This window comes from Sphingomonas glacialis (assembly GCF_006439055.1).
GTDB lineage: Bacteria > Pseudomonadota > Alphaproteobacteria > Sphingomonadales > Sphingomonadaceae > Sphingomonas > Sphingomonas glacialis_A.
Genome location: NZ_RCZC01000003.1, coordinates 281,300 through 336,499, shown reverse-complemented (window position 1 = coordinate 336,499; position 55,200 = coordinate 281,300). Strand labels below are relative to the sequence as shown.

General features: G+C 67.0%; 58 protein-coding genes and 1 tRNA gene (2 of these 59 only partly in view). 28 read left to right on the top strand and 31 right to left on the bottom strand.

The genetic code is table 11. From position 1 onward, the window contains the following. Positions 1 to 8, top strand: the 3' portion of a protein-coding gene (locus tag EAH76_RS13430; protein WP_140850778.1) for an AcrB/AcrD/AcrF family protein. It extends 1,771 nt beyond the left edge of the window; the window shows 8 of its 1,779 coding nt (coding positions 1,772–1,779); its start codon lies beyond the left edge, outside the window; its stop codon occupies positions 6 to 8. A gap of 48 nt (positions 9 to 56) precedes the next feature. On the opposite strand, the gene EAH76_RS13425 is transcribed toward EAH76_RS13430, so the two are convergent. The 5 genes from EAH76_RS13425 to EAH76_RS13405 all read right to left on the bottom strand — a co-directional run bounded on the left by EAH76_RS13425 (position 57) and on the right by EAH76_RS13405 (position 3,792). Next, entirely contained in the window at positions 57 to 677 is a 621-nt protein-coding gene (locus tag EAH76_RS13425) for a MarC family protein (protein WP_140850777.1), read from the bottom strand. Further along, positions 674 to 1,546 carry a bifunctional methylenetetrahydrofolate dehydrogenase/methenyltetrahydrofolate cyclohydrolase FolD gene (gene folD / locus EAH76_RS13420; protein WP_140850776.1) on the bottom strand — a complete coding sequence of 291 codons (873 nt, stop codon included), beginning with the start codon at positions 1,544 to 1,546 and terminating at the stop codon, positions 674 to 676. The genes EAH76_RS13425 and folD overlap by 4 nt, the downstream gene beginning before the upstream one ends. 16 nt (positions 1,547 to 1,562) lie before the next feature. Then, positions 1,563 to 1,865, bottom strand: a complete 303-nt coding sequence (locus EAH76_RS13415) for a YggT family protein (protein WP_140850775.1) — start codon at positions 1,863 to 1,865, stop codon at positions 1,563 to 1,565. A gap of 180 nt (positions 1,866 to 2,045) precedes the next feature. After that, the gene (argB, locus tag EAH76_RS13410; protein ID WP_140850774.1) at positions 2,046 to 2,945 is read right to left on the bottom strand and encodes an acetylglutamate kinase; all 900 of its coding nucleotides are present in this window, start codon (positions 2,943 to 2,945) and stop codon (positions 2,046 to 2,048) included. Between the two features lie 199 nt (positions 2,946 to 3,144). Then, on the bottom strand, positions 3,145 to 3,792 hold the full coding sequence (locus EAH76_RS13405) for a queuosine precursor transporter (protein WP_140850773.1): 648 nt from the start codon (positions 3,790 to 3,792) through the stop codon (positions 3,145 to 3,147). 148 nt (positions 3,793 to 3,940) lie between these two features. Between EAH76_RS13405 and EAH76_RS13400 the strand changes: the two genes are divergently transcribed. Beyond that, the gene (locus EAH76_RS13400) at positions 3,941 to 5,326 is read left to right on the top strand and encodes a NupC/NupG family nucleoside CNT transporter (RefSeq protein ID WP_140850772.1); all 1,386 of its coding nucleotides are present in this window, start codon (positions 3,941 to 3,943) and stop codon (positions 5,324 to 5,326) included. Between the two features lie 155 nt (positions 5,327 to 5,481). Here EAH76_RS13400 and EAH76_RS13395 read toward each other — a convergent pair whose 3' ends face one another. Beyond that, positions 5,482 to 6,177, bottom strand: a complete 696-nt coding sequence (locus EAH76_RS13395; protein WP_140850771.1) for an NnrU family protein — start codon at positions 6,175 to 6,177, stop codon at positions 5,482 to 5,484. Between the two features lie 10 nt (positions 6,178 to 6,187). After that, positions 6,188 to 7,981 (bottom strand): peptide MFS transporter, encoded by a 1,794-nt coding sequence (locus EAH76_RS13390; RefSeq protein WP_140850770.1) that lies wholly within the window; start codon positions 7,979 to 7,981, stop codon positions 6,188 to 6,190. Positions 7,982 to 8,099: 118 nt separating this feature from the next. Here EAH76_RS13390 and EAH76_RS13385 point away from each other — a divergent pair, with 118 nt between their 5' ends. Both EAH76_RS13385 and EAH76_RS13380 read left to right on the top strand, forming a co-directional pair. Next, positions 8,100 to 8,678, top strand: coding sequence for a nitroreductase family protein (locus EAH76_RS13385; RefSeq protein WP_140850769.1), 579 nt, complete (start codon positions 8,100 to 8,102; stop codon positions 8,676 to 8,678). Between the two features lie 38 nt (positions 8,679 to 8,716). Continuing rightward, entirely contained in the window at positions 8,717 to 9,073 is a 357-nt protein-coding gene (locus EAH76_RS13380; protein ID WP_140850768.1) for a GntR family transcriptional regulator, read from the top strand. 56 nt (positions 9,074 to 9,129) lie between these two features. Here EAH76_RS13380 and EAH76_RS13375 read toward each other — a convergent pair whose 3' ends face one another. Beyond that, the gene (locus tag EAH76_RS13375; RefSeq protein ID WP_140850767.1) at positions 9,130 to 9,906 is read right to left on the bottom strand and encodes a helix-turn-helix domain-containing protein; all 777 of its coding nucleotides are present in this window, start codon (positions 9,904 to 9,906) and stop codon (positions 9,130 to 9,132) included. Between the two features lie 74 nt (positions 9,907 to 9,980). Further along, positions 9,981 to 11,693, bottom strand: coding sequence for an acyl-CoA dehydrogenase (locus EAH76_RS13370; RefSeq protein WP_140850766.1), 1,713 nt, complete (start codon positions 11,691 to 11,693; stop codon positions 9,981 to 9,983). A gap of 63 nt (positions 11,694 to 11,756) precedes the next feature. Here EAH76_RS13370 and EAH76_RS13365 point away from each other — a divergent pair, with 63 nt between their 5' ends. Beyond that, positions 11,757 to 12,806 (top strand): L-threonylcarbamoyladenylate synthase, encoded by a 1,050-nt coding sequence (locus EAH76_RS13365; RefSeq protein ID WP_140850765.1) that lies wholly within the window; start codon positions 11,757 to 11,759, stop codon positions 12,804 to 12,806. A 70-nt stretch (positions 12,807 to 12,876) separates the two neighbouring features. Here EAH76_RS13365 and msrA read toward each other — a convergent pair whose 3' ends face one another. Then, the gene (gene msrA / locus EAH76_RS13360; RefSeq protein ID WP_140850764.1) at positions 12,877 to 13,422 is read right to left on the bottom strand and encodes a peptide-methionine (S)-S-oxide reductase MsrA; all 546 of its coding nucleotides are present in this window, start codon (positions 13,420 to 13,422) and stop codon (positions 12,877 to 12,879) included. A gap of 92 nt (positions 13,423 to 13,514) precedes the next feature. On the opposite strand from msrA, the gene galE reads away from it, so the two are divergent. Next, positions 13,515 to 14,510 (top strand): UDP-glucose 4-epimerase GalE, encoded by a 996-nt coding sequence (gene galE / locus EAH76_RS13355; RefSeq protein ID WP_140850763.1) that lies wholly within the window; start codon positions 13,515 to 13,517, stop codon positions 14,508 to 14,510. Between the two features lie 179 nt (positions 14,511 to 14,689). Here galE and EAH76_RS13350 read toward each other — a convergent pair whose 3' ends face one another. The 4 genes from EAH76_RS13350 to folK all read right to left on the bottom strand — a co-directional run bounded on the left by EAH76_RS13350 (position 14,690) and on the right by folK (position 18,350). Further along, on the bottom strand, positions 14,690 to 16,858 hold the full coding sequence (locus EAH76_RS13350; RefSeq protein ID WP_140850762.1) for a TonB-dependent receptor: 2,169 nt from the start codon (positions 16,856 to 16,858) through the stop codon (positions 14,690 to 14,692). Between the two features lie 159 nt (positions 16,859 to 17,017). Then, positions 17,018 to 17,716: a phosphatase PAP2 family protein gene (locus EAH76_RS13345; protein ID WP_140850761.1), complete on the bottom strand. Its 699-nt coding sequence runs from the start codon at positions 17,714 to 17,716 to the stop codon at positions 17,018 to 17,020. Positions 17,717 to 17,737: 21 nt separating this feature from the next. Then, positions 17,738 to 17,813, bottom strand: a tRNA-Lys gene (locus tag EAH76_RS13340). A gap of 36 nt (positions 17,814 to 17,849) precedes the next feature. Then, positions 17,850 to 18,350, bottom strand: coding sequence for a 2-amino-4-hydroxy-6-hydroxymethyldihydropteridine diphosphokinase (gene folK, locus EAH76_RS13335; RefSeq protein ID WP_140850760.1), 501 nt, complete (start codon positions 18,348 to 18,350; stop codon positions 17,850 to 17,852). Positions 18,351 to 18,373: 23 nt separating this feature from the next. On the opposite strand from folK, the gene EAH76_RS13330 reads away from it, so the two are divergent. Beyond that, positions 18,374 to 19,036, top strand: coding sequence for a uracil-DNA glycosylase (locus tag EAH76_RS13330; protein ID WP_140850759.1), 663 nt, complete (start codon positions 18,374 to 18,376; stop codon positions 19,034 to 19,036). Between the two features lie 10 nt (positions 19,037 to 19,046). Here EAH76_RS13330 and aguB read toward each other — a convergent pair whose 3' ends face one another. Next, positions 19,047 to 19,898 carry an N-carbamoylputrescine amidase gene (aguB, locus tag EAH76_RS13325; RefSeq protein ID WP_140850758.1) on the bottom strand — a complete coding sequence of 284 codons (852 nt, stop codon included), beginning with the start codon at positions 19,896 to 19,898 and terminating at the stop codon, positions 19,047 to 19,049. A gap of 55 nt (positions 19,899 to 19,953) precedes the next feature. Between aguB and EAH76_RS13320 the strand changes: the two genes are divergently transcribed. Next, positions 19,954 to 20,352, top strand: a complete 399-nt coding sequence (locus tag EAH76_RS13320) for a low affinity iron permease family protein (RefSeq protein WP_140850757.1) — start codon at positions 19,954 to 19,956, stop codon at positions 20,350 to 20,352. A 7-nt stretch (positions 20,353 to 20,359) separates the two neighbouring features. On the opposite strand, the gene EAH76_RS13315 is transcribed toward EAH76_RS13320, so the two are convergent. Continuing rightward, entirely contained in the window at positions 20,360 to 21,334 is a 975-nt protein-coding gene (locus tag EAH76_RS13315; protein WP_140850756.1) for an agmatine deiminase family protein, read from the bottom strand. A gap of 2 nt (positions 21,335 to 21,336) precedes the next feature. Further along, the gene (locus EAH76_RS13310) at positions 21,337 to 22,986 is read right to left on the bottom strand and encodes a M28 family metallopeptidase (protein WP_140850755.1); all 1,650 of its coding nucleotides are present in this window, start codon (positions 22,984 to 22,986) and stop codon (positions 21,337 to 21,339) included. A 129-nt stretch (positions 22,987 to 23,115) separates the two neighbouring features. On the opposite strand from EAH76_RS13310, the gene EAH76_RS13305 reads away from it, so the two are divergent. Then, the gene (locus EAH76_RS13305; protein WP_206667872.1) at positions 23,116 to 25,125 is read left to right on the top strand and encodes an alpha/beta hydrolase family protein; all 2,010 of its coding nucleotides are present in this window, start codon (positions 23,116 to 23,118) and stop codon (positions 25,123 to 25,125) included. 140 nt (positions 25,126 to 25,265) lie between these two features. Here the strand turns inward: EAH76_RS13305 and rpsD are convergent, their stop codons facing one another. Next, entirely contained in the window at positions 25,266 to 25,880 is a 615-nt protein-coding gene (rpsD, locus tag EAH76_RS13300; protein WP_010184468.1) for a 30S ribosomal protein S4, read from the bottom strand. Between the two features lie 209 nt (positions 25,881 to 26,089). Between rpsD and EAH76_RS13295 the strand changes: the two genes are divergently transcribed. Then, positions 26,090 to 26,392, top strand: a complete 303-nt coding sequence (locus EAH76_RS13295; protein ID WP_140850754.1) for a chorismate mutase — start codon at positions 26,090 to 26,092, stop codon at positions 26,390 to 26,392. 4 nt (positions 26,393 to 26,396) lie between these two features. Here the strand turns inward: EAH76_RS13295 and EAH76_RS13290 are convergent, their stop codons facing one another. From EAH76_RS13290 to rpiB, 7 genes are all read right to left on the bottom strand, one after another. Beyond that, positions 26,397 to 26,606, bottom strand: a complete 210-nt coding sequence (locus EAH76_RS13290) for a hypothetical protein (RefSeq protein ID WP_140850753.1) — start codon at positions 26,604 to 26,606, stop codon at positions 26,397 to 26,399. Positions 26,607 to 26,963: 357 nt separating this feature from the next. Further along, positions 26,964 to 27,224, bottom strand: coding sequence for a hypothetical protein (locus tag EAH76_RS13285; RefSeq protein WP_140850752.1), 261 nt, complete (start codon positions 27,222 to 27,224; stop codon positions 26,964 to 26,966). A 91-nt stretch (positions 27,225 to 27,315) separates the two neighbouring features. Next, a complete protein-coding gene (locus tag EAH76_RS13280) occupies positions 27,316 to 28,053 on the bottom strand; it encodes an RNA methyltransferase (protein ID WP_140850751.1) in 738 nt (245 codons plus the stop codon). Further along, the gene (gene nrdR, locus EAH76_RS13275) at positions 28,050 to 28,511 is read right to left on the bottom strand and encodes a transcriptional regulator NrdR (RefSeq protein WP_133191383.1); all 462 of its coding nucleotides are present in this window, start codon (positions 28,509 to 28,511) and stop codon (positions 28,050 to 28,052) included. Before nrdR ends, EAH76_RS13280 begins: the two co-directional genes overlap by 4 nt. A gap of 3 nt (positions 28,512 to 28,514) precedes the next feature. Continuing rightward, positions 28,515 to 28,769 (bottom strand): hypothetical protein, encoded by a 255-nt coding sequence (locus EAH76_RS13270; RefSeq protein WP_140850750.1) that lies wholly within the window; start codon positions 28,767 to 28,769, stop codon positions 28,515 to 28,517. A 1-nt stretch (position 28,770) separates the two neighbouring features. Further along, a complete protein-coding gene (glyA, locus tag EAH76_RS13265) occupies positions 28,771 to 30,084 on the bottom strand; it encodes a serine hydroxymethyltransferase (protein WP_140850749.1) in 1,314 nt (437 codons plus the stop codon). Continuing rightward, entirely contained in the window at positions 30,081 to 30,533 is a 453-nt protein-coding gene (gene rpiB / locus EAH76_RS13260) for a ribose 5-phosphate isomerase B (protein ID WP_140850748.1), read from the bottom strand. The genes glyA and rpiB overlap by 4 nt, the downstream gene beginning before the upstream one ends. A 136-nt stretch (positions 30,534 to 30,669) precedes the next feature. On the opposite strand from rpiB, the gene EAH76_RS13255 reads away from it, so the two are divergent. The 7 genes from EAH76_RS13255 (at position 30,670) to EAH76_RS13225 (ending at position 36,045) form a co-directional block, all read left to right on the top strand. Then, positions 30,670 to 31,266 (top strand): sigma-70 family RNA polymerase sigma factor, encoded by a 597-nt coding sequence (locus tag EAH76_RS13255; RefSeq protein WP_241659687.1) that lies wholly within the window; start codon positions 30,670 to 30,672, stop codon positions 31,264 to 31,266. Next, positions 31,263 to 32,015, top strand: coding sequence for an anti-sigma factor (locus EAH76_RS13250; protein WP_140850747.1), 753 nt, complete (start codon positions 31,263 to 31,265; stop codon positions 32,013 to 32,015). Before EAH76_RS13255 ends, EAH76_RS13250 begins: the two co-directional genes overlap by 4 nt. 95 nt (positions 32,016 to 32,110) lie before the next feature. Further along, complete coding sequence (locus EAH76_RS13245; protein WP_140850746.1) at positions 32,111 to 32,665, top strand: fasciclin domain-containing protein; 555 nt, start codon at positions 32,111 to 32,113, stop codon at positions 32,663 to 32,665. 266 nt (positions 32,666 to 32,931) lie between these two features. After that, positions 32,932 to 34,197 carry a DUF3419 family protein gene (locus EAH76_RS13240; protein ID WP_241659686.1) on the top strand — a complete coding sequence of 422 codons (1,266 nt, stop codon included), beginning with the start codon at positions 32,932 to 32,934 and terminating at the stop codon, positions 34,195 to 34,197. Beyond that, a complete protein-coding gene (locus tag EAH76_RS13235) occupies positions 34,194 to 34,871 on the top strand; it encodes a class I SAM-dependent methyltransferase (protein WP_140850745.1) in 678 nt (225 codons plus the stop codon). Before EAH76_RS13240 ends, EAH76_RS13235 begins: the two co-directional genes overlap by 4 nt. Further along, complete coding sequence (locus EAH76_RS13230) at positions 34,868 to 35,308, top strand: DUF3429 domain-containing protein (protein ID WP_140850744.1); 441 nt, start codon at positions 34,868 to 34,870, stop codon at positions 35,306 to 35,308. Before EAH76_RS13235 ends, EAH76_RS13230 begins: the two co-directional genes overlap by 4 nt. A 176-nt stretch (positions 35,309 to 35,484) precedes the next feature. After that, a complete protein-coding gene (locus EAH76_RS13225; RefSeq protein WP_140850743.1) occupies positions 35,485 to 36,045 on the top strand; it encodes a Uma2 family endonuclease in 561 nt (186 codons plus the stop codon). On the opposite strand, the gene hemA is transcribed toward EAH76_RS13225, so the two are convergent. Next, complete coding sequence (hemA, locus tag EAH76_RS13220) at positions 36,042 to 37,283, bottom strand: 5-aminolevulinate synthase (RefSeq protein WP_140850742.1); 1,242 nt, start codon at positions 37,281 to 37,283, stop codon at positions 36,042 to 36,044. The two genes, EAH76_RS13225 and hemA, sit on opposite strands and share 4 nt — an antisense overlap. A 70-nt stretch (positions 37,284 to 37,353) precedes the next feature. After that, positions 37,354 to 38,148: a glutamate racemase gene (gene murI, locus EAH76_RS13215; RefSeq protein WP_140850741.1), complete on the bottom strand. Its 795-nt coding sequence runs from the start codon at positions 38,146 to 38,148 to the stop codon at positions 37,354 to 37,356. Between the two features lie 128 nt (positions 38,149 to 38,276). Here murI and plsY point away from each other — a divergent pair, with 128 nt between their 5' ends. The 4 genes from plsY to topA all read left to right on the top strand — a co-directional run bounded on the left by plsY (position 38,277) and on the right by topA (position 44,926). Then, the gene (gene plsY / locus EAH76_RS13210; RefSeq protein ID WP_140850740.1) at positions 38,277 to 38,861 is read left to right on the top strand and encodes a glycerol-3-phosphate 1-O-acyltransferase PlsY; all 585 of its coding nucleotides are present in this window, start codon (positions 38,277 to 38,279) and stop codon (positions 38,859 to 38,861) included. Next, a complete protein-coding gene (dprA, locus tag EAH76_RS13205; RefSeq protein WP_140850739.1) occupies positions 38,854 to 39,981 on the top strand; it encodes a DNA-processing protein DprA in 1,128 nt (375 codons plus the stop codon). The genes plsY and dprA overlap by 8 nt, the downstream gene beginning before the upstream one ends. A gap of 150 nt (positions 39,982 to 40,131) precedes the next feature. Then, complete coding sequence (locus EAH76_RS13200; RefSeq protein WP_140850738.1) at positions 40,132 to 42,009, top strand: ABC transporter ATP-binding protein; 1,878 nt, start codon at positions 40,132 to 40,134, stop codon at positions 42,007 to 42,009. Between the two features lie 271 nt (positions 42,010 to 42,280). Beyond that, positions 42,281 to 44,926: a type I DNA topoisomerase gene (topA, locus tag EAH76_RS13195; RefSeq protein WP_140850737.1), complete on the top strand. Its 2,646-nt coding sequence runs from the start codon at positions 42,281 to 42,283 to the stop codon at positions 44,924 to 44,926. Positions 44,927 to 44,929: 3 nt separating this feature from the next. On the opposite strand, the gene EAH76_RS13190 is transcribed toward topA, so the two are convergent. Then, positions 44,930 to 45,226, bottom strand: coding sequence for an SEL1-like repeat protein (locus EAH76_RS13190; protein WP_140850736.1), 297 nt, complete (start codon positions 45,224 to 45,226; stop codon positions 44,930 to 44,932). Positions 45,227 to 45,299: 73 nt separating this feature from the next. Beyond that, a complete protein-coding gene (panC, locus tag EAH76_RS13185) occupies positions 45,300 to 46,151 on the bottom strand; it encodes a pantoate--beta-alanine ligase (RefSeq protein ID WP_140850735.1) in 852 nt (283 codons plus the stop codon). A gap of 87 nt (positions 46,152 to 46,238) precedes the next feature. Here panC and EAH76_RS13180 point away from each other — a divergent pair, with 87 nt between their 5' ends. The 7 genes from EAH76_RS13180 (at position 46,239) to EAH76_RS13150 (ending at position 52,813) form a co-directional block, all read left to right on the top strand. Next, a complete protein-coding gene (locus EAH76_RS13180; RefSeq protein WP_140850734.1) occupies positions 46,239 to 47,033 on the top strand; it encodes a division plane positioning ATPase MipZ in 795 nt (264 codons plus the stop codon). Next, positions 47,033 to 47,284: a J domain-containing protein gene (locus tag EAH76_RS13175; protein ID WP_140850733.1), complete on the top strand. Its 252-nt coding sequence runs from the start codon at positions 47,033 to 47,035 to the stop codon at positions 47,282 to 47,284. The genes EAH76_RS13180 and EAH76_RS13175 overlap by 1 nt, the downstream gene beginning before the upstream one ends. 57 nt (positions 47,285 to 47,341) lie before the next feature. Then, positions 47,342 to 48,739 (top strand): phosphoglucomutase/phosphomannomutase PgmG, encoded by a 1,398-nt coding sequence (pgmG, locus tag EAH76_RS13170; RefSeq protein WP_140850732.1) that lies wholly within the window; start codon positions 47,342 to 47,344, stop codon positions 48,737 to 48,739. Positions 48,740 to 48,961: 222 nt separating this feature from the next. Further along, entirely contained in the window at positions 48,962 to 49,699 is a 738-nt protein-coding gene (locus tag EAH76_RS13165; RefSeq protein ID WP_140850731.1) for an exonuclease domain-containing protein, read from the top strand. A gap of 83 nt (positions 49,700 to 49,782) precedes the next feature. Beyond that, complete coding sequence (locus tag EAH76_RS13160) at positions 49,783 to 51,312, top strand: sensor histidine kinase (protein ID WP_140850730.1); 1,530 nt, start codon at positions 49,783 to 49,785, stop codon at positions 51,310 to 51,312. Next, positions 51,309 to 51,758, top strand: a complete 450-nt coding sequence (locus EAH76_RS13155; protein WP_140850729.1) for a response regulator — start codon at positions 51,309 to 51,311, stop codon at positions 51,756 to 51,758. The genes EAH76_RS13160 and EAH76_RS13155 overlap by 4 nt, the downstream gene beginning before the upstream one ends. Further along, positions 51,755 to 52,813: a sensor histidine kinase gene (locus EAH76_RS13150; RefSeq protein WP_140850728.1), complete on the top strand. Its 1,059-nt coding sequence runs from the start codon at positions 51,755 to 51,757 to the stop codon at positions 52,811 to 52,813. Before EAH76_RS13155 ends, EAH76_RS13150 begins: the two co-directional genes overlap by 4 nt. Positions 52,814 to 52,941: 128 nt before the next feature. Here the strand turns inward: EAH76_RS13150 and EAH76_RS13145 are convergent, their stop codons facing one another. Together EAH76_RS13145 and gyrB are read right to left on the bottom strand one after the other, a co-directional pair. Next, the gene (locus tag EAH76_RS13145) at positions 52,942 to 53,709 is read right to left on the bottom strand and encodes a class I SAM-dependent methyltransferase (protein WP_140850727.1); all 768 of its coding nucleotides are present in this window, start codon (positions 53,707 to 53,709) and stop codon (positions 52,942 to 52,944) included. Positions 53,710 to 53,738: 29 nt separating this feature from the next. Next, positions 53,739 to 55,200 carry the 3' portion of a DNA topoisomerase (ATP-hydrolyzing) subunit B gene (gene gyrB, locus EAH76_RS13140; RefSeq protein WP_140850726.1) on the bottom strand. The gene runs 1,055 nt beyond the window's last position, so the window shows 1,462 of its 2,517 coding nt (coding positions 1,056–2,517); its start codon lies off the right edge, out of view; the stop codon is at positions 53,739 to 53,741.

Here is a 55,200-nt window from a genome sequence, read left to right as displayed (position 1 = left end):
AGGGGTGAGGAGTGAGGATTAAGCCCCTCCCCTGAAGGGGAGGGGCTTCCCAAGACTCAGCCCAGGCTCGCCTTCACCCCGTCGATCACGAACTGCACCGCAAGGGCTGCGAGCAGCACGCCGAGCAGCCGGGTGATCACCGCCTCGATCTTGGCGCCGAGCACGCGCATGATCGGCCCTGCCGCAAGCAATGCCAGCAGGCAGAGCAGCAGGATCGTCGCCAGCGCGGCAAGCACGACCGCGATCCGGTCGATACCGTGGTTGCGGCTCATCAGCAGCATCACCGACGCGATCGAGCCCGGCCCCGCGATCATCGGCATCGCCATCGGGAAGATCGAGACGTCCTCGACCTCGTGCGTCGCGGCGATCTTGGCGGCGCGGTCCTCGCGGCGCTCGGTGCGCTTTTCGAACACCATCTCGAGCGCGATCAGGAACAGCATGATCCCGCCGGCGGTGCGGAAGGAATCGAGGCTGATGCCGAGCGCCTTGAGCAGCACTTCGCCGAACGCGGCAAAGGCGAACAGAATCGCGGCGGCGACCAGCACCGCACGGATCGCCATCGCGCGGCGGTTGGCGGGCGAGGCGCCCGACGACAGGCCGGCATAGATCGGCGCGCAGCCGGGCGGGTCGATCACCACGAAGAAGGTGATCAGCGACGAGATATAGAGCTCGATCAAAGCGCGCCCTCGCCGACGATGTTTTCGCGCCGCTCGGCGGAAATCAGCGTATTGCGCAGCAGCACCGCGATCGTCATCGGGCCGACCCCGCCGGGCACCGGCGTCACCGCCCCCGCCACGTCGAGCGCACCCGCGAAATCGACATCGCCGACCAGCCCCTCGGGCGTGCGGTTGATGCCGACGTCGATCACCGTCGCGCCCGGCTTGAGCCACGCGGCCTTGACCATCTGCGGGCGCCCGACCGCCGCGACAACGATGTCGGCGCGCTGGACCACGCTCGGCAGATCACGCGTGCGCGAATGTGCGACGGTGACGGTGCAGCTCTCGGCGATCAGCAATTGCGCCATCGGCTTGCCGACGATGTTCGAGCGCCCGATCACCACCGCCTCGAGCCCGCTCAGATCGCCGAGCTGATCCTTGAGCAGCATCAGGCAGCCAAGCGGGGTGCACGGCACGAAGCCGGGCAGCCCCACCGCGAGGCGTCCGGCATTGACCGGGTGGAAGCCGTCGACGTCCTTGTCGGGGTCGATCCGCGTCGTCACGGCCTGCTCGTCGATATGGCCGGGCAGCGGCAGCTGGACGAGAATCCCGTCGATCGCGGGATCGGCATTGAGCGCGTCGACCAGGTCGAGCAGCGCCTGCTGCGGCACGTCGGCGGGGAGGCGATGCTCGATGCCCCCCATGCCCGCCGCTTTGGTCGCCTTGCCCTTCGAGCGGACATAGACCGCCGAAGCGGGGTCGTCGCCGACCAGCACGACTGCGAGCCCCGGCGCGCGGCCGGCCTGTTCGGCAAAGCGCGTGACGCGCTGCGCAACGCGCTCGCGTAAGCCGGCGGCGAACGCCTTTCCGTCGATGATTGCGGCAGTCATGCTAGCGCCTTTCGCCTCAGAGCGGCGTGCCGCTCAGGATATGGGCGGCAAGGTTGTTGAGGATGATGCTGAGGATCCGCAGCGTCAGCAGCACCGCGAACGGTGCCAGGTCGATCGATCCGAAATCGGGCAGGATCCGCCGGAACGGGCGATACAGCGGCTCGGTGCCGTGGTTGAGCCCGGTATAAATCGAGCGAACGACCTCGTTATACGTATTGATGACGTTGAACGACACGAGCAGCGACAGGATCACCTGAACGATGACGATCAGCGTGACCGCGTCGATCAGCACCTGCAGGATCTGGATGATGGTAATCACGCGCGTCTCCGGATGGGGGTCGTTACGGTTCTAGCGCGCGAGCGCGCGCGGGAACACCCTCTTAAGCCCCTCCCCTTCAGGGGGGGGGTGGGGTGGGGCTGTGCTGGATCATCGAGCGCCGGCGCTCGTTGACACGTCCCCACCCCAACCCCTCCCCTGAAGGGGAGGGGCTATTTAGGATCAGCGCCGCACCAGCGTGCCCGCACCGCGCCGCGTGAAGATTTCGAGCAGCATCGCATGCGGCACGCGCCCGTCGAGAATGACCGCGGCATCGACCCCACCCTCGACCGCGTGGACGCAGGTCTCGAGCTTGGGGATCATCCCGCCGCTGATCGTGCCGTCGGCGCGCAGCGCGGCAACGCCCGCGGGGTTGAGATCGGTGACGAGCTCGCCTTGCTTGTCGAGCACGCCGACCACGTCGGTCAGCATGAACAGGCGTTCCGCGCCCAGCGCCGCGGCGATCGAGCCCGCCATCGTATCGGCGTTGATGTTATAGGTGTGGCCGTCGGCGCCGATCGCGATCGGCGCGATCACCGGGATGATCCCGGCCTGCGACAGCGTGTCGATGATCCGGCGATCGACCCCGACCGGCTCGCCGACGAAGCCCAAGTCTACATGCCGCTCGATACCCTGCAATTTGTCGGGCGTGTCGCGGCCGACCTTGGCGGCGGTGACGAAGCCCGCATCCTTGCCCGAAATCCCGACCGCGCGCCCGCCGGCCTGGCCGATCCAGCCGACGATTTCCTTGTTGATCGATCCCGCGAGCACCATTTCGGCGATCTGCGCGGTCTCGGCATCGGTGACGCGCAGGCCATCGACGAAGCGCGATTCGACGCCGAGGCGCTTGAGCATCGCGCCGATCTGCGGGCCGCCGCCGTGCACCACGACCGGATTGATCCCGACCGCCTTCATCAGCACGACGTCCTCGGCGAAATCGCGCGCGAGCTCGGGATCGCCCATCGCGTGGCCGCCATATTTCACGACGAAGGTCTTGCCGGCGTAGCGCTGCATATAGGGCAGTGCCTCGACCAGCGTTTCTGCCTTGGCGAGGAGTTCGGGCGCGGGGGAATGATCGGTCATGCGGGCACCTTCTTCTCCCCTCCCGCTTGCGGGAGGGGTCGGGGGAGGGCCCGTTGGGCCGTCGCGCGCGCCATGCCCTCCCAGCGGGGTTTCTGCAACAGGTCGAGCTGCGCCCCGCGCAGCTCTCAATCATGCCGGGGGGCATGATTGACCTGTTGCGGAAGCCCCGCTCCCCTCCCGCAAGCGGGGGGGGGATTTTTCACGCTCGATCGAGCCGCCGGCCGATCCACACGAAACCGGTGATGAGGAACGGCACCAGCACGATCGACAGCACGACCTTGGTCAGCATCTGCCCCTCCATAAGCCCCACGATCGGCCGTTCGCCGTAGAAGGAGATGGTGATGAACAGGATCGTATCGACGATCTGCGAGACCACGCTCGCGATCATCCCGCGCAGCCAAAGCATCCGCCCGGTCCCGGCGCGTAATTTGTCGAAGATATAGACGTTGAGCGTCTGCGACGTGCCATAGGAGATCAACCCCGCGATCATCATCCGCGCGCTCTGCCCGACGACGATCGGGAACGCGTCGATCGCCGGCGGATACATGCCGGGATCGTGCGGCAACGCCAGCACGAGCTGGATCAGCAGCGCTGAGACAATCAGCGGCACGAAGCCGAAGCGCACCAGCGCGGTCGCGGTGCTCTGGCCGTGCAGTTCGGACACCGCGCTCGACATCACAACGAGCAGCAGGAAACCGAATATCCCGGCCTCGACCGCGAGCGGCCCGAGCGCAACCTGCTTTACCCCGAGCACGCCGGCGATGCAGACCATCCCGCCATAGAAGATCGAAAATGCGAAGAGCGAGCGCGGGATGCCGCCGACCGCCGGAGAAGCAGCTGTGTTCATCGCTCCGACGCTAGCCGGTTTCTGGCGCGCGTCAAACCGGTCCGTTTTGCGGCGCGTCAAACCGGACTAGCCCCCGCTGTTCGGCGCTGTATGGTGGGCAGCTTGCGCGGGGGGCCGCGTGTCGACTTCAACGCGAGTACCGACCCACATGAATCGTCTTCTCATCGGCATCGCCGGCATCGCGGTCATCCTGCTGATCGCGTTCGCTTTGTCGAGCAATCGGCGCGCGATCCGGTTTCGCGTCGTCGGCGCGGCATTCGCGCTGCAGGTCGCAATCGCGGTGCTCGTGCTGAAAGTCCCCGCCGGTGTCGCGGCGTTGCAATTCCTGTCGGGCGGCGTGTCGAACCTGCTCGGCTATGCGCATAACGGCGTCGATTTCCTGTTCGGGCCGCTCGCCCGCCCCGAGATCGGCGGCAACAGCTTCGCGATCGCGGCGCTGCCGGTGATCATCTTCTTCGCCAGCCTGGTGTCGATCCTCTATTATCTCGGCATCATGCAGTTCATCGTGCGCTGGCTCGGCGGCGCGATCGAGGCGGTGATCGGCGTGTCGAAGGTCGAGGCCTTGTGCGCCGCCGCCAACATCTTCGTCGGGCAGAGCGAATCGCCGCTCGTCATCCGTCCCTATCTCGCCGGGCTGACGCCGGCGCAGCTGTTCACGGTGATGACCAGCGGCATGGCGGGCGTCGCGGGCACGATCCTCGCGGCCTATGCCTCGATGGGGATCCGCATCGAATATCTGCTGGCGGCAAGCTTCATGGCGGCACCGGCGGGGATCCTGATGGCCAAGATCATGATGCCCGACGAGCCCAACCGCCAGGGCGAACTGCCGCTCGGCGACCATCCCGAGGAGCATATCCAGCTCTCCGAGGCGCGGATCAGCGGCCAAGGGCCCGCAGCGCTGCTCCCCGAGGGCGTTCCCGGCGAACCGATGCCGCACGCCAGCCATGACGAGGAAAAGCCCGCCAACATCATCATGGCGGCAGCCCAGGGTGCGCAGACCGGGGTCAAGCTCGCGGTCGCGGTCGGCGCGATGGTGCTCGCCTTCGTCGCGCTCGTCGCGCTCGCCAACGGGATTCTCGGCGGGATCGGCGGGTGGTTCGGTTATCCTGCGCTCAGCTTCCAGGGGCTGCTCGGCACGGTGTTCGCACCGATCATGGTGCTGCTCAACGTGCCATGGACCGAAGCGCAGATCGCCGGTGGGCTGTTCGGGCAGAAGATCGTGCTCAACGAATTCGTCGCCTATATCAGCCTCGGCACGCAAAAGGGTCTCAGCGCGCATACCATTGCGGTGGTGACGTTCGCGCTGTGCGGGTTCGCCAATTTCTCGTCGATCGCGATCCAGATGGCGGTGACCGGCAGCCTCGCCCCCAACCAGCGCCCGATGATCGCGCGGCTCGGATTGAAGGCGCTGGCCGCTGGGAGCCTCGCCAATCTGATGTCGGCGGCGCTCGCGGGGTTGCTCGTGCCCGACGTGCCCGCGCAGCCCACTGTGCACGTGCCGGCGGCCGTCGTCGCGCCCGCGGCGAAGCCGTAAGCGGCGCTCGGCGCAGCTCGATGTCATCCCAGCCGGTTTGATGGTTGCACGTCACCCCGGCTCTGTGCCGGGGTCGATGGCGCGGTGCATTCCACGCAGGCAGGATCGGCTCCCGGTTGCCCCAGCGTGACAGGGCAACGATGCCGAAATACGCGCTAGCGGTAGATCCAGTGCCACACGCCCGCCGCAACACCTGCGATCGGCAAATGCGCCCAGGTCGCGACCAGCCAGATCACCACGCCACCGGCAATGTCATGCGGCCGAAACCCGCCGAAGCGAGCGCGCCGCTGCGCCATCGCGACGAACGGCCAATAGCTCGTCTTGGCCTCCCAATCGCGCCACAAGGCGGGCTGGAGCGCTTCCTTCTTGCGATCCTGCAGCGCCGCGCCGACCAAGGCGAGCACGATGATCGCCACCGCGACGACGATGTTCGCGGCGATCGGATAGACCGCGATGTGGCACAGCCCCCACAAAGCGAACGCCCACATCATCGGATGCCGCGTGATGCTGAACACGCCGCGCGCGCTGGCGGGCGCAGTCGCGGTCGGCGGCCCGGGAAGCGCGGGATTGCCGAGCAGCGAGCCCATCAACAGGATGCTCGCCACCAGCATGACGAGCGTGACGGGGCCCCAGATCCCCTCGCCGACCGTCCATAACGGCGCGCTGCCGGGCGCGGTCTTATAGGTATGCGCGAGCCAGCCGAGCGTCGCGAAGGCGACCAACGCATAGACTGCCATGAAGCCGTTCGCGCCGATCGCCTTGACGATCGGCGCGCGCAGCGGGTGCGACAGCAGGAAATGCGTTCCGACGAATGCCGCCGCAGCGGCGATCACCATTTCCGTGCCGTCCATCGTTTCCCCCTTATTTGACGCCGTGCATCCACTTCTTGAGCGGCCACGACAAGACCAGCAGCAAGATCCCGAGCACGATCGCGACTTCGGCGATCGTCGTGAAGGTGCCGGTATAGGTGTCGAGGCTGACCTTGAGGTTGGTCACCTGCCCGCCGACGGTATCGACGCTGGCGAACTGCGCGACGATCCCGGCGACATATTGCGCGCAGGAGATCGAAAGGAACCACACGCCCATCATCAGCCCGACGATCCGTGCGATCGACAGCTTGGTGATCATCGAAAGACCGACCGGCGAGATGCACAGTTCGGCGACCGAATGGATCAGGTACAGGCCGGCAAGCCACCAGATCCCGACCTGAAAGCCCGGGCCGGCAAACCCTGCGCCGAGCACAAGGAACAGGAATCCCGCCCCCACGCCGATCAGCGCGATGCCGAACTTCACCGGGATCGACGGCTCGAGCCCGCGCTTGGCGAGCGCGGTCCAGAGGATGCTCATGATCGGCGCGAGCGTGACGATGAAGAAGGCGTTGAAGAACTGCGTCTGCGGCGCCGAGATCGCGAAATCGCCAAACAGCCGGAGATCGGTGTTGCGATCGGCGAACAGCGTCAGCGACGAGCCCGCTTGCTCGAACAGCGTCCAGAACACGACGTTGAAGACGATCAGCACCATCGCGGCGAGCATCATCTGGAATTCGCGGCGGTCGCCGATCACGAACGACCAGATCAGAATGCCGGGGATCCCGATCAGGAAGGTGCCGAACAGCAATTTGCCCATCAGCGACAGCGAGGCGAGATAGCCGACAAAGCCCGAGCCCGGCACCGGCGGCACCGCGTTCATCAGATTGACGAACAGGAAGTACAGCACCGGCACCGCGATCAGCGCGCCGATGAAGATCGGGATCGTCCGGTCGGGGCCGCTGCGCACGGGCGGCTCGCCATAGCCGTTGAGCTTGCCGCCATCGAACTGGATCAGCGTGAACGAGATCAGCATGCCGACCGCGGCGAGCCCGAAGCCCGCCCACCAGCCGAACGTCTCGGCAAGGATCGGGCAGAGGATTTGCGAGGCGAGCGAACCGAGGTTGATCCCCATGTAGAAGATCGTGAAGCCCGAATCGCGGCGTCGATCGCCTTGCGCGTACAATTCGCCGACCATCGTCGAGATGTTGGGTTTGAAGAAGCCGTTGCCGACCGAGACGAGGCTCAGCGCGAGCAGCATGATCGTGACGAACAGCGGGCTGCGCTCGGCATCCGACTTGAAGCCGTCCTTTTCGATCGTCCGCGCGGTGCTGCCGTCGGCGGCGAGCAGCGAGACGGTGCCGTCGTCATTGCCCTTCACCTGCAGCCGCTTGCCCTGATCGGTGATGTAGCGCTGCTCGGTCCCGGCCTTGGATTCGACCGTGACATTGTAGCGCTGGCCGTCGATCGTCGCGAACGGCACCGCGGTCTGGCCGCCGAAGCAGAGCGTGAAATACCCCACCGCCATCAGGATCGCGCCGAACTTCACCGAGCGTTTCGATCCGAGATACTGGTCCGCCAGATACCCGCCGACGAGCGGCGTCAGATAGACCAAGGCGGTGAACCCGCCATACAGGCCGGTCGCGGCGCGATCGCCGAACACGAAATGCTTGGTGAGGTACAGAGTGAGCAACGCGCGCATGCCGTAATAGCCGAAGCGCTCCCACATTTCGGTCGTGAACATCCGCGCAAGCTGGCGCGGATGCCCGAACCAGGTCTCGCCCGCCGCCGGATTGACGTGGCTAATATCCGGCTCACGCGGAGTATCCGCGGTCGGGGTGTCCACCATGTACGAAAGCTCCCTGAATGCCCGTACGCCGCTACCTTCGGCGCCGACTTGTTACCGTTGAGACTAGCGGCTTGGACGAAGGTGTAAATATGCGAGCGTAGCGGCTAGAGGCTTGGCGATGCTCAACGACTCGTCCAGCCCGCTCTCGCTCCTCGCCACGCGCCGCTCGGGCAAGCCGCGCGATCTCGTCGCGCCGGGGCCCGATGCGGCACAACTCGACACGATCCTGCAGATCGCCGCGCGCGTCCCCGACCATGGCAAGCTCGCGCCGTGGCGCTTCGTGATCGTCGCGCCCGAGCAGCGCAGCGCCCTCGCCACCGTCATCACCGACGCCTATCGCGCCGAGCGCCCGCAGGCGGCGCAACGCGAGCTCGATTCGTTCGAGCAGTTCGCCCATCAGGCGCCCGCCCTGGTGGTGGTCCTGTCCTCGCCGCGGACCGACAGCGCTATCCCCTTGTGGGAACAGCAATTATCGGCAGGCGCCGCGGCGATGAACCTGCTCCACGCGACGCATGCGCTCGGTTTTGCCGGCGGCTGGCTGACCGGCTGGGCGAGCGCGTCGGACGTCGTGCGCGATGCATTCGGCGCGGCACCGGAACGGATCGTCGGCTTCTTCTTTCTCGGCACGCCAGCCAAGCAATTAGAAGAACGCCCTCGCCCCGATTACAGCAAGATTATTTCGCGCTGGCAAGGCTGAGGTCTGGACCTTTTCGGTCGCTGCTGTATTATAGCAGCATGACAGCCCTGAACAGCGAAGACAGCCCGGTCTATATCAAGTTGCGCGGCACGATCTCGGCCGCGATCCTGCGCGGCGACTTCCGCGCCGGCGACCAGCTCCCCTCGGTCCGTGCGCTCGCCGCCGAACATGGCGCCAACCCGCTAACCGTCGCCAAGGCCTATCAGAGCTTCCAGGACGACGGCTATGTCGAGGTCCGCCGCGGCGTGGGCATGTTCGTGCTCCCCGGCGCGGCCGAGAAGCTGCGGGCTGCCGAGCGCGCGCATTTCGTGACGACGAGTTGGCCGCGGATCGCGGCGCATATCGAATTGCTCGGGCTCGACGTGGCTGACCTGCTGGAACGCGAGAAGGCCTGACGCCGCGGCCCAGTCGGGAAGCGCTGCTTCCGACAGGGCCCGTTCACGACAGACGTCTAGCCAACCGTAACCCCCGCCACGCGCCATCCGCCATGCTCCTGCTCGAGTGTGACGGTCTCTACCGCCTCGGCCCTATTGGCGAAACGGGTCCGAAACTTCACCATTTGGTATCCGTGCGGCGGCGTCGGAACCTCCTGCTGGCTGATCAGGCTGCGCGACAGCATCGCGCCCAGCGGCACACGCGCCTGTTCGGATGCCTTCGTCCAGACCTGAAGCGTGTTGAGCTTTTGGAACGACGGCGTCGTCGCACGGTAACTCTCGCCCCACTGCGCGCGGTCGAGCAGCATGAGCCATTGCCGCGCGGTATCCACGACCGCCGCATCGGGCGTTTCTGCGGCGACGGATGGCCCCGGCGGGGCAGGCGCGTCTTGGGGCAGCGCGACGAGCGCCAAGAGACCGAGGGTGAACGTCATGAGCAAGCCTCCGATGAGGATCCGGGGCTGGCGGTATGCCCGCCCCACGCCGACCACCGGCGCGCTTTCCTGATCCACCCGCGGAGGGTCCGCGTCTCCCCCGATTGGCGTGTCCCCCACACAATCGGGGGCAGGCGGAACGCCACCGCCTTCGGCCGCGAGGAGCATCCGCGCCGCCTCGCGGCTGCTCGACACCGCGAGCTTGCGCCGCGCATCGCGCAGCCGCTCGTTGATCGTGTGGACCGACAGACCCAGGTCGCGCGCGCTCGACTTTGCGTCGTGCCCGCGCACGATCAGGCGAAGCGTCTGCTTCTCCTTCTCGGTCAGCGCGCGGACCCCGTCTCTCACCGGCATGTTCATGCCCAAGACGCTATGTCGGGGGCCGTGTCGCGCCTACCCCGAAAAATTCGGGGTAAGCCCGGCGGTGGCTCGGCTCAGGCCGCGAAGGCTTCGGCCGGGACCGAATACAGCACGTCGGCCTTTGCCGTCGCCGCTGCCTTGAGGCCAAGCGCCTCGGGGACAATCTGCGCGACGTAGAAGGCGCACGCCGCGCGCTTCATCGCCGAGAAGGCGTCGTCGCCCGTCGCGATCCGGCCCGAACGCTCCATCAGCCAGCCGCAGGTCGCGACCGAGAGCATCGTCAGGAACGGATAGCTCGCCGCGAGCTTGTCGTCGGCATCGAGCCCGGCCATGCCGCGCCCGATCTCGTCGCACGCGTCGATGAGACCGATCAGCCCGGTATCCTGCGCTTCGGCGCGCATGTCGGCGATCAGCTGGGCGAACACGCCGCCATTGGCCATCGACAGCTTGCGCCCGACCAGATCGGCCGCCTGGATGCCATTGGTGCCCTCGTAGATCGGCGTGATCCGCGCATCGCGGAAGAACTGCGCCGCGCCGGTCTCCTCGATATAGCCCATCCCGCCATGCACCTGGATGCCGAGGCTGGCGACTTCGTTGCCGAGGTCGGTGCCGTGCGCCTTGGCGAGCGGCGTGAGAATTTCGAGCCGGTCCTGCGCGCCCGCCTCGCCGAGCGCGGCGCGATCGACCTGCGCCGCGGCGTAATAGACGAGCGCGCGCGCCGCCTGGGTCTGCGCCTTCATCCGCAACAGCATGCGGCGGACGTCGGGATGCTCGACGATCTTGACCGATTCCTTGCTCGGCGATCCGGCGCGCGCGGACTGGACACGCTCGAGCGCGTAGCCGACCGCCGCCTGGGTCGCGGCCTCGGCGACTTGCACGCCCTGCAGGCCGACGTTGAGGCGCGCATTGTTCATCATCGTGAACATGGCGCGGATCCCGCCGAACTCGCCGCCGATCAGCTCGCCGATGCAGTCGTCGTTATCGCCGAAGCTCAGCACGCAGGTCGGCGAGGCGTGCAGGCCCATCTTGTGCTCGATCGAGACGACGCGGACGTCGTTGAAATCGCCCGGCGTGCCGTCGGCGTTGAGGCGATATTTCGGCACGAGGAACAGCGAGATGCCCTTGGTCCCTGCCGGCGCGCCAGGCGTCCGCGCGAGCACGAGGTGGACGATGTTGGGCGCCATGTCGTGGTCACCGAACGAGATGTAGATCTTGGTGCCCTTGATGCTCCACTTGTCGTCACCCAGCGGCGTCGCGGTCGAGCGCAGCGCGCCGACGTCGGAGCCCGCCTGCGGCTCGGTCAGGTTCATCGTTCCGGTCCACTCGCCGGTCGCGAGATGCGGAAGGTACAGCGCCTGCTGATCGGGCGTACCGTGATGCGCCAGCGCCTCGATCGCGCCGACGGTCAGCGTCGGGGCGAGCGCGAAGCCCATATTGGCCGAGCCCAGCGTGTCGAGCACCGCGGTCTGGATCGCGAACGGCAGCCCCTGCCCGCCGAATTCTTCGGGAACGCCGATCGTGCCCCAGCCGCCCTCGACATAATCGTGATATGCCTTCACGAAACCGTCGGGCATGACGACGCCTTCGGGGGTCCATTTCGCGCCGACCGTGTCGCCCGCGCGCAGCAGCGGCGCCCATTCGCCCGCCGCCAACTGCCCGACGCCTTCGAGCACCGCATCGACCACGTCGTCGCTGGCGGCAGCGAAGCGTTCGGTCGCGGCGAGATCGGCGATCCCGACGATATGATCGAGCACGAAACGCTGGTCGGCGGTGGCGGGGGTGAACATGGCGGATCCTCTGACTTCGGTGCCCCTTATCGGGGATGCTGCGCCGGGCTATAGCCCTCTCCGATGATCCCGCCAAACCCACCTTTTGCGACGCAGACCTTACCCTACGGCGAGGCCGCGATCGCCGCCGCCGCCGCGCTGATCCTGGCCGGCGAGCCGGTCGCGATCGCGTCCGAGACGGTCTACGGGCTCGCCGCCGACGCGACCGATTCGGCTGCCGTCGCGCGGATCTACCAAGCCAAGGGCCGGCCGAGCTTCAATCCCCTGATCGTCCATGTCCTCGATCTGGCGGCGGCCGAGGCAATCGCCGAGTTCGATCCCGTCGCGCGCGCGCTCGCCGAAGCGTTCTGGCCGGGGCCGCTGACGCTCATCCTGCCGCTGCGCGCCGGCGCCGGGATCGCCGAGGCGGTGACGGCGGGGTTGCCGACGATCGCACTGCGCGTACCGGCGCACCGCGCGATGCGCGCGCTGATCGCGGCGTCGGGCAAGCCGCTTGCGGCACCGTCCGCCAATGCGAGCGGGGGTATCAGCCCGACACAGGCGGCGCATGTCGTCGCGAGTCTGGACGGGCGCATTGCGCTGGTGGTCGACGACGGCGCGACCGAAGCGGGTCTGGAATCGACGATCGTATCGACTGCCGACGGGCTACGGGTATTGCGGCCGGGGCCGATCACGGCGGAAGCGCTCACCCGCTTCGCGTTCCCCGGCGAAGGCAGGGGCACAGGCGTGGAACAGCCGGGATCGGGCATTGCGCGCCATAGCGACCCGCTCGCGACCGGGCCCCGGCCTTCGCCGGGGAACGCGAGCGGGACGGCTTCGACCATTACCGCGCCCGGCCAGCTCGAAAGCCACTATGCGCCGAGCAAGACGCTCCGGCTCGACGCCACCGAGGCCGCGACCGACGAATATCTCATCGGTTTCGGCGCGATCGATGGCACCATTACGCTATCGCCAACTGCCGACCTCGCCGAGGCCGCGACCAACCTCTTCGCCGCACTTCACACGGCCGACGCATCGCCATCGGCGCGGATCGCGATCGCGCCGATCCCGAGCGACGGAATCGGCGTCGCGATCAACGACCGCTTGAAGCGCGCTGCGCACCGCGAAAGCTGACTCTCCGCGTCCTCGGCGCCTCTGCGCGAACCCTAAGGTCCTTTTTTGCGCGCAGAGGCCGCAGCGAAGCTCAGGCCCCCACCACCGCCTTCGACCGCCCTGCGAAGCTCTTGCGTAGCTTGGCGAGCTTGGGCGGGATCACCGCGAGGCAATACGGGTTGCCGCGGCCTTCGGTATCCCAATAGTCCTGATGATAGTCCTCGGCCGGATACCAGGTCGACATCGGCTCGATCGTCGTGACGATCGGCGCGGGCCAATCGCCCGCCGCGCGCGCGATCGCCGCGACGACCTCGTCGCGCTGCGCATGGTCCGCCGGGAACACCGCCGAGCGATATTGCGTGCCGACGTCGTTGCCCTGGCGGTTGAGCTGCGTCGGATCGTGCGTTGCAAAGAACATGTCGAGGATCTCGCCATACGACACCTGATCCTTGTCGAACGTCACGCGGATCGCCTCGGCATGGCCGGTGTCGCCACCGCATACCTGCTTGTAGGTCGGATCGGGCACGGTCCCGCCGATATAGCCGCTCTCGACCTTCTCGACGCCGATCACGTCCTTGAACACCGCCTCGGTGCACCAGAAACATCCGCCCGCCAGCGTTGCGACTTCGCTTGCCATTTTCGAATCCTTTATTGCTGGGTCTTAGATAGGAACGCGGTGGCGCGGCGCAATCTCCGCGGGTAGGCGTGATACGGCAGGGAGACGAAACGATGCGCGACGGTACGGTGATGGTGACGGGCGGGGCCGGCTATATCGGCAGCCATGCGGTGCTGGCCTTGCTCGATGCGGGGCATGAGGTCGTCGTGTTCGACAATCTCTCGACCGGGTTCGACTGGCTGGTCGATTCGCGCGCCACGCTGGTGCGCGGCGAGATCGAGGATGACGATCTGGTCCGCGCGACGTTGCAGAAGCACAATGTCCGCGCGATCCTGCATTTCGCGGGGTCGATCATCGTCCCCGAATCGGTCAGCAACCCGCTCAAATATTATCGCAACAATACGGTCGCGAGCCGTGCATTGCTCGAAAGCGCGGTGCTCGCCGGCGTCAAGCACTTCATCTTTTCCTCGACCGCAGCGACCTATGGTGCGCCCGAGCGGGTACCCGTCGCCGAAGGCGACCCGACCGTGCCGATCAACCCCTATGGCATGTCGAAGCTGATGACCGAGGCGATGCTGCGCGACGTCGCGGCGGCCTATCCGATGAACTATGCTGTGCTGCGCTATTTCAACGTCGCCGGCGCCGATCCGCAGCAGCGCGCCGGCCAGTCGACGATCGGCGCGACGCACCTCATCAAGATCGCGGTCGAGGCCGCGCTCGGCAAGCGCGCCTCGGTCGGTGTCTACGGCACCGATTATGCCACGCCCGACGGCACCGGGGTACGCGATTACATCCATGTCAGCGATCTTGCCGCAGCGCATGTCGCAGCACTCGACCTGCTCGTCGCCGAGCCGACGCGGAGCCACACGCTCAACGCCGGCTATGGCAAGGGTTTCTCGGTGCTCGAGGTGCTCGACGCGGTCGATCGGGTGACCAACATGACGCTCAACCGCGTGGTCGAGGGGCGGCGCGCGGGCGACTCGGCCGAACTCGTCGCGGACAACAGCGCGATCCTCAGCACGCTCGACTGGACGCCGCAGCGCGCCGATCTCGACGGCATCGTGCGCGATGCGCTGGCGTGGGAGCGCAAGCTGAGCGAGCGGGACTGACCTGCTTCCCTCCCTGAAAGGGAGGGGTGGGGGTGGGGCGGCCCGTATTCGGGCGTGACGTTCCCACTGAGAACCACCCACCCCCGGCCCAGTGTCGGGTCGGTCATGCCCCCGGCATGACCTGAACAGCGCGGGGCGCTGTTCACCCGACACTCTTCCAGGGAGGGGAGGCGCAAAAATCAGATCGTCTTGCTGATCCCGAACATGAACCCGCGCCGCGCGCCGAATTGCGGTGCGCCGACGCCGATGCCCGACCCGTCGCGAATCTCGTAGACCCGGTCGGCCACGTTGAGCACGTCGAAGCGTACCTCGACGCCCGGCCCCTTGAAGTCGTGGCTCGCGGTGAGGTTAAACACCGCATAGGGCGTCAGCTTGCCGCCATTGGGCACGTCGCCATCCTTGCGCAGCCCCGACCCGTAAATCATGCTCCCGCCGAGCTTGCTGTCGCGCAGGAAGCCCTGGTCGATCCGATACGACGCACCCGCCGAGCCGGTATAGGTCTGGTCGTGATCGAGATAGATGTAGTTGCGCGCGATATAGGCGACGTCGCCCGGATCGAAGTTGAACTGCCCCGACGCGATCCCCAGCCCCTGCGCCTTGGCGTAGGAGAAATTGGCATACGCCATCCACGGCCCGTGCGCGTAGGACACATTGCCCTCGATCCCGTCGATCCGCCCGCGCGTGTAATTGAACGGCGTGAGGATGATCGGCGCGCCGAACTGCCCCTCGTCGACGAGGTTCTTTGAGCGGCGGTGATAGGCGTCGATGCCGAGCGTGAAGCGCCCGAGCTTCTGCTGCGCGCCGATATCGAAATAGTCCTGCCGCTCGGCAAACGGCACCGTCGCGAGCGGCGTGTCGATGCCATTGTCGCCGGGCGCCTGCGCGCTGGTGCCGCGGAACTTGAGCACGCTCGTCGTCGCGACGTTCGAGAACGGCGCGGGCGAGAAATAGCGCGCATAGCCGGCGTGGAGCGTCAGCCCGTTCGACGGCGTCAGCACCGCGTTGATGCGGGGGCTGAACTGCGATTCGGCGCGGAAGCCGTTATAATGATCGAACCGCCCGCCGAAATTGACGATCAGCGGGTCGGCGATCTTCCATTCGTCCTGCAGATAGACGCTGTAGGTCATCTCGGTCGTCGCAGTATTGTCGACGATCGTGATCGGCTGGCCGAGCTGCGCGCCGCCCGCATCGAGCTGGAACACCTGCGCGCTGGTCTGCGAATTGCTGCGATCGCGCGAGATGATCGCACCGGCGCGCAGCGTATGCGCGCTCGACAGGCGATAGGCCGCCTCGAGCTGCCCGCCGAAGGTGAAGTCCTGCTTGAACGCCTTTTGCGCGATGCCGTTGAACAGCAGTTCGCCGGTCACGTCGGGGGTGTAGCGCAGCGCCGAATAGCGCGCGAACAGCGACGCCTGGAGCGTCACCGGCCCGGCATCGTGGAGCAGGCTGGCGAGGCCGAACGCAGTGCGCTCGTGCTGGCGCTCGTCGAGGTCCTCGCTGCGGAAAGCGGTGACGCCGCCGACGTTGTAGCCGTTGCTCGGGGTCAGCCCGCGCGGGTTGGGGATCTGGAAGCTCTGGTCCGAATAGCCGCCCATGAACGAGACGCGATTGTTCTCGTCGAGCGTGTGATCGACATAGACGAAGCCCTGATACTGGTTGGTCTGGTCGTGCAGCGGCGTACGGCTGGCATCGACCGCCTCGATCCCGATATTGCTGTGCTTGTAGCTGCCGGTGACGAAGTAATTGGTGTTGCCGGTCGAGCCGCCATAATCGAAGCTCGGCTGGAAGGTATCGTTGGTGCCGCCATAGAGCGACACCTGGCCGCCATTCTTGAAGCCGTTCTTGGTGGTGATGTCGATGATGCCGGCGGTGCGCAGGCCGTATTGCGCGGGCAGCGCGCCGGTGCGCAGGTCGAAACGCTCGACGAGGCGCGGCGAGAGCGTCTGGCCGAACACCGCGACCCCCTCGGGCAGGATCGTGCCGTTGATGCGGTATTGCAGGTTGTTGTGGTCGTCGCGGACGTGGAACTGGCCGCCGCCATCCTGCACCACGCCGGGCAATTGCAGCAGGATCTGGTTGAGCTGCTGGTTCTCGCCGCCGGGGAGCGCTTTGATCGTCTCGCTGGTGATCGTGTAGGTCGTGGCACCAAGGCTCGGCTGGATCGAGGCACGTGCGGCGTCGAGCCGGCCGGTAACGACGATGTCGGGGCCGCTTTTGGCGGTCGATGCCGCGGCCTGGTCATCGCTGCTGGCGGCAACCGGGGCCGGCGCGGCTTCGGGGGCGGCATACGCGGCGATCGGCGCGAACGACAGTAACGCAGCGCTGGACAACAGAGTGGCTCGGATCATGCGGGAGGCGGCCTTTCGAACATCGTTGTGCAGTGCAGTAGATGTTATGTGATATTATCACAAGGCCGTTTCGTCGACTCCCGGAAACGATTCGGCCGTGCATGCGCAGCGGTGGCCCGCGCCACCTTGCGGGCAGATGAACGGCGTTCGAATCGGTGGCTAGGCGGCGGTCTTGCCGCGCGCGATGCGCAACCGCAGCGCGGCGCCGAGCGCCCACCACGCGACCGCCCACAGCCCGCCAAAGGTCCAGCCTGCCAGCACGTCGCTCGGCCAATGCACGCCAAGATAGACGCGGCTGCAGCCGATCGCCGTGACGAGCAGCACCGCTGCGCCCAGCACATAGCGGCGCACCGCGCGATGCTCGGTGATCTGCAGCAGCAGCAGCGCGAGCGTCAGATAGACGCACGCGCTGTTCGCGGCATGGCCGCTCGGAAAGCTCGCATTATACGCCGCGACGAGATGATCGGTCACTGTCGGCCGCGTCCGCCCGACCAGTGCCTTGACCAGCGTGACGACGATCGACCCGCTGATCGTCCCGCCCAGCACCAAGGCGAGCGTCAGCCAATGCCGCTGGACGATCAACAGCCCCGCCGCCAGCGCGGCGACCAGCACCAGGACGGTCGGCCCGCCGAGCGCGGTGACATCGACAATGCTTTGCGTGAACCAGGTTGGGCCCGGCGGCACGCCATGCGCGACGCCGCCACGCACCCATAACAGGATCGCGCGATCGAACCCGAACTGCAGCCCACGATCGATCAGCGCGCCGAGCAGCAACAGCGCCCCGCCCGCGCAGGTCAGCGCGGCGACCGCGAGGATAGCCCAGGGCGGGTGGCGGATATCGGGTGCGGGGGGCGACATCGAGGCATCCTTGCATGCCGGTGGTGGGCCCAATGGGACTCGAACCCATGACCTACAGATTAAAAGTCCGTTGCTCTACCAACTGAGCTATGGGCCCACACCGGGCTCGCGTTAGGAGCGGTTGCCGGATGGGTCAACCCAGGCGCTTACCCTTCCGCAATCGCGCGAGCAGCTGGCGGGGGGTCAAACCGGTCCGCGGGTCGCGCCAATCGGGCGCGATCGCGCGCAAAGGCGCGAGCACGAAGTCTCGATCCTGAAAGGCGAGGTGCGGCACGCACAGCCCCTTCGATCGCCACGCTCCCCCCGACCATGACACGATATCGAGATCGATCACGCGTGCCCCCCAGCGCGCACCGCGGCGGCGCCCGAAAGCGCGCTCGATCCGCTTGAGCCGGACCAGCATCTCGGGCGGCGGCACTTCGCTTTCGATCAGCACGACGGCATTGGCAAAGCGCCGGATCGACGGCCCGAGCGGCGCGCTGCCGAGCACCGACGATTCCGCGACGACGCTCCCGAGCGCCGCGATCGCCGCGGCGACTTCAGCCGCAGGGCTGCCATGCCGTCCGCGCCGATTCGATCCGATCGCGATGGCGTAGCGGGGGGCATAGCGCGGGGTACAGGTTGAGTTGCTCACCCAAACCTGCCTATCGCATCCCGATGAACTTCGCACCCAGCCCGCTGCCCGAAACCGAACCTTCGCGCGATTGCCCGCTTTGCCCACGCCTCGTCGGCTTGCGCGAGACGCTGCGCGTCGAGCATCCCGCCTGGTGGAACGCCCCAGTCCCCGCGTTCGGCGATCCGCAGGCGTGGCTCGGCATCGTCGGCCTCGCCCCCGGCCAGTTCGGCGCGAACCGCACCGGGCGGCCGTTCACCGGCGATCGCTCGGGGCCGTTGCTGTTCGACACGCTCGCCAAATTCGGGCTCGCCACCGGCGATTATGAGGGCAAGCCCGATGATACGCTCCAGCTCGACGGCGTGATGATCGTCAACGCGGTCAAATGCCTCCCGCCCGAAAACAAGCCGACGCCCGAGGAAATCCGCACCTGCCGCCCCTTCCTCGAAGCGCAGGCCGACGCAGTCCCCACCGCGCGCGTGTTCATTGCGCTCGGCCAGGTCGCGCATCAGTCGGCGGTCAAGATCCTCGGCGGACGCCTCCCCAAATGCCGCTTCGCGCACGGCGCCGAGCATCGCATGCTCGACGGTCGCATCCTAATCGATAGCTATCACTGCTCGAGCTACAATCAGAGCACCGGGCGCCTCACCGCGGAGATGTTCGAAGCGGTGTTCGCACGGGCGCTGGAACTGCGCGCGGCGGGCTGACCGCCCCGCGTCAGATATCCTGCACCAGCCGCCCGTAGAGATCGGGGCGGCGGTCGCGGAAGAAGCCGAACGCGGCGCGGTGGCGCTTGACGCGGTCGAGGTCGAGCGTCGCGGTGATCACGCCCGTCTCCTCGCGCCCGAGTTCGGCGAGGATGTCGCCACGCTCGTCGGTGATGAAGCTCGTGCCGTAGAAGGTCTGGCCGTGCTCGACGCCGATCCGATTCGCGGCGACCACGGGCACGACGTTCGATACGGCATGACCGACCATCGCACGCCGCCACAGCCGCGCGGTGTCGAGCGAGGTGTCGTGCGGCTCGCTGCCGATCGCGGTCGGGTAGAACAGCACTTCCGAACCCATCAGCATCAGCGCGCGCGCGGTCTCGGGATACCATTGGTCCCAGCACACGCCGACGCCGAGCGTCGTCGCATCCGGCCCCGGCCAGACCTTGAAGCCGGTATTGCCCGGGCGGAAATAGAATTTCTCCTCATAACCCGGCCCGTCGGGGATGTGGCTCTTGCGATAGACCCCCATCACGCCGCCATCGGGGCCGATCATCGCGAGCGAATTGTAGTGATGCGGGCCGTCGGCCTCGAAGAAGCTGGTCGGGATATAGACGCCCAATTCCTTGGCGAGGTGCTGCATCGCGAGCACCGCCTTGTGCACGCCGACGGGCTTGGCCTGCGCGAACAGCCCCTCATCCTCGACGCGGCAGAAATATTCGCCCTCGAACAGTTCGGGCGGCAGGATCACTTGCGCGCCCTTGCCCGCCGCCTCGCGCACGAGATCGGCGACATGCGCGATATTCGCGTCCATATCGGCGGAGAAGGCGAGTTGCAGCGCGGCGACGGTGATTTCGGTCATGCGCCGCCATATCGGGCTTCGTCGCGCCGATTCAAAGACGCAAAAGGGGTTTGCCGTGGAAAAGCTGTTCGAAACGATCGCGCAAAAGGCGACGGGCTGGGCCGGGCGCCCGCCCGCCTTCGTCATTGCGCTGTCGGTGATCGTGATCTGGGGCGTGACCGGGCCGCTGTTTCATTATTCCGACACGTGGCAGCTGGTGATCAACACCGGCACCACCGTGGTCACCTTCCTGATGGTGTTCCTCATCCAGAACGCGCAGAATCGCGACGCCTCGGCGATCCAGGCCAAGCTCGACGAGATCATCCGCGCGACCACCGATGCGCGCAACGCGTTCATCGGGATCGAGCATCTGACCCAGACCGAGCTCGAAGGGATCCGCGCGATGATCGAGCACGATTGCGGCGAAGGCTCGACCGATCACCACGCCATCGAACGGCTGATCGGCCGGCTCTAACCCCGCATCAGGCGGGCAGTTGCTGCGAGATGCAGTGGAAGCTCCCGCCGCCGGTCAGGATCGCATCGGCGCGCAGGCCCACCGCGGTCCGGCCGGGGAACAGCTGCTGCACCGCCGCGACCGCCGATTCGTCATTGGGGGCGCCATAGAGCGGTACCACCACCGCGGCATTGCCGATATAGAAGTTCATATAGCTCGCTGGCACGATCTCCTCGTCGCGCAGCACGCGGCCGGGCGACGGGATCCGCACCACCGTGACCCCCGGCATCGCTTCGGCGGTCGCTGCTGCAAGCTGATAGACCTGCCAGTTGGGATCGTTCTCGGCGGCCTGCGGGATCGCCAGCACGCCGGGCGCGACGAAGCGCGCGAGATTGTCGACATGCCCGTCGGTATGATCGTTCATCAGCCCCTCGCCAAGCCACAGCACCTGGTCGAGGCCGAGATCGTCGTGCAGCCGCCGCTCGATCTCGGCCTTGGTGAGCGAAGGATTGCGGTTGGGGTTGAGCAGGCATTGCTCGGTGGTGACGACGAGCCCGGTGCCGTCGCCATCGATCGCACCGCCCTCGAGCACCCAGTCGCACGGCGAGACCGGCAACAGCTTGCTCGCCGCGAGCCGCAGCCCGACATCGTCGTCGCCCGGCAGATCATATTTGCCGCCCCAACCGTTGAAGCGGAAATCGCGCGCGCTGTGGTCCGACAGGACGATCGGCCCGGTGTCGCGCAGCCAGATGTCGCCGAACGGCTCGACCACGATCTCGGCGAAATCCCCCGCCAGGCTGCGCGCAGCTTCGGCCGCATCCTCGTCGGCCACGACGAAGATGACGCGCTCGCCCCGCCCTTCGGCATGGACCGCGCGCCCGAACGCCGCGACCTCGTCGCGCGCGGCGTCGAGATCGTCCTCCCACAGCTCGGCATGGCTCGGAAACCCGATCCACACCGCGGCGTGCGGTGCCCATTCGGCGGGCGGCAGCAGCTTCGACATCATTATTTCCCTGCGCGACTCGTGTCGCGAACGGCGCGGAATTCCGCGGATTTGTACCAATTGGGCCAGTCGGTGCCATCGGCGAGCTGACGCCCCAGCGCATAATAGAGCTGAACGTCCTCGACCGCGCCCGACCAATCCCATGCCGCATTATATTCGTCCTGCGGCTTGTGATAGCGGTTTTGGATATAATCGAGCGTCGCGGCATGCCCTGCCGCTTCCCCGCCGACGCGCAGATCCTCGCCCGATTCGCCATAGAACATCGGCACGCCCAATTTGGCGAAGCTGAAATGGTCCGAGCGGAAATAGCTGCCGCGTTCGGGATTGGACTCGGGCTTGATCACGCGGCCCTGCGCTTCGACCAGCAGCTTCATGCGATCCTCGAGCTCGGACTTGCCCGCGCCGGTGACGACGAAATCCCTGGTCCGGCCGATCACGTTGAGCCCGTCCATATTCACCCCGCCGACGGTCTGCGCGATCGGATAGACCGGATGCTCGGCATAATAGCGCGAGCCGAGCAGCCCGCATTCCTCGCACGTCACCGACATGAAGACGAGCGAGCGCTTCGCCGGCCCGGCCTTGGCATTGGCCTCGGCGAGCGCGACGAGCCCGGCGACACCGCTCGCATTGTCGAGCGCGCCGTTGCAGATGTCGTCGCCCTTGACCGCGTCGCAGTGGCCGAGATGGTCCCAGTGCGCGGTGAAGAAGACATAGTCCTTGGGGGCCGTCTTGCCGGGCAGGATGCCGATCACGTTCTTCGACGCCTGGCGCTTGATCGTGTTGGCGAAGCTGACCGACGCCGTCACGCCGAGCGGCACGGCCGTGAAGCCCTTGGTCTTGGCGGCGGCGCTGAGCGTGTCGAAATCCTGCCCGGCGCTGGCGAACAATTCCTTCGCCTTGGCGAGCTGCATCCAGCCGATCGCCGCGCTCTGGTCGGCATGGTCGCCTTTCTCGTCGAGCTCGAGTTGCGGGCCGGTCCAGCTCGACTGCACGACGCCCCAGCCATACGCCGCGGGCTCGCTGTCATGGACGATGATCGCCGCGGTCGCGCCGTGGCGCGCGGCTTCCTCGAACTTGTAGGTCCAGCGGCCGTAATAGGTCATCGCCTTGCCCTCGAAGAGGCCGTCGCGCCCCGGCGTCTGCCAGTCGGGATCGTTGACGAGGATGACGACGGTCTTGCCGTGGACATCGACGCCGGCATAATCGTCCCACCCGCGTTCGGGCGCGGTGATGCCGTAGCCGACGAACACGACGGGCGACTCCTTGATCGCGATCGTCGGCGTGACGCGATATGTCGCGAGCACCACGTCGCTGCGATACTGCAGCGCGACCGGCGCCTTGCCGCCGCTGAAGGTCATCGGCGTCACGTCGTGCGCGGTCAGCTCGACGAGCGGCACGGGCTGGAACCAGCTGCCATTGTTGCCGGGCTTGAGCCCTGCTGCCTTGAAGCGCTCGACGATATAGTCGGTCGCCTTGTCCTCGCCCGGCGTGGTCGGCTTGCGGCCTTCGTACGCGTCCGACGACAGCGTCTTGGTGACCTGCTTGAGCGTCTGCACCGCGATCGCGGGCGCTTTGGGCGTGGTCTGCGCAGACGCGCCGCTGGCTAGGCCGGCAATGCCCAGCACTACGGTGAAAATCGGCACAACGCGCATCGGCACATATCCCCCGTCAGCTTGAGGACACCGTTCTGGCAGCCGCGTCGCACCAGCGCAACGGGAACGCCACCGGTTGCTTGCACCCCCGAAAAAAGCCGGTAGCATCTGCGCCAAGGGGGAATCTTCGTGAAAAAGACTAGCTTTGCGGTGGCGTTAGCCGCCTGTTTTGCCGCGCCACTGTCGGCTGCCGACAGTCCTGCGCCCGTGCCGAGCGACGCCGCCGCGCGCTTCGGCGCGCGCGAGGACATTCAGCAAGCCAGCCTTTCGCCTAGCGGCACGTCGATTGCCTATGTCGCGGCGATCAATGGCCGCGGCGCGGGATTGTTCGTCGTCTCGGTCGCCGACGGTGTCGCCAAGCCGATCCTCGCCTCGAGCGGCGATCCCGATCGACTGACCTCGTGCAAATGGTCGACCGACACGCGGCTGGTTTGCGGGATCTACATGATCCTCGACACAAGCGGCCTCACGCATCGCGGCTATAACGGCTATACCCGCCTGATCGCGATCGACAGCGACGGCAAGAATCTGAAGGTGCTCAGCGCTCGCACCAACGACCGATCGCTGGGCGCGGCGTTCGGCGGTGGCGACGTGATCGACTGGAACGGCGGCGCCCCGGGCACCGTCCTGCTGACGCGGCGCTACGTCCCCGAAGAAACCACCGGATCGCTGCTCGCCGAGACGCGCGAGGGGTACGGCGTCGATCGGATCGACACGAACACGCTGCGGCGCGCGACCGTCGAGACGCCCAATGACTCGGCGGACGATTACATCAGCGACGGCTACGGCACCGTTCGGGTCATGGGCAAGCGGATCAAGCTCAACTCGGGCTACAATAGCGACACGATCCTCTATTCGTATCGCAAGGCGGGCGACCGCGCCTGGCTGCCGCTCGGCACGCTCAAGACGACCGGAGGGGTGCTCTCAGGCTTCAACCCCTATGCCGTCGATCGCGATCGTAACCTGGTTTACGGCGTCGACAGCAAGGACGGGCGCAAGGCGCTCTTCTCGATCGCGCTCGACGGCAGCCTGACCAAGACGCTGGTGCTAGATCGCCCCGATGTCGACGTCGACAACCTGATCCGCATCGGACGCCAGGATCGTGTGGTCGGTGCAAGCTTCGTCACCGACAAGCGCCAGAGCGCCTTTTTCGACCCGGAGCTCAAGAAGCTCGCGGCGTCGCTGTCGCGCGCGCTGCCCGGGCTGCCGCTGGTCACCTTCGTCGATGCCAGCGCCGATGAGAGCAAGCTCCTGCTGTTCGCCGGTAGCGACATGGATCCGGGGCATTATTACCTGTACGACAAGACGACGCACCACCTCGCTGAGGCCTTCCCCGCGCGCGCCGGCCTCGCCAAGACGACGCTCGCCGCGGTCAAGCCGCTCACCTTCACCGCCGCCGACGGCACGCAGATCCCGGCCTATCTCACGCTCCCGCCAGGCAGCGACGGCAAGAACCTTCCGACCATCGTGATGCCACACGGCGGCCCCGAAGCGCGCGACGAATGGGGCTTCGACTGGCTCTCGCAATTCTTCGCCAATCGCGGCTACGCCGTGCTGCAGCCCAATTATCGCGGCTCGACCGGCTACGGCGTCGCTTGGTTCAACGACAATGGCTTCAAGTCGTGGCGTACCGCGATCGGCGACGTCAACGATGGTGGGCGCTGGTTGGTCAAGCAGGGCATTGCCGATCCGTCGAAGCTCGCGATCGTCGGCTGGTCCTATGGCGGCTATGCCGCGCTGCAATCCGCGGTGCTCGACCCGACGCTGTTCAAGGCGATCGTCGCCGTCGCGCCGGTCACCGACCTCGAGACGCTGCGGCAGGAGCGCCATGATTTTACCGACTTCACCGAACAGGATGCGCGGATCGGCAAGGGGCCGCATGTCCGCGAGGGCTCGCCCGCGCAGAACGCCGCGCGGATCACCGCGCCGGTGCTGCTGTTCCACGGCGACCGCGACCAGAATGTCGGGATCGAAGAGTCGCGGCTGATGGCAGCGCGACTGAAAGCGGCGGGCAAGTCGGTCGAACTGGTCGAGTTCCCGCATCTCGACCACCAGCTCGACGACAGCAGCGCGCGTGCCGCGCTGCTCGGCAAGGCGGACGGGTTTCTTCGCACGACGCTGAAGCTGCCCGCCCAATAACGAAAAAGGGCGGCCCGTTGCGGGGCCGCCCTTCTTGGTTCGGATCGCGCCGTGGCAGAGCCACGTCGTCGGACGGTGCCGTGGCACCGCCGGCCGAGCCGCTGATATCCGCTTGGCTCCAGCTTCGCCGGAGCCTTGCCTCAGCGGCTGTAGAACTCGACCACCAGGTTCGGTTCCATCTTCACCGGATACGGCACTTCGTCGAGGGCCGGCACGCGCGTGAAGGTAACCTTCGCCGCGCCGTCGGGAGCGACATAATCGGGGATTTCGCGCTCGGCGAGCTGCTGCGCTTCGAGCACCAGCGCCATTTCCTTGGCCTTGGTGCCGAGCGTGATCTCGTCACCGACGAAGCAGCGACGCGAGGCGATGTTGCACTTCACGCCGTTGACGCGGACATGGCCGTGCGAAACGAGCTGACGCGCCGCCCAGACGGTCGGGGCGAACTTCGCACGATACACGATCATGTCGAGACGCTGCTCGAGCAGGCCGATCAGGTTCTGGCCGGTGTCGCCCTTCATGCGGGCGGCTTCGGTGTAGCAGGCGCGGAACTGCTTCTCGGTCACGTCGCCATAATAGCCCTTGAGCTTCTGCTTGGCGCGCAGCTGGATGCCGAAGTCCGAGACCTTGCCCTTGCGGCGCTGGCCGTGCTGGCCCGGGCCGTATTCGCGCTTGTTGACGGGCGACTTGGGACGACCCCAGATGTTCTCGCCCATCCGGCGATCGAGCTTGTACTTTGCGCTTGAACGCTTCGACATGTGATATTCCTTGGCAAGTGCTTCGTGACAAGACCGCCTGCCGGGGCAGGAGATCGATACCCGGTATCGCTCTATCCAGATCTGTAAGGATCGAGGCAGGGCCACCACTTCACCGGGGTGCGGGGCCATTTGCGAAGGTGGGGGCCTAGCCGCGTGGGCCACGCGAGTCAAGCTGGACAGGCACGATCCGCCCCGCCAAGACCGCGGGCATGAGCGAGATCCTTTCCGGCCCCGACTGCGCCACCATGATCGAGGTCCGCGCCGGCGTCGACCAGATCGATCGCGACCTGGTCGCGCTGCTGGCGCGCCGCTTCGCCTATATGGACGCCGCCGCGCGGATCAAACCCGCGCGGACGGCGGTGCGCGACGAGGCGCGCAAGACGCAGGTCATCGCCAATGCGGTGGCCGCGGCGCAAGCGGCGGGCGTGCCCGAAGCGATCGTTGCCGACCTTTGGGAGCAATTGGTCGAAGCGTCGATCGCCTACGAACTGGCCGCGTTCGACCGACGCTGAGCGTTTAGCGCGGGACGTCGACGCCGTTGCCGCGGCTCTGGTTCTGGATATGCTCGGCCGAGCGCCGACCCTCGAGGTCGAGTGCCGCCCATTCGATCTTGGTGTGGCAGACGCGCTTGACGAACAGCGAGCCGGTCGATTCCTCGCTGCGGCAGACCTTCTTTTCCTTCTCGCCCGGTGCGGCCGCGGGGACAGGGTCGGCGGCATGTGCCACGATCGGAGCGCATATAAGCGCAAACGCCACTACCATTTTCATCGCAATCTCCGGGGAAGGGCTTGGGTGCGCTCGCAGAAAATCGTTGCGGCATCGCAATATAGTGGCGCGAAGCGACCATCAAGAGGCGCGCATTGTCTTTTTAGCACGTGCCCATGACACGCCGTTCGAAAGCGATGGCGAACGGCAGCCATTGGAGTTGATGACCAAGCAATCGGCACCTGATGCCCAACGTGCGCACGATTGCGACTCTCACCGCACATTGCGGGTCCCGCTAGGCGTAGGCTCAATCAGCACTCGACGGTCGCGTAATACCGGGGGGTACTTCCCGCGTACCATCGTCCCGAGCGGTATCGATTATTGGAACGACGGCGTTCCGACAGAATCGGTCTGCGCCTTGGAGATCGTGTTCAGCACCAAATTGCCGCGATCGACATCGCGGCGATGCCCCGAATCGACGTCAGCCCATTCCTTGGCGGCATGACATGTCCGGACCGGCATCCGCGAGCCGGTGATCACCGCCGTGCGGCAGGTAGTCTTGGGCTTTGCCGGCGACTGCGAAACGGGCGCGGTTTGCGCGAGCGCAGGTCCCGCGAACAACACAGCGACGATGGTCATAGAACAGCGTTTCATACCGTCTCCCCAAGCCGCTCCGTTATTCTTCAATCGTTTCGCTACGTCAACAGGTCGGATCGACTCTATTTTGCGGTTATTGCCCGCGTGGCGTCTTGCCCGACAGCGCCGACAACACCCCGCGCAACGTCCGCACTTCCTGCGCCGACCAGCCGGGCTTGGTCAGCAAGGTGCGCAGCGTCCGCCGCGTCACGGGCGTGCGGTCGGGCGGATAGAAGAAGTCGGTCGCGACGAGCATCGCGTCGAGCTGGCCGATCATCCCGTCGAGCTCGGCCTGGGGTGCCGCCTCGTGCAGCTCGACCGCCGGCGGCTGGGCGAGCCCCATCCCCTTCGACCATTCGTACGCGACCAGGATCACAGCCTGCGCGAGGTTGAGCGAGCCGAATTCGGGGTTGATCGGCACGGTGATGATCGTGCGGGCGAGCGCGACGTCATCGGTTTCGAGCCCCGAACGCTCGGGCCCGAACAGGATCGCGGCCCGGCCCGGCCCGGAATGGATCGCGGCGGCAGCCTGTTCGGGGGTCACCACCGGCTTGGTCACGCCGCGTTTGCGCACCGTGGTCGCATAGACATGGCTGCAATCGGCGACCGCCGCGGCGACGGTCTCATAGACTTGCGCACGCTCGAGCACGATATCGGCACCCGAAGCCGCGGGGCCGGCCGACGGATTGGGCCAACCGTCGCGCGGCGACACCAGCCGCATCTCGACCAGCCCGAAATTGAGCATCGCGCGCGCGGCCTTGCCGATATTCTCGCCAAGCTGCGGGCGGACGAGGACGAGGACGGGCGGCGGAACAGCCGGAAGCGTGCTCACGCCTTGCCGACCTCGCTCACCGTGCCGGCGAACTCCTCGAAATCGCGCGCCTCGCGGAAATCCTTATAGACGCTGGCGAAGCGGATATAGGCGACCGAATCGAGGCCTTTGAGCCCTTCCATCACCATCTCGCCGATCCGCCCCGAGCGCACTTCGCTCTCGCCCTGCGTCTCGAGCTGGCGCTGGATTCCCGAGACGAGCTTCTCGAGCCGCACCGCCTCGATCGGCCGCTTTCGCGCCGCGATCGAGACCGAGCGCAAGAGCTTCTCGCGGTCGAACGGCTCGCGCTTGTCCTCGCTCTTGAGCACCGTCAGCTCGCGCAGCTGGATTCGTTCGAACGTGGTGAAGCGCGCTGCACACCCTTCGCACTGGCGCCGGCGGCGGATCGCGCCGGCATCTTCGGTCGGACGCGAATCCTTGACCTGGCTGTCTTCATGTCCGCAAAAGGGGCAGCGCATCTTCTATTTGTTCAACTTTCGATAAGCGGCGTAGCCGACTCCGAGCAGAGCGCCCGTCACCAGCGAAAAGGGCAGCACGATCGCCGCCAGCGCGCCGACGACGGCGCCGCCGACGAGTCGGTTGCCGTCCTCGCCGCCGATCAGCGTGCTCGTCTTGTCGACCGCGCTGTCGAGTACTTCCACCACGTCGTCACCCACGGCGCGGGCCATGTCCTCGAAAGTGGTCTTGGGCTTCTCGTCACCAGCGTGGTCGGTCATGTCAGCTCTCCGGATAGATCGGGAACCGGTGACATAGTGCAATAACACGCTCACGTACAGCGGCTTCGACCGCGGGGTCGCCGCCTTCGCCCTTCTGGCGCAGGCCGTCGAGCACGTCGGCGACCATGTTGCCGATCTCGCGGAACTCGGCCGGGCCGAAGCCGCGCGTCGTGCCCGCGGGGGTACCGACGCGGATCCCGCTGGTCTTGGTCGGCGGCAGCGGATCGTTGGGGATGCCGTTCTTGTTGCAGGTGATGTTCGCCCGCTCGAGCGCTTCGTCGGCATCCTTGCCGGTGACCCCGAGCGGGGTCAGGTCGATCAGCGCGAGATGCGTGTCGGTTCCGCCCGAGACGATCTCCGCGCCACGCTCCTTGAGCGTTGCCGCGAGCACCTTGGCATTCTCCATCACCGCGGCGATGTAGCTTTTGTAGCCGGGCTCGAGCGCCTCGCCGAACGCGACCGCCTTGGCGGCGATGACGTGCATCAGCGGACCGCCCTGGAGCCCCGGGAACACCGCCGAATTGAACTTCTTGCCGAGCGCCTCGTCATTGCTGAGGATCATGCCGCCGCGGGGCCCGCGCAGCGTCTTGTGCGTCGTCGTCGTCACGACATGCGCATGGGGCAGCGGCGAGGGATGCAGGCCTGCTGCGACCAGCCCGGCGAAATGCGCCATGTCGACCATGAAGAACGCGCCGACCTCGTCGGCGATCGCGCGGAACTTGGCGAAATCGATCTGGCGCGGATAGGCCGAGCCGCCCGCGATGATCAGCTTGGGCTTGTGCTCGCGCGCGAGCGTCGCGACTTCGTCGAAGTCGATCAGATGGGTCACCGGATCGACGCCATACTGCACGGCGTTGAACCATTTGCCCGACATCGCCGCGCGCGCGCCGTGCGTCAGATGGCCGCCGGCATCGAGGCTCATGCCGAGGATCGTCTCGCCCGGCTTGACCAGCGCCAGCATCACCGCGCCGTTCGCCTGCGCGCCCGAATGCGGCTGGACGTTGACATAGGCGCAGGCGAACAGCTGCTTGGCGCGGTCGATCGCCAGCTGCTCGACCTCGTCCGACGGGTGGCAGCCCTGGTAATAGCGCTTGCCGGGATAGCCTTCGGCATATTTGTTGGTGAACACCGAGCCCTGCGCCTGCAGCACCGCCTTCGACACGATGTTCTCGGAGGCGATCAGCTCGATCTGCGTCTGCTCACGCGTCAGTTCGTGCTGGACGCCGGCGAACACTGCGGGATCGGCCTCGGCCAGGCCGCGCGTGAAGAAACCGTCGGGCTGGACGTCGTGGAGGATGGTAGGGTTGGTGCTCATGCCGGGTCCTTCGCGAGAGCTGGGGCGCCGAGCTTGTCGACGCGGGTTTGATGGCGGCCACCGGCGAATTCGGTGGTCAGGAAAGCGGTGACACATGCCTTGGCCATGTCCTCGCCGGTCAGCCGCGCGCCGAGCGCGACGACGTTGGCGTCGTTATGCTCGCGCGCCAGCGCGGCGGACAGCGGTTCCGAGACGAGCGCGCAGCGCATCGCCGGGTGGCGATTGACCGCGATCGAGATGCCGATGCCCGAGCCACACAACGCAATGCCGCGCTCGGCCGCACCCGTCGCGACGGCGTCGGCGAGGCGATAGCCGAAATCGGGATAATCGACGCGGGCGTCGCTGTCGGGGCCGAGATCGACCACGTCATGCCCCTCCCCCACGAGCCAGGCAGCGAGCAGACCTTTCAACGCAAAAGCGGCGTGGTCGGAGGCGATGGCGATGCGCAACGGAGGCGCGCTCCCAATGGAGTTGAGCGGATCGCCAGCGCTTTAGCCAAGCATGCGCGAAATTGCCACACTCAAGCGCGCAGAATTGCCGCGTGGCGATTGCGATGCATCGCGGCCGCGGCTATGATGTTGATCTGTGATAGATTCAGCGCCCCGCCACCCCGCCAGTGCCGTCGCCGAGACGGCCGACGCGGCGCGTGTCCGGCTGGTCGAAGCGCTGATCCGCACGGGCGAGGAAGATCGCGCGGCGTTCCGCGATCTCTATTCGCTGACCTCCGCGAAGCTATTCGGGATCTGCTACCGTATCTGCGGCGAAAGGCAGGCTGCGGAAGACGTGTTGCACGACGTATATCTCACCATCTGGAAACGCGCCGGCGCTTACGAACCCGCACGCGCCAGCCCGATCACCTGGCTGGCGACGATCGCGCGCAACCGGGCGATCGACTGGCAGCGCGCGCAGACCGTGCGCCGCTCGACGCCGATCGAGGATGCGCCGCCGATTCTCGACACCGCGCCGCTCGTCAGCGAGACGATGCTCGAGGACGAGGCGTCGCACCAGCTGCACGCGTGTCTCGACAGTCTCGAGGAGCGGCAGCGCGCCGCGATCCGCACCGCCTTCTTCGATGGCGTGACCTATGCCGAGCTCGCCGAGCGCGAGGCGGTGCCGCTCGGCACGATGAAGAGCTGGGTGCGCCGTGGTCTCGCGCGTCTGAAAGCGTGTCTCGAGGGATGAGCGACGTGCCACCCTCCGATGTCCATGACGACGATCTGCCCGACATGACCGCGGGCGAGTTCGCGCTCGGCCTGCTCGACGGCGACGCGGGTGCGGCCGCGACGCGGCGCGTGCTGGCCGAGCCGGCGTTCGCGCGCTCGGTCGAGGCCTGGCGCCTGCATTTCGCGCAGCTGTTCGCGCAATGGCCTGAAATGCCCGCGCCCGATCTGTTCGCGCGGATCGAGCGGTCGCTGCACGGCAGCGGCGCGGCGACCGTCGCGACACTGCCGGTGCGCACGCCGAGCAAGCTGTGGCCGGGCATCGCCGCGCTTTCGAGCCTCGCCGCCGCGGCCTTGCTGGTCGTGCTGTTCACGCGTCCGCTCGCCGTACCGCCGCGGCCTCAGGCGCCGGCCACGCCACGCGTGGTCGAGACCGGTCCGACCTTGGTCGCCTCGATCACGCCGACCGCGAAGGGCGCGCCCGTCACCGTCGTCTATAATGCCGGCGCCGGGTCACTCCGTCTCACCGAGGCGAGCCTGGCCGATGCCAAGCGCACCGCCGAACTGTGGGTGATCCCGGCGGGCGGGACGCCGCATTCGCTCGGCCTGCTCGCAGCGCATGGCGGCACGGCGTTGACGCTCACCGCGGAAAATCGTGCACGGATTACCGCCGGCGCGACGCTCGCCGTGTCGCTCGAGCCGATCGGCGGCTCGACAACCGGGCTGCCGACCGGGCCGGTCGTCGCAACGGGTGCGCTCTCGCGCGTTTAAGCGTTTCGCGAATAGGTCCGATTGCATCCGTAACGGCTGCTGCCGCGTAGCTCCGCCGCGTCCGGTCCACCGGGCGAACCGTTGGAGAGAAGCCCATGAACCGCACCATCCGCACCTCGATCGTTGCCGCCGCAATCGCCCTCAGCGGCGCGTCGCTCGCTTATGCCCAGACCAACCCGATGGTCGGCGGCGCCGCGATGTATCCGACCAAGAATATTGTCGAGAATGCCGTCAATTCGAAGGACCACACCACGCTCGTCGCCGCGGTCAAGGCCGCGGGTCTCGTCGAGACGCTGAGCGGCCCCGGCCCGTTCACCGTCTTCGCCCCGACCAACGCCGCCTTCGCCAAGCTGCCCAAGGGCACGGTCGACACGCTGCTCAAGCCCGAGAACAAGGCGACGTTGGCCGCGGTGCTGACCTATCACGTCGTGCCCGGCACGATCACCGCGCAGGACATCGCCGCCAAGGCCAAGGCCAATATGGGCAAGGCGACCTATACGACCGTCCAGGGCGGCACGTTGACCTTCATGAAGTCGGGCAATGGCTGGGGCATCATGGACGGCAAGGGCCACAAGGGAAAAGTGACCATTGCCAATGTGATGCAGTCGAACGGCGTGATCCACGTCATCGACACCGTGATGATGCCGTAAAGTTTGTTGCGCGGGCGTGCATCCAGCGATGCCACCCGTGCGTATCTACCGCGTCGTTGCCCCAAGCAGCGGCGTGTAACACCGTCGTCGGATCCCCTCCTTTGCGACGAACGGTGGCGTAAACGGACCTGTCGGCCCCCCTTTAGCCGGCAGGTCCTTTTCATTTGGACGCGATCCCGTCATGGAAGCGTCACCGGATCGTCGTAGTGCGTGTGCCCTACCGCTCGCCGCACTCTTGGCGGGATCGTCCGGCAGGAGAGTTTTTCATGGCCAATGCCCTCCGATCGCTCAAGGACCGCGTGGTCCACCGTCCTGGCAAACGCCCGGTCAAGAACCGTGCGGTGCGCAACGCCGTGCTGCAGCACAAGCATCTCTCGAAACAGGGCCTGCTCGAACGCGCCTTCACTTTCGCGTTTCGCGGCCTGGTTTATGCGCAGATCTGGGAAGATCCCGCGGTCGACATGGAAGCGCTCGCCATCACGCCCGACAGCCATGTCGTCACGATCGCCTCGGGCGGGTGCAACATGATGTCGTACCTCACCGCCGACCCGCGCGCGATCACCGCGGTCGATCTCAACCCGGCGCATATCGCGCTCAACAAATTGAAGCTCGTCGCCGCGCGGCATCTGCCCGATTACGACGCCTTCCACCGCTTCTTCGCGCAGGCCAACAGCCGCCAGAACGTGCTCGCCTATCGCACCTATATCCGCCCCCATCTCGATGCGACGTCGCTCGCCTATTGGGAAGGCCGCGACATGGTCGGACGTCGCCGGATCGGCGGGTTCGCCAAGAACGTCTACAAGCGCGGGCTGCTCGGCAATTTCATCGGCGTCGCGCACCTGCTGGCACGGCTCAACGGGGTGAACCCCAAGGTCCTGCTCACCGCGAAATCGATCGAGGAACAGCGCGAGATCTTCGACCGCGAATTCGCGCCCTTCTTCGACAAGGGCTTCGTCAAATGGATTACCGATCAGCCTGCCTCGCTCTTCGGGCTCGGCATTCCGCCCGCGCAATATGAAGCGCTCGCCGGCGACGAGAAGATGGCGGTGGTGTTGCGCGAGCGGCTCGAAAAGCTCGCCTGCGACTTCGACATCAAGGACAATTATTTCGCCTGGCAGGCGTTCGGCCGCGGTTACGGCAAGGATGCCGCCGCCCCGCTGCCGCCCTATCTCCAGCGCGACCATTATGCCGAGATCGTCGAGCGCGCCTCGCGGATCGAAGTGCGCCACACCAATTTCACCGATTATCTCCGCGAGCAGGGCGACGCCTCGCTCGACCGCTATATCCTGCTCGATGCGCAGGACTGGATGACCGATGCGCAGCTGACCGACCTGTGGAGCGAGATCACGCGCACGGCCAAGCCCGGCGCGCGCGTGCTGTTCCGCACCGCCGGCGAGCCGACGATCCTGCCCGGCCGCGTGCCCGACGCGATCCTCGGCAAGTGGCAGTATCGCGCCGAAGATTCGCTCGATTACACCAAGCGCGACCGCTCCTCGATCTATGGCGGCGTCCACCTCTACGTGCTCGGATGAGCGACGCGGCAGCGGTAGAGGCGGCGTCGGGACATGCCGGGCAGATGGATGCGATCTACCGGTCGCAGCGCCATATCTATGATCTGACGCGCAAATATTACCTGCTCGGGCGCGACTCGCTGATCGCCGGGATCGCCCCGCCAGCCGGGGGCAGCGTGCTCGAGATCGGCTGCGGTACCGGGCGCAACCTGATCGCCGCGGCCCGCAGATGGCCCGACGCGCGCTTCTTCGGGATCGATATTTCGGAAGCGATGCTCGAGACCGCCCGCGCGAAGGTCGCGGCGGCGGGGTTGAGCGGCCAGATCGTGCTCGCACAGGGCGATGCGACCGCGTTCGACGCGACCGCGCTGTTCGGCGTGACGCACTTCGACCGGATCTTCCAGAGCTATACGCTGTCGATGATTCCCGACTGGCGCGGCGCGATCCGTGAGGGTGCCGACAAGCTCGCGCCGGGCGGACGGCTCGACGTCGTCGATTTCGGCCAGCAGGAGCGTTTGCCGCGGGCATTTCGCGCCGCTTTGTTCGCCTGGCTCGCCAAGTTCGACGTGGCGCCCCGCGCGACGCTGCAACCCGCGCTGATCGAAGCGGCGAGCGAGGCCGGGGCGACCGCGCGCTTCCGCCCGCTCTATCGCGGCTATGCCTGGTCGGGCAGCATCATGCGCCCCGCGGCATGAACCCGCCGCAGCTGCCGCGCTGGCTCGGGCTCGCGGGGCTGCTGCCGCAGCTCGCGGCGGCGGCGGTGGTGCTGAGCGGAGATCCGGCGCTGCGCTTTGCCGCGCTGTCGCTCGGCTACGCCTATGCCGCTTTGATCCTGAGCTTTCTCGGCGGACTGTGGTGGGGGATCGCGGCGAGCAAGGAGCGCCCGCCCGAATGGCTGTGGGTCGCCGCGATCGTCCCCTCGCTCATCGCGCTCGCCAGCGCAGTGCCCTGGGCGGTCGGCGAACCGTGGCCGGGGCCATCTCTCGTCCTGCTAGGCGGCGCCTTGATCGCGGCGCTTGGCGTGGATTGGCTCCTCGCCAAGCGCGGGCTTGTCCCGATCTGGTGGATGCGGCTGCGCATCCCGCTGTCGCTCGGCCTGGGGCTGCTGACGCTGTTGATCGGGGCGCTCTGATCAGCGGCCGAAGAGCAGCCACAGCAGCAGAATGACCGGGATCGGCACGCCGATCAGCCATAAGATACAACCCTTACCCATAGTTTCCTCCTCTGATTTCAGAGACGTAACGAAGGGTGCACGGGGCGGTTCCGCGGCTTTCGCGGGCGGCGCAGGCCTGTGATAAGCCTGCCGGCATGAACAAGCCGGTCCGCCGCGCCGTCGAGTCCGTCCCCGAGACGCTGTTCACCGCGCGCGAGTATCTGCGGATGCACGACGCTGGCGCCTTCAATGACATGAACGTCGAGCTCGTCCGGGGGGAATTGCGCAAGATGATGTCCGGGGGCTTCTCGCATGGCGAGATGACCGCCAGGCTGATCACAAAACTGATCACCGCCTACTCCTCAACCGACCGTCGATTGGCGGTCCATCTGATGATCGGCATCGGTCCGCTGACGATCCGCGGCGCGGACATTGCCGTCGTCCTGCCCGACGTACCATCGCGTGGCCCAGTCCCGCCGGATCGCGTTGTGCTGATCGTCGAGATCGCCGTGACCACGCTCGGCACCGATCTCGGCGAGAAGCAGACAGAATATGCGGAAGCGGGCGTGCCCGACTATTGGGTCGCCGATGTCGGCGCGAGCGTCATGCACGTGATGCGTTCGCCCGAAGGCGACCGCTACGCCGAGCGTTCCGTCGTCCCGTTCGACCAGCCGCTCGCGGTGCCAGGCACGTCCGCGACAATCACCGTCGCTTAGGCCGCCTTGCGCAGCTCCAACCGGCTCCAGATCTCGACCAGCGCATCGGTCAGATCGCGCATCATCGCGGTGTCATGCGCAGGCCCCGGCGTGAAGCGCAGCCGCTCGGTGCCGCGCGGCACGGTCGGGTAATTGATCGGCTGAACGTACACGCCGTATTCGGCGAGCAGGATATCGCTGATCTTCTTCGCCTTGATCGGATCCCCGACCATCAGCGGCACGATATGCGTGGTCGAATCCATCACCGGCAGGCCGGACTCGGCGAACAGCGTCTTGAGCATCGTCGCCGCGGCCTGCTGCCCGTCGCGCTCGACGCTCGACGCCTTGAGGTGGCGGACTGCGGCCAGCGCGCCGGCGACCAGCACCGGCGACAGCGAGGTGGTGAAGATGAACCCCGGCGCGTACGAGCGGATCACGTCGATGATCGTCTGGTCGGCGCTGATGTAACCGCCCATCACGCCGATCGCCTTGCCGAGCGTCCCCTCGATGATCGTCAGCCGGTGGGCGACGCCGTCGCGCTCCGAAATGCCGCCGCCGCGCGCGCCGTACATGCCGACGGCATGGACTTCGTCGAGATAGGTCAGCGCATTGTAGCGGTCGGCGAGATCGCAGATCTCGGCGATCGGCGCGACATCGCCGTCCATCGAATAGACGCTCTCGAACGCGATCAGCTTGGGCACCGTCGGATCGGCAGCAGCGAGCAGCTCCTCGAGATGCGCGACGTCGTTGTGGCGGAAGACGTGCTTCTCGCACCCCGAATTGCGGATCCCCGCGATCATCGAAGCGTGGTTGAGTTCGTCCGAGAAAATCACGCAGCCCGGCAGCACCTTGGCGAGCGTCGCCAGCGTCGCCTCGTTCGAGACGTACCCGCTGGTGAACAGCAAGGCGCCTTCCTTGCCGTGCAGATCGGCAAGCTCGGCCTCGAGATCGACATGGTAATGCGTGTTGCCGCCGATATTGCGCGTGCCGCCCGAGCCCGCGCCGACATCGTGCAGCGCACCTTCCATCGCGGCGATCACATCGGGGTGCTGGCCCATCGCGAGATAGTCGTTCGAGCACCACACCGTAATCGGCTTGGGGCCGTTATGCCCGGCAAAGCAGCGCGCGTTGGGAAACGCACCCTTGTTGCGCAGGATGTCGATGAAGACGCGATAGCGCCCCTCGACATGCAGACGATCGATCGCCTGCGTGAAGATTCGGGAGTAATCGACTCCGCGAGGCGGTGTGTCCACGTCCATCGCCGCGATCTAGACCTTGATCGCGCGAAATTCCAGCGGGTTTACGCGATCAGCGTGATCGAACGGGTGGTCATAATGTCTCACGTCGTGTGAGGCCGAACCGCGCCAGCGCGGGCGCCAGCGCCTCGGTCGTCGCGTCGCTCGCGGTGAACACCGCGCGCCCGTCGCCCGCCGCCTCGGGCCAGCCCTCCCCCTGCGTCAGGAACGCGATCCGCCGCGCGATCCCCGCACTGCCATCGACGAAGCTCACCGGGCGCGGCGCGGCGGCGGCCAATTCGTCGCCGACGAGCGGGAAATGCGTGCAGGCGTTGACGATCGTGTCGATTCGCGCGCCGCCCGGCTGGCCGAACAATCCGTCGAGGATCGCGGCGTAGCGCGCCGGGTCGGTGGCATGGCCGTGGAGCTTGGCCTCGGCGAGCTCGACCAGTTCGGCCGAGCCATGCCGCAGCACCGTGCAATCGGCCGCGAATCGCGTCGCGAGATCGTCGACATAGGGCTGGCGCACCGTCGCATTGGTGCCGAGCACCCCGATCACACGCGTCTTGCTGACCAAGGCGGCCGGTTTGATCGCCGGCACCGTCCCCACCACCGGCACGTCGAGCGCCTCGCGCACCGCGGCGAGCGCGATCGTCGAGGCGGTGTTGCACGCGATCACGATCAGCCGCGGGCGATAGCGCTCGGCCAGCCGCCCGAGCAGCGCGGGCACGCGCGCGGCGATCTCGGCCTCGCTCTTGGTGCCGTACGGAAACCCCGCCGAATCGGCGACATAGACGACCGGCATCTGCGGCAGCAGCGCGCGCGCCGCGGCGAGCACCGACAGGCCGCCGATGCCGGAATCAAAAAACAGAACGGGTCGTGAATCCATCGCCGCGCCATAACCCAGCGCAGCGATTTGACAAATCGTCACGGTCCGGGAGAGGTGCCCAATATCCGCGCGATATGCTATGCGCAGGGCGCTTGGGGGCTGAAACCGTGTCGATCGTTACTCTCTGGATGGCACCTGCCGCCGCGCTGGTGCTTGGCTATCTGCTGGGCTCGATCCCGTTCGGCGTCCTGCTGACGCGGATGGCGGGCGCGGGCGATCTGCGCACGATCGGGTCGGGCAATATCGGCGCGACCAATGTGCTGCGCACCGGGCGCAAGGGGCTGGCGGCGGCGACGCTGCTGCTCGATGCGTTCAAGGGTTTTGCCGCAGTGTGGATCGCCGAACGCTATCTCGGCGGCAACGGCGTGATCGCCGCGGCGGCGGCGTTTCTCGGGCATTGCTACCCCGTCTGGCTCGGCTTCAAGGGCGGCAAGGGCGTGGCCACGCTGCTCGGCATCGTGCTCGCGCTGCACTGGCCGATCGGGCTGGTCTATGCGCTGGTGTGGATCGCCTTGCTCGCGCTTTTCCGCATCTCGTCGCTCGCCGGAATGCTCGCCGCGATCAGCGCGCCGCTCAGTGCGGCCTATTTCTCGCAGTTCGACGTCGTGCTGCTGCTGCTCGCGCTCGCCTTGATCGTGGTGTGGAAGCATCGCGCGAACATCGAGCGGCTGGTAAGCGGGGTCGAGCCGCGCGTCGGCAGCAAACATGGCTGATGGCGGGCGAGAGAACGGCGCAGTCGCCCGCCTCCGCCTGATTCGCACCGCGCAGATCGGCCCGGTCAGCTACGCGCACTTGCTCGCGCGCTTCGGCAGTGCCGCGGCCGCGCTCGAGGCGCTGCCGCATTTGGCAGCCCGCGGCGGCGGCACCCCGCCACCGGTCGCCCCGGTGGCGCTGGCCGAGCGCGAACTGGCGCTCGTCGCACGACTCGGTGCGCGCCACCTGTTTCTCGGCGATCCCGATTATCCCGCGCTGCTCGCCCAGCTCGATGATGCGCCCCCCGCTATCATTCTGCGCGGGCGCACCGAACTGCTCGCGCGCACGACGATCGCGCTGGTCGGCGCGCGCAATGCGTCGGCCGCGGCATGCCGCTTCGCCCGCCAGCTCGCCGCCGAACTCGGGCAGGAGGAGGTCGCGATCGTCTCGGGGCTCGCGCGCGGGGTCGATACCGCGGCGCATATCGGGTCGATCGAGACGGGCACGATCGGCGTGATCGCAGGCGGGATCGACGTGGTCTATCCGCCCGAAAACGCCGCGCTGCAGGAGCGGATCGCCAATGAAGGGCTGCTGATCGCCGAGCAGCCCCCCGGCACCGAGCCGCGCGCGCGCCACTTCCCCTATCGCAATCGTATCATCGCAGGACTCGCGCTCGGCACGGTGGTGGTCGAGGCGGCGCCCAAATCGGGGTCGCTGATCACCGCGCGGCTCGCGGGCGAACTCGGCCGCGAGGTGATGGCGGTGCCCGGCAGCCCGCTCGACCCGCGCGCGCAAGGCTGCAACGGGCTGATCCGCGACGGTGCGACGCTGGTGCAGAGCGCCGCCGACGTGCTCGAAACGCTGCGGCCGATCGACCGGCGGATGGTCCGTACCACCCGCACCCCCTTTGCCGCGCCACCCCCCGCCGATGCGAGCGACGCCGAACGCCGCGACATCCTGGGCTTGCTCGGCCCCGTGCCGGTCGCGATTGACGAGCTGATCCGCCAGTCGGGCCACAGCCCGGCGATCGTCCAAACGGTGCTGCTCGAGCTCGAACTCGCCGGCCGGCTCGAGCGGCATGCCGGCGCGCGAGTCGCGCTGCTCGCTTTCCCGCCTGAGCACGCCCCCGGCCGCCAATAGCGCCAAGATCTGACCGCTCCGCATGAGCAGAGGGCGGCGCGGCACAGTCAAACGCTCCGACCACCGCGCATATCGGGCGCTCCAGAAACTTCGGCTTGCGTCGATCGTTACGGCACCGCAGCAGACCTGCACTTACGCGGAGCCGATGCCTTGCCCTTTCTGCACAGTCCGACACGTTTCCTGATGCACTATGTCGCCGCACGCCCGTGGATCTTCCTGGCGCTCGGCTTGCTCGTCGCCGCTGCCTCGATCAGTTCGATCGGAATTCAATACGCGATGAAGCTGCTGATCGATGCGATGACCGGCGGCGTCCGCGCGCGCGGCACGGTCTATGCCTCGCTCGCGGTGTTTCTCGGCCTCGTCATCGTCGAAAGCCTGTTGCAGCGCGCCTCGGCGCTGACGCTCGGGCAGGCGACGGTCAGCTCGGGGGTCGGCATCCGGCTCGACATGGTCAATTACCTGACCGGCCACCAGATGCCGTTCTTCCAGAACCAGCGCGCCGGTTCGCTCGGCCACCGCATTTCAGGGCTCGCTGGGATCTTCGGCGCGATCATGCACCGGCTGCTGCGCGAAGTGACGCCGCCGCTGATCGCCTTTGCCGGCGCGATGCTGATCTTCGTGACGATCGATGCCGCGATGGCGGCGATCCTCGGCGGCGTCTTCCTGCTCGTCACCATCGCGCTGATCCTGCTGGGCCTGCGCGGCCATGTCCACCACACCGCGTTCGCGCAGCATGCCGGGCGCGCGGGCGGCGAGCTGATCGACATGATCGGCAATATCTGGGTGGTGAAGGCGTTCGCCGCGCGCGACCGCGAGCTCGACCGGCTCGAGGGATTTCTCGACAAGGAAGCCGATGCGCAGCGCCGCGGCTGGTTCTTCGTCGAGCAGATGCGCGGGCTGCACGACCTCGCGCTCGCAGTGCTGGTCGGCGGCACGCTGATCTGGGCGATCGGGCGCTGGTCGACCGGCGCGATCTCGACCGGCGACGTCGTGATCATCAGCACGATGACCTTCCGCATCCTCAACGGCTCGCGCGATCTCGCCATGGCGGTGATCGATACCAGCCAGCAGTTCAGTTACCTGCGCGAGACGCTCGATATCATCGGCGTGCCGCAGACGCTGAGCGATGCACCCGACGCGACGCGGCTGCGCGTCGGCGAGGGAACCGTCGACGTCGCCAACGTCACCTTCGGCTATGATCCGCGCGACCCGATCGTCCACGATCTGTCGCTGCACGTGCCCGCCGGGCAGAAGCTCGGCATCGTCGGCGCGTCGGGCGCGGGGAAATCCTCGCTGCTCCAGCTGATCCAGCGCTTCCACGATCCGCAGATCGGCCATCTCGCGATCGACGGGCAGCGGATCGACCATGTCACGCAGGAATCGCTGCGCGACGCGATCGCCGTCGTGCCGCAGGAGGTGCTGCTGTTCCACCGCTCGGTGATGGACAATATCCGCATCGCGCGCCCCGATGCGAGCGACGAGGACGTCCATGCCGCCGCCGATGCAGCCGGCTGCGACGATTTCATTCGCCGCCTGTCGCACGGCTACGACACCGTCGTCGGCGAGCGCGGCGCCAATTTGTCGGGCGGGCAGCGCCAGCGGATCGGCATCGCGCGCGCCTTCCTCAAGAATGCGCGGATCGTGCTGCTCGACGAGGCGACCAGCGCGCTCGATTCGGAGAGCGAACTCGAAGTGCAGAACGGGCTCGATGCGCTGGTCCGCAACCGCACGGTGATCGCGGTCGCGCATCGGCTGTCGACGATCGTCGGGTTCGACCGCGTGATCGTGGTCGACAAGGGCCGGATCATCGAGGACGGACCGCCGCAGCTGCTGCTGCGCCAGAAAGGCGGGGCGTTCCGGCAATTGTGGGTGATGCAGGTCGAAGGGCTCGACCGGGGGCAGAGCCGCTCGCTCGATCTCGCAGCGGCGGGCGGGCGACTGCGCGACGCGTCGATGGAGCACGGGCGCAAACTGGGCGGCGCGATGCTGACCGCCTGGAGCAACCTGGCCGAGCGCGAGCGGGGGTGACGCCCCGCTCGCGCGGCGTGGCCGGCGCGGGAGAGACAAATCGCTGTCCCCCGGCGCGGCGCTTGTGGCAGAAGGCGCCGCGATGCGCCTCCCCCTCCCCTTTTTGCCGCGGCGCGCATCGCTTCCGGAAACGCTGTCCAGGCGCGTGGCGGCCTGCCGCCGCAGCGATCTGCCCGTCTGCGCGGTCGAGCCGGTCCTCTGGCCACGGCTTGACGCCGCCGCCTTCGTCTCTCCATCCTCGCGCGTACACGTAAGGACGCTTTGAACCACCATGCAGCTTGTCATCGTAGAATCGCCCGCCAAGGCGAAGACCATCGAGAAATATCTCGGTTCTGACTATCGCGTGCTCGCGAGCTACGGCCATGTCCGCGATCTGCCGCCCAAGGACGGATCGGTGAATCCCGACGAAGGGTTCGCGATGGAATGGGAGAATTACGCCGACAAGACCAAGCAGTTGAAGGCGATCACCGATCTCGCCAAGACCGCCGACCGCCTGATCCTCGCGACCGATCCCGATCGCGAAGGCGAGGCGATCAGCTGGCACGTCCAGGAAGTGCTGCGGAACCGCAAGGCGCTCCCCAAGGACGTCCAGCGCGTCACCTTCAACGCGATCACCAAGGCGACGGTGACCGAGGCGATGAAGCATCCGCGCGAGCTCGATACCGATCTGATCGACGCCTACCGCGCACGCCGCGCGCTCGACTATCTCGTCGGCTTCACGCTCTCGCCGGTGCTGTGGCGCAAGCTCCCCGGCGCCAAGTCGGCCGGCCGCGTCCAGTCGGTCGCGCTGCGCCTGATCGTCAGCCGCGAGCGCGAGATCGAAGCCTTCCGCGCACAGGAATATTGGTCGGTCACCGCCGAGATGGAGCAGGACGGCACCCCGTTCCAGGCGCGCCTCGTCCAGTTCGAGGGCAAGAAGCTCGACCGCCTGTCGATCGGGGAAGAGGGCACGGCGATGCGCGCCAAGGCTGCGGTCGAGAGCGGCGCGTTCACCGTGCAAACGGTCGAAGTGAAGCCCGCGACGCGCAACCCGCCGCCGCCTTTCACCACCTCGACGCTCCAGCAGGAAGCCTCGCGCAAGCTCGGCTTCTCGGCCGACCACACGATGCGGATCGCACAGGGCCTCTACGAGGACGGCGCGATCACCTATATGCGTACCGACGGCGTGCAGATGGATTCGAGCGCGATCTCGGCCGCGCGTCTCGCCGTCGCCAACCGCTATGATGCGAGCTATGTCCCCGACAAGCCGCGCGTCTATCAGACCAAGGCGAAGAATGCGCAGGAAGCGCACGAGGCGATCCGCCCGACCGATTTCGGCAAGGACAAGGCCGGCGGCGGCGATCATGCGCGGCTGTACGACCTGATCTTCAAGCGCGCGCTCGCCAGCCAGATGGCGTCGGCGCGGATGGAGCGCACCACGGTCGAGATGCTCGACGGCACCGGCCAGACCGGCCTGCGCGCGACCGGCCAGGTCGTGCTCTTCCCCGGCTATCTCGCGCTCTACGAAGAAGGCTCGGACGACACGCAGGACGAAGACGCGCGCCGCCTGCCGCGTCTTCGCGAGGGGGATGCCCCCGCCAAGAAGGGCGTGAATGCCGAGCAGCATTTCACCCAGCCGCCGCCGCGCTTCTCCGAGGCCTCGCTGGTCAAGCGCCTGGAAGAGCTCGGCATCGGCCGCCCGTCGACCTATGCCTCGATCATCAAGACGCTCAAGGACCGCGAATACGTCCGCGTCGAGAAGAACCGTTTCTTCGCCGAGGAATCAGGGCGCCTGGTGACGGCGTTCCTCGAACGCTTCTTCGAGCGATATGTGAGTTACGATTTCACCTCGGGCCTTGAGGACGAGCTCGACGAAGTCTCGGGCGGGCGCGCCGAATGGCAAGCCGTGCTCGAGGCGTTCTGGCGCGATTTCAAGCCGCGCACGACCGAGGTGATGGAGCAGAAGCCGTCCGAAGTGACCGCCGAGCTCGACAAGTTCCTGGCGCCCTATCTCTTCCCGCCGATGGCCGATGGCAGCGATCCGCGGCTGTGCCCGAATTGCGGCAAGGGGCAGCTCGCCTTGCGTGGCGGCAAGTTCGGCGCGTTCGTGGCGTGCTCCAACTATCCCGACTGCAAATACACCCGCCGCTTCGGCCAGCCGGGCGCGGATGGCGAAGGCGTCGACACCGGTCCTGAGACGCTGGGCAACGATCCCGAGACCGGCCTCCCGGTCGAGCGCAAGTCGGGGCGCTTCGGGCCGTATATCCAGATCGGCGAAGGCGAGACGCGCAAGATGGCGTCGATCCCGAAGGATATCGGCGAGCTCGATCTCGAATGGGCGCTGAAACTGCTGTCGCTGCCGCGCACGATCGGCACGCACCCCGAAACCGGTGAGCCGATCACGGCGGCGATCGGTCGCTATGGCCCGTATCTGAAGCACGCCGGCAAATATGCGCGGCTGACATCGACCGACGACGTGTTCGAAACGGGCATGAACGCCGCGGTCGTCAAGCTCGCCGAGGCGGCAGCAGGCGGCGGGCGGCAGCAGCGCGGCGCGCAGGCACCGCTGAAAGTGCTCGGGCTGCACCCGCGCAGCGAGGCCGAGATCAAGCTGATGGAGGGGCGCTACGGCGCCTACGTCACCGACGGTACGACCAATGCGACGCTGCCCAAGTCGATCGAGAAGGATGCGCTGACGCTCGAGGAAGCGGCGGAGCTGATCGACGCACGCGCGGCGGCGGCACCGCCGACCAAGGGTAAGAAGAAGGCAGCGGCCAAGAAGGCGCCCGCGAAAAAGGCGGCAGCCAAGAAGCCTGCGGCCGAAGCAGCCGCGGCAGGCGAGCCCGCCGTCAAGAAGGCACCCGCGAAGAAGCCTGCGGCGAAGAAGCCCGCGGCCAAGAAAGCCCCTGCCAAGAAAGTTACGGCAGCGGCGGAATAAGGATCAGGCCGCGCGGCGCTGTCGGCTGACGAGCACGGCACGCGCCGCGGCCTGGGCGGCGGCGATCTCTCGCGCCGTCATGTCTTCGGCGATGTCGCGGCGGCAATCCTTGGCGATCTCGCTGCCGGCGACGGCGGCGAGGTTGAACCATTTATGCGCTTCGATCAGGTCGACCCCGACGCCGGCGGCGCCGCTCGAATAGACCATGCCGAGTTCGTAACAGGCGTCGGCATCGCCCAGCGCCGCGTCGGCCACGCGACTGTCGGTCAGGAATTGTGCGTGCTTCAGGCTCGTGCCCATGTCGTAAACCCCCGTTAACCATTTCTGTTGAGACGACCATGCCGTAGCGGTCTCAACAAATGGTTAACGGCGATTAGGCATGCTCGCGCGGCGGCACGGCGAGGTTGTCGATCAGCCGCGTCGCGCCGATTTTTGCGGCGGCAACAAGCCGCCGCGCACGCGCGGGATCGGTCCCCGGGGTCAGCGTGAGCGCATCGACCAGCTCGAGATAATCGACCACGAACCCCGCCGCGATCAGCGCCTCGCGCGCGCTCGCCAGCGCTCCGTCGGCATCGTCGCCGCGCGCGATCGCCTTGGCGGCGACACCGAGCGCACGCGGCAGGGCGACCGCGGCGGCGCGCTGAGCATCGTCGAGATAGATGTTGCGCGACGACAGGGCGAGCCCGTCATCGTCGCGCTGCGTCGGAACGCCCTGGATCTCGATCCCGAAATCGAGATCGGCGACCATCTGGCGGATCACCGCGAGCTGCTGGAAATCCTTCTCGCCGAACAAGGCGATATCGGGCCGGACCTGGTTGAACAATTTGGCGACGACCGTCGCGACGCCGTCGAAATGCCCGGGCCGCGAAATCCCGTCGAGCCCCTCGCTCACCCCCGACACCGAGATCTTGGTGGCGAAGCCTGCCGGATACATCACCTCGACCGGCGGCAGCCACAACAGGTCACAGCCCGCCTCGGTCAGCATCCGCGCGTCGGCGGCCTCGCGACGCGGATAGCGCGAGAGGTCTTCATTGGGCCCGAACTGCGTCGGATTGACGAAAATCGACGCGACGACCTTGCGCCCCGGCCGCTTCGCCGCCTCGATCAGCGCGAGGTGTCCGGCGTGCAGCGCGCCCATCGTCGGGACGAGCGCGACGCTCGCGCCGCCGTCGCGCAAAGCGCCAATCCCGGAACGGAGCGCTTCGAGGGTACGGATGGTTTGCACGGGTCGGTGCCCTTCGGTAAAGACGCTTGGATTGGGCGCGCCTTCTATGAGGCTCGCCCCCACCGAACAAGACGGGAAGCAACCACGTTGGCGACTGCTGCGCGAAAGCCACATATCATTGTCTTTGCCAACGAAAAAGGCGGCACGGGCAAATCGACGACCGCGGTCCATGTCGCGATCGCGCTGCAGGCACGCGGCGCGCAGGTCGCCGCGTTCGACCTCGATCATCGCCAGCGCACGATGGGGCGCTATTTCGACAATCGTGCCGCAACGGTACAGCGCACCGGCCGCGAACTGCCGATTCCACGCCACGCGACGCATGACGGCGAGAGCGACGACCGCTTCAACGACGTGTTCGAGTCGCTGGCGGAGGGTGCCGACTTCCTGGTGATCGACACGCCCGGCCGCGACGACCCGTTCGCGCGCGTCGCGGCGAGCCGCGCCGACACGCTCGTCACGCCGATGAACGACAGCTTCGTCGATTTCGACCTGATCGGCCAGGTCCATCCCGAGACGTACAAGGTCACGCGGCCGAGCTTCTATGCCGAGTTGATCTGGGAGGCGCGCAAGGCGCGCGCCAAGGCCGACGGCTCGACGATCGACTGGGTCGTGCTGCGCAACCGCGTCCAGCATATCGAGGCGCGCAACATGCGCCGCGTGTCCGAAGCGCTCGATCAGCTCGCCAAGCGGGTCGGTTTCCGTATCGTGCCGGGTCTCGGCGAGCGCGTGATCTATCGCGAGCTGTTTCCCGCTGGCCTCACGATGCTCGACTCGGGCGAGTTCGGCGCGATGGGGCTGGCGCATGTCGCCGCGCGCCAGGAACTGCGCGAGATGATGGGCGCGCTCGCGCTGCCCGAAACGGTCCTGCCGCTCTTCGCCTGATGGGCAAATTGCTCCTCATCGCCGCGCTGCTGATCGGCGGATGGCTGTTGCTGCGGCCGCGGCCCAAGCCGGTCGTGCGCGTCGATGAAGCCGAGGCGCGCGCGGTGCTCGGCATCGGCGCGGGGGCCGACGAAGCGGCTATCCGCGCGGCGCATCGGCGGCTAATCAGCGCAGTGCATCCAGACAAGGGCGGCTCGGCCGATCTTACACGGCGGATCAACACGGCCCGCGACGTCCTTCTCAAGCGTTAACGCATCGATCCATCCTCCCTTGCCGCCTGGGCGAGGGTACCCATAGCAGGAGCCCGCATGACGCATCGGTTCGACCCTACCTCGCTGCGCGAATATGACATCCGCGGAATCGTCGGGAAGACGCTCGGCGTCGCCGACGCCGATGCGATTGGTCGCGGTTTCGGCACGCGCGTGCGCCGCGCTGGCGGCACCCGTGTCGCGGTCGGCTATGACGGCCGCCTGTCCTCGCCCGAGCTCGAGGCCGCGCTCGTCGGCGGACTGACCGCGGTCGGCGTCCACGTCGTGCGGATCGGCATGGGGCCGACGCCGATGCTCTATTACGCCGAAGCCACGCTAGAAGTGGATGGCGGCATCGAGATAACCGGCAGCCACAATCCCGCCGAGTATAACGGCTTCAAGATGGTGCTGCAGCACAAGCCGTTTTTCGGCGCCGACATCCAGGAGCTCGGCCGCATGGCGGCGGACGGCGATTGGGACACGGTCGCTGACGACGCCGACAAGGGCACCGTGACGACCGCCGATATCGAGGACGACTATGTCGGTCGCCTCGTCGCGGGCTATGCCGGCGGCAGCTACAAGATCGGCTGGGACGCTGGCAACGGCGTGTCGGGCCCGATCATCGAGAAGCTCGTCAAGCTCCTGCCGGGTGAGCATCACCTGCTGTTCACCCAAGTCGACGGCAATTTTCCCAACCATCATCCCGATCCTACCGACGAAAAGAACCTCGTCGATCTCAAGGCGCTCGTCGCCGAGAAGCAGCTCGATTTCGGACTGGCGTTCGACGGCGACGGCGACCGGATCGGCGCGATCGACGGCCAGGGCCGCGTGATCTGGGGCGATCAGATTCTCTCCATTCTGGCTGAACCTGTCCTCAAGGAGATCCCCGGCGCGACGATCATCGCCGACGTCAAGGCATCGCAGATGCTGTTCGACCGCGTCAGCGAGCTCGGCGGCACGCCGCTGATGTGGAAGACGGGCCATTCGCTGATCAAGATGAAGATGAAGGAAACCGACAGCCCGCTCGCCGGCGAGATGAGCGGTCACATCTTCTTCGCGCACGAATTCTACGGCTTCGACGACGCGCATTACGCCGCCGTCCGGCTGATCCGCGCGGCGCACATGATCGGAAAGTCGATCACCGAGCTGCGCGGCGCGATGCCGGCTTTGGTCAACACCCCCGAAATGCGCTTCCAGGTCGATGAGAGCCGCAAGTTCGCGGTGGTCGAGGAAGTGCTCGCACGGCTCGAGGCCGAGGGCGCCGACGTCAATCCGACCGATGGCGCACGCGTCAACACGCCCGACGGCTGGTGGCTGCTGCGCGCCTCGAACACGCAGGACGTGCTCGTCGCGCGTGCCGAGGCGACCGATCAGGCCGCGCTCGATCGCCTGCTGGGCATGATCGACGACCAGCTCGGCAAGAGCGGCGTCGTGCGCGGGGAGCAGGCGGCGCACTAAGTCGGTTTTGTTCGCGCGGAGGCGCGAAGGACACAGAGGGGTTGCGCGAGTGGGAAACGCTCGCGCACCCCTGGGCCTCGTGGGTACAGTGCTCAGGCCCACCGGTAGCCTTGGACGCAGGACGGCGCAGATTGCGCAACACCTCCGCGTCCTCCGCGTCTCCGCGCGAACAAACCTTCTTCTTCGCTCGCAATCGCGCCCAGAACACGCCACCTAGGCGCGATGCCTCCCCCACCCCCCCAGATCATCCGCGTCATCGATCTCGAAACCACCGGTGAAGCCCCGCCGCTCCACGGCGTATGCGAGATCGGCTGGCAGGACGTCGCGCTCGGCAAGGATGGCCGCTGGGAGATCCAGGGCGAGGGCGGATCGCGCCTCGTCAATCCCGGCCGTCCGATCCCGCCGCTGACGCAGGCGATCCACCATATCCTCGACGAACAGGTCGCCGACGCGCCGTTCTGGCACGACGTCGCGCGCGGCGTGCTCGATCCCTACCCCCGCCGCGTCGCGCTCGCCGCGCATCGCTCGGCGGCGGAGGAGAAATTCTGCACGCCCGCGCTGACGCGTGACGCGCCGTGGATCTGCACCTGGAAATGCGCGCTGCGGTTATGGCCCGATACGCCGAGCTTCTCGAACCAGATGTTGCGCTATTGGCGCAAACCCGAGGGCCTCGAGCATGAACGCGGCCTGCCCGCACATCGCGCCTTTCCCGATGCCTATGTCACCGCCTTCCATCTGCGCGACATGCTCAACCTGGTCGGCCCCGAACAATTGATTGCCTGGTCGAGCGTCCCCGGCCTGCTCCCGCGCGTGATCCGCCCCGGGCCCGATCGCGGCAAGGATTGGGACGAGCTCAGCGACGATTCGCTCGCCATCATGCTCGGCGACCGCGACGAGGACGTGCGGTTCACCGCAGAGACCGAGCTCGCCCGGCGGCGTGGCGGCGGGACCCGCGCCTGACACGCGATCGCCCACGTCAAACTTGATTTCGGTCAATCCAGCCAGACTGGTTATTATTGTTGTCGCTGCGTAAGGACGTCGGGATGTTCAAGCGTTTTCCCCTCGGTTTCGGCGTCAGCGAGGGGCGCATGGGCCGCTTCCTCGTCGCCTGTATGGCGATGGGCTTCGCCGCGTTGGTCGCCGCCGGTCTCGCCGCCGCCTGGTCGACCGCGCAGAACGAAAGCCACACGCGCGACGTCAACCACACCTATGAGGTCGAGCTGGCGATCGGTCGCGCGCGGACCCTGATCGAGCAGAGCGAGACCGCGCGGCGCGGCTATGTGCTGACCGCCGATCCATTCTATCTCTACACCTATCGCAAGGCGATGGCGCAGCTCCCCGCCAAGCTCGAGCGGATCGCGACGTTGACGCAGGACAACCCTCGCCAGCAGCGCAACATCGCGACCTTGCACGCGCTGGTCGATGCGCTCGCGCAGCAGCGCGAGCAGACGATCGCGCTGACGCGGAACGGCAACCGCGAGCGCGCGGTCACGCTGTTCCAGGGGGAGAGCAATGCCCGCCGCATGATCATACTGCGCGCGCAGTCCGACGCGATGGTCGCAGAGGAGCAACGTCTGCTCGCGATCCGCGACGCCGCGCAGCTCGCCAGCGTCCGCGTCTTCTACGCCACGCTCGCCATTGCCGGGCTGCTGCTCGTGCTCGTCGCGGCCGCGACATTACTGACCGTGCTGCGCTACACGCGCGACCTTGCGACATCGCGTGACGCTTTGCGCGATTTCGCCGAGACGCTCGAGGAGCAGGTGCAGGAGCGCACCGCCGATCTGACGCGCGCGAACGAGGAGATCCAGCGCTTCGCCTATATCGTCAGCCACGATCTGCGCAGCCCGCTCGTCAACGTGATGGGCTTCACCGCCGAACTCGAAAGCGCGACCACCGAGATCGGCGCGCTGATCGACCGCGCCGAAGCGACTGCGCCCGAGATCGTAACCGTTGATGCCTGGCTCGCCGCGCGCGAGGACCTGCCCGAGGCGATCCGCTTTATCCGCACCTCGACGCAGAAGATGGACCGGTTGATCAACGCGATCCTCAAACTGTCGCGCGAGGGCCGCCGCGTCATCGCGCCGCAGCGGCTCGACGTCACCGCGATGGTCGAGGCGATCGCGGCAAGCCTTCAGACGCAGATCGAGGCGCGCGGCGCGACGCTGGTGATCGACGCCCCGCTGCCGGGGCTCATCAGCGACCGGCTCGCGATCGAGCAGATCTTCTCGAACCTGATCGAGAACGCCGTCAAATATCTGAGCCCCGATCGCGCAGGCCATATCGTCGTGCGCGGCAAGACGCACGGCAAGCGCGTGACCTACGAGTTCGAGGACAATGGCCGCGGGATCGCGCCGAACGATCACCAGCGCGTGTTCGACCTGTTCCGACGCGCCGGGAACCAGGATCAGCCCGGCGAAGGGATTGGGCTCGCGCATGTCCGCGCCTTGGCGTATCGCCTCGGCGGCGTTATCGACGTCACGTCGGAACTTGGGCGGGGGACGACCTTCCGTTTGAATTTGCCCAAGATCTTCGTCGACCCCAACACTGCAGACACGCGGGAAACCCAGAGATGACCGACCATAAGAGCGTCAGCATCGTGATGATCGAGGACGATGAGGGGCATGCGCGCCTGATCGAGAAGAACATCCGCCGCGCCGGCATCCTCAACGCGATCACGCATTTCACCGACGGCACGACCGCGCTCGATTATCTGTTCAACAGCGAGGACGGCCCGCAGCGCAACGGCCCCGCGCTGGTGCTGCTCGACCTCAATTTGCCCGACATGAGCGGGACCGACATCCTCGCCAAGATCAAGGCGGCCGATGGCCCGCTGCGCCGTACCCCCGTCGTCGTGCTGACGACGACCGACGACAAGGTCGAAATCCAGCGCTGCTACGATCTCGGGTGCAACGTCTACATCACCAAGCCGGTCAATTATGAGAGCTTCGCGACCGCGATCCGCCAGCTTGGTCTGTTCCTTTCGGTGATCCAGGTCCCAGACATCGAGCCCAAGGGGTGAACCAAGCCGCTGGCGCTGCGATCCTCTATATCGACGACGATGCGGGTCTGCGCCGCCTCGCCGTCCGCACGCTCGCGCGCCACGGCTATACGCTCACCGTCGCCGAGGGTGGCGCCGAGGGGATTGCGCTCGCCCAGGCGGCGGTCGCCGAAGGGCGGCCGTTCGATCTGATCGCGGTCGACCATTACATGCCGGGGATGGACGGGCTCGAGACGCTCGAGCGGCTGCGGGCCCTGCCGGGGATGCCGCCGGTCGTCTATGTGACCGGGTCCGAAGAGGGCCGGATCGCGGTCGCTGCGCTGAAAGCGGGCGCGGCGGATTATGTCGTGAAGACCGTCGGCACCGATTTCTTCGACCTGCTTGCGAGCGCGTTCGGCCAGGTGCTCGAACGCGCGGCGCTCGAACGCGACAAGGCCGCTGCCGAGGATCAGCTGCGCGCGAGCAACGCGCGGCTTGAGGCGCTGCTACGCGAGGTCAACCACCGCGTCGCCAATTCGCTGCAGATCGTCTCGGCGATGGTCCGGATGCAATCGACCGCGCTCGCCGACGAGAATGCGCGGCTCGCGCTCGAGGATACGCAGCGCCGCATCGCCGCGATCGCGCAGGTGCATCGCCGGCTCTACACCAGCAACGATGTCGAGCAGGTCGACATGCGCGAATATCTCGGCGCGCTGGTCGACGAGCTGGGCGAGACCTGGTCGACCCCCGCCGCCCCGCGCGTGCTGTCGCTGGACGCCGAGTCGATCCGCCTTTCGACCGATCGCGCGGTGTCGCTCGGCGTGATCGTCACCGAGCTTGTCAGCAATGCCTGCAAATATGCCTATCCGGCGAGCGGCGGCGAAGTGCGCGTTTCGCTCACCGGCGATGGCGAGGGGCATTTCCGGCTCGCGGTCGAGGATGACGGGGTCGGCATGGTCGCCGATGCCGCGCCGCGCGGCACCGGGGTCGGCACCAAGCTGATCCGCGCGATGGCGCAGAGCCTGCAGACGATCGTCGAATACGACACGGCGAGCCGCACCGGCGTCCGCGCGACGCTTCGCGCCGCGCTCGATTAAGCCACCAGGTCGGTCACCCCGGCCGTGCGCCGGGGACCACCGTCATCGCAAACAATCGCTTCAGTATCTGCGGCGCGGTGGATGCCGGGACGCGCCCGGCATCACGGCGATGGGATGGATGCTTGCCGTCAGCGCGGCTTGCGGAACTTGAAGACGAACTGGTCGGTCTTGCCGCGGATCGCCGGGTCGAACACCTTGGCGCTGTGATCGTCGGCCGGATTGCGCAGGACATCGCTCTCGCCGACGAACTGGAAACCGGCCTTGGCGACCTCGGTCTTGACCACCGCCGGGTCGATCCGATGCTTGGTGTCGGTACCGGTCAGGCCCGTGCCCGCGGCATCGGCATGGTCGATCACGAGATAAATGCCGCCGGGCTTGAGCGCCTTGAACGCCTCGGCATTCATCTGGTCGATCCCGGCTTCGCCCGCGCCATTGTTGGCGAGATCGTGATAGTTCTGCACGCTCCAGACCAAATCGACCGGCTCAGACGCCGCGACGATGCCCGATCCGAGCACCTTGACCGTCACGTTCGACAGATGCCGATCCTCGAGCGCGGTCGCGCCCTTGCCGGCATATTTCGCCATCGCCGCAGGCCATACCGAATAGACATGTCCCGACGTGCCGACGACGCCCGTGAAGATGCGTGTCCAATAGCCAGAACCCGGCAGGAAATCGAGCACCTCGTCGCCTGGCCCGACGCCCGAGAAAGCGAGCACTTCGGCTGCCTTGCGCCGCGCGTCATCGGTCGTCTGATCGGCACGCGCGGGGCTGGCGAGCGCGGTCGCGACCGCCTTCTGCGTCTGCTTCGCATTGTGCACCGAAGCCGGGACCCCGGCTGCCGTTGCTACCGTGGCGATCAACGCCGTTGCCGCCACGCCCGTCAGAAATGCTCGCATGTCCCGTCTCCCCTCGTGTGATGCTCCCGCTAGACGTCGAGATTGGCGACGTTCAGCGCATTCTCCTGGATGAATTCGCGGCGCGGCTCGACGACGTCGCCCATCAGCCGCGTGAAGATCTCGTCGGCGACATCGGCCTGTTCGATCTCGACGCGGAGCATCGAGCGGACCTGCGGATCGAGCGTCGTCTCCCACAATTGCTCGGCGTTCATCTCGCCGAGACCCTTGTAGCGCTGGATCGCGAGGCCCTTGCGGCCGGCGGCGAGGATCGCGTCGAGCAGCTGCGACGGCCGTGCGACCATCGTCGAACCCTTGGCAGCGGTCGCCACCGGCGCCTGGGCCGGTGCCTCGGTCGCCGCTACGCCATCCTCGGCCGCATCGGCTTCGGCCTGCGCTGCTGCCGCTGCCTTGGACGAGACGATCCGCGCGGTCTGTTCGTAGGCTTCCTGCTGCTCGACCGCGAGGCCGTGCAGCTTGCGCGCCTCGGCCGAGCCGAGGAACGCGCCTTCGATGATGTGATGATCGGTCACGCCGCGCCACACGCGCTCGACATGGAAGCCGCCATCCTCGGCCAGCCGCGCCGACCAGCGCGCCTCGGGATCGCCAGCATCGAGCCCGCGCACGACCTGCACGACGACTTCGCGCCGCGCCTCGAGATCGAGCGCCGGATCGAGCGCACCACCCATCGCCAGCGCCTCGACGATCGTCGGATCGTAGCGCCGCGGAATGTAGCGCATCAGCGTGCGCATCCGCCGCGCATGGTCGACCAGCATCCGCAGATCCTGACCCGAGCGCGACCCGCCCTGCACGCCCTCGAGCACGGTACCGGCGACGCCCGCCTCGACGAGATATTCGTCGAGCGCGCTATCGTCCTTGAGATACACTTCCGAACGCCCACGCGTCGCTTTGTAGAGCGGCGGCTGTGCGATGTAGAGGTGCCCGCCGGTGATGATCTCGGGCATCTGGCGGTAGAAGAAGGTCAGCAGCAGCGTGCGGATATGCGCGCCGTCGACGTCTGCGTCGGTCATGATGACGATCTTGTGGTAGCGCAGCTTCTCGACGTTGAAATCGTCGCGGCCGATGCCGGTGCCCATCGCCTGGATCAGCGTACCGATCTCCTTCGACGACAGCATCCGGTCGAAGCGCGCGCGCTCGACGTTGAGGATTTTGCCCCGCAGCGGGAGGATCGCCTGGAAGTGGCGGTCACGCCCCTGCTTGGCCGAACCGCCGGCCGAGTCACCCTCGACCAGGAACAGCTCGGACTTGGCGGGGTCGCGCTCCTGGCAGTCGGCGAGCTTGCCCGGCAGCGAGGCGATATCCATCACGCCCTTGCGCCGCGTCAGCTCGCGCGCCTTCTTGGCGGCTTCACGCGCGGCGGCAGCGTCGATGATCTTGGCGACGATCGCCTTGCCGTGCGCGGGGTTCTCCTCGAGCCATTCGGCGAGCTTGTCGGCCATCAGCGATTCGAGCGGCTGACGCACCTCGGAGGAG

What these genes read in the sequence shown, in the direction of transcription:
- hemA (WP_140850742.1), bottom strand. Translation starts at nt 37,283, where the DNA reads ATGGACGTGGACACACCGCCTCGCGGAGTCGATTACTCCCGAATCTTC.
- EAH76_RS13245 (WP_140850746.1), top strand. Translation starts at nt 32,111, where the DNA reads ATGAACCGCACCATCCGCACCTCGATCGTTGCCGCCGCAATCGCCCTC.
- EAH76_RS13225 (WP_140850743.1), top strand. Translation starts at nt 35,485, where the DNA reads ATGAACAAGCCGGTCCGCCGCGCCGTCGAGTCCGTCCCCGAGACGCTG.
- EAH76_RS13370 (WP_140850766.1), bottom strand. Translation starts at nt 11,693, where the DNA reads ATGTTCACCCCCGCCACCGCCGACCAGCGTTTCGTGCTCGATCATATC.
- topA (WP_140850737.1), top strand. Translation starts at nt 42,281, where the DNA reads ATGCAGCTTGTCATCGTAGAATCGCCCGCCAAGGCGAAGACCATCGAG.
- EAH76_RS13270 (WP_140850750.1), bottom strand. Translation starts at nt 28,769, where the DNA reads ATGACCGACCACGCTGGTGACGAGAAGCCCAAGACCACTTTCGAGGAC.
- msrA (WP_140850764.1), bottom strand. Translation starts at nt 13,422, where the DNA reads ATGGCAAGCGAAGTCGCAACGCTGGCGGGCGGATGTTTCTGGTGCACC.
- EAH76_RS13345 (WP_140850761.1), bottom strand. Translation starts at nt 17,716, where the DNA reads ATGTCGCCCCCCGCACCCGATATCCGCCACCCGCCCTGGGCTATCCTC.
- EAH76_RS13230 (WP_140850744.1), top strand. Translation starts at nt 34,868, where the DNA reads ATGAACCCGCCGCAGCTGCCGCGCTGGCTCGGGCTCGCGGGGCTGCTG.
- EAH76_RS13405 (WP_140850773.1), bottom strand. Translation starts at nt 3,792, where the DNA reads ATGAACACAGCTGCTTCTCCGGCGGTCGGCGGCATCCCGCGCTCGCTC.
- EAH76_RS13390 (WP_140850770.1), bottom strand. Translation starts at nt 7,981, where the DNA reads ATGGTGGACACCCCGACCGCGGATACTCCGCGTGAGCCGGATATTAGC.
- murI (WP_140850741.1), bottom strand. Translation starts at nt 38,148, where the DNA reads ATGGATTCACGACCCGTTCTGTTTTTTGATTCCGGCATCGGCGGCCTG.
- folD (WP_140850776.1), bottom strand. Translation starts at nt 1,546, where the DNA reads ATGACTGCCGCAATCATCGACGGAAAGGCGTTCGCCGCCGGCTTACGC.
- EAH76_RS13145 (WP_140850727.1), bottom strand. Translation starts at nt 53,709, where the DNA reads ATGCGAGCATTTCTGACGGGCGTGGCGGCAACGGCGTTGATCGCCACG.
- EAH76_RS13160 (WP_140850730.1), top strand. Translation starts at nt 49,783, where the DNA reads ATGTTCAAGCGTTTTCCCCTCGGTTTCGGCGTCAGCGAGGGGCGCATG.
- EAH76_RS13165 (WP_140850731.1), top strand. Translation starts at nt 48,962, where the DNA reads ATGCCTCCCCCACCCCCCCAGATCATCCGCGTCATCGATCTCGAAACC.
- aguB (WP_140850758.1), bottom strand. Translation starts at nt 19,898, where the DNA reads ATGACCGAAATCACCGTCGCCGCGCTGCAACTCGCCTTCTCCGCCGAT.
- EAH76_RS13295 (WP_140850754.1), top strand. Translation starts at nt 26,090, where the DNA reads ATGAGCGAGATCCTTTCCGGCCCCGACTGCGCCACCATGATCGAGGTC.
- EAH76_RS13285 (WP_140850752.1), bottom strand. Translation starts at nt 27,224, where the DNA reads ATGACCATCGTCGCTGTGTTGTTCGCGGGACCTGCGCTCGCGCAAACC.
- EAH76_RS13380 (WP_140850768.1), top strand. Translation starts at nt 8,717, where the DNA reads ATGACAGCCCTGAACAGCGAAGACAGCCCGGTCTATATCAAGTTGCGC.
- rpsD (WP_010184468.1), bottom strand. Translation starts at nt 25,880, where the DNA reads ATGTCGAAGCGTTCAAGCGCAAAGTACAAGCTCGATCGCCGGATGGGC.
- glyA (WP_140850749.1), bottom strand. Translation starts at nt 30,084, where the DNA reads ATGAGCACCAACCCTACCATCCTCCACGACGTCCAGCCCGACGGTTTC.
- EAH76_RS13190 (WP_140850736.1), bottom strand. Translation starts at nt 45,226, where the DNA reads ATGGGCACGAGCCTGAAGCACGCACAATTCCTGACCGACAGTCGCGTG.
- EAH76_RS13155 (WP_140850729.1), top strand. Translation starts at nt 51,309, where the DNA reads ATGACCGACCATAAGAGCGTCAGCATCGTGATGATCGAGGACGATGAG.
- EAH76_RS13315 (WP_140850756.1), bottom strand. Translation starts at nt 21,334, where the DNA reads ATGTCGAAGCTGCTGCCGCCCGCCGAATGGGCACCGCACGCCGCGGTG.
- EAH76_RS13350 (WP_140850762.1), bottom strand. Translation starts at nt 16,858, where the DNA reads ATGATCCGAGCCACTCTGTTGTCCAGCGCTGCGTTACTGTCGTTCGCG.
- EAH76_RS13395 (WP_140850771.1), bottom strand. Translation starts at nt 6,177, where the DNA reads ATGGACGGCACGGAAATGGTGATCGCCGCTGCGGCGGCATTCGTCGGA.
- EAH76_RS13235 (WP_140850745.1), top strand. Translation starts at nt 34,194, where the DNA reads ATGAGCGACGCGGCAGCGGTAGAGGCGGCGTCGGGACATGCCGGGCAG.
- EAH76_RS13385 (WP_140850769.1), top strand. Translation starts at nt 8,100, where the DNA reads ATGCTCAACGACTCGTCCAGCCCGCTCTCGCTCCTCGCCACGCGCCGC.
- EAH76_RS13400 (WP_140850772.1), top strand. Translation starts at nt 3,941, where the DNA reads ATGAATCGTCTTCTCATCGGCATCGCCGGCATCGCGGTCATCCTGCTG.
- dprA (WP_140850739.1), top strand. Translation starts at nt 38,854, where the DNA reads ATGGCTGATGGCGGGCGAGAGAACGGCGCAGTCGCCCGCCTCCGCCTG.
- argB (WP_140850774.1), bottom strand. Translation starts at nt 2,945, where the DNA reads ATGACCGATCATTCCCCCGCGCCCGAACTCCTCGCCAAGGCAGAAACG.
- EAH76_RS13240 (WP_241659686.1), top strand. Translation starts at nt 32,932, where the DNA reads ATGGCCAATGCCCTCCGATCGCTCAAGGACCGCGTGGTCCACCGTCCT.
- plsY (WP_140850740.1), top strand. Translation starts at nt 38,277, where the DNA reads ATGGCACCTGCCGCCGCGCTGGTGCTTGGCTATCTGCTGGGCTCGATC.
- EAH76_RS13175 (WP_140850733.1), top strand. Translation starts at nt 47,033, where the DNA reads ATGGGCAAATTGCTCCTCATCGCCGCGCTGCTGATCGGCGGATGGCTG.
- galE (WP_140850763.1), top strand. Translation starts at nt 13,515, where the DNA reads ATGCGCGACGGTACGGTGATGGTGACGGGCGGGGCCGGCTATATCGGC.
- nrdR (WP_133191383.1), bottom strand. Translation starts at nt 28,511, where the DNA reads ATGCGCTGCCCCTTTTGCGGACATGAAGACAGCCAGGTCAAGGATTCG.
- EAH76_RS13375 (WP_140850767.1), bottom strand. Translation starts at nt 9,906, where the DNA reads ATGAACATGCCGGTGAGAGACGGGGTCCGCGCGCTGACCGAGAAGGAG.
- pgmG (WP_140850732.1), top strand. Translation starts at nt 47,342, where the DNA reads ATGACGCATCGGTTCGACCCTACCTCGCTGCGCGAATATGACATCCGC.
- EAH76_RS13330 (WP_140850759.1), top strand. Translation starts at nt 18,374, where the DNA reads ATGAACTTCGCACCCAGCCCGCTGCCCGAAACCGAACCTTCGCGCGAT.
- EAH76_RS13365 (WP_140850765.1), top strand. Translation starts at nt 11,757, where the DNA reads ATGATCCCGCCAAACCCACCTTTTGCGACGCAGACCTTACCCTACGGC.
- EAH76_RS13310 (WP_140850755.1), bottom strand. Translation starts at nt 22,986, where the DNA reads ATGCGCGTTGTGCCGATTTTCACCGTAGTGCTGGGCATTGCCGGCCTA.
- EAH76_RS13250 (WP_140850747.1), top strand. Translation starts at nt 31,263, where the DNA reads ATGAGCGACGTGCCACCCTCCGATGTCCATGACGACGATCTGCCCGAC.